The 57,671-nt window shown below is 73.2% G+C and carries 42 protein-coding genes; 11 read left to right on the top strand and 31 right to left on the bottom strand.

Annotated features, from left to right (window positions below; genetic code table 11):
* Positions 1 to 410 precede the first annotated feature (410 nt).
* A complete protein-coding gene (locus ACIRQY_RS20250) occupies positions 411 to 1,211 on the bottom strand; it encodes a crotonase/enoyl-CoA hydratase family protein (RefSeq protein ID WP_351795969.1) in 801 nt (266 codons plus the stop codon).
* A gap of 184 nt (positions 1,212 to 1,395) precedes the next feature.
* On the opposite strand from ACIRQY_RS20250, the gene ACIRQY_RS20245 reads away from it, so the two are divergent.
* The 3 genes from ACIRQY_RS20245 (at position 1,396) to ACIRQY_RS20235 (ending at position 5,021) form a co-directional block, all read left to right on the top strand.
* Complete coding sequence (locus ACIRQY_RS20245) at positions 1,396 to 3,033, top strand: acyl-CoA synthetase (protein ID WP_351795933.1); 1,638 nt, start codon at positions 1,396 to 1,398, stop codon at positions 3,031 to 3,033.
* A 295-nt stretch (positions 3,034 to 3,328) separates the two neighbouring features.
* Positions 3,329 to 4,024 carry a hypothetical protein gene (locus tag ACIRQY_RS20240; protein ID WP_403927528.1) on the top strand — a complete coding sequence of 232 codons (696 nt, stop codon included), beginning with the start codon at positions 3,329 to 3,331 and terminating at the stop codon, positions 4,022 to 4,024.
* A 133-nt stretch (positions 4,025 to 4,157) separates the two neighbouring features.
* Entirely contained in the window at positions 4,158 to 5,021 is an 864-nt protein-coding gene (locus tag ACIRQY_RS20235) for a DUF3592 domain-containing protein (RefSeq protein ID WP_403927526.1), read from the top strand.
* Between the two features lie 119 nt (positions 5,022 to 5,140).
* Here ACIRQY_RS20235 and ACIRQY_RS20230 read toward each other — a convergent pair whose 3' ends face one another.
* Positions 5,141 to 6,661: an alpha/beta fold hydrolase gene (locus ACIRQY_RS20230; RefSeq protein ID WP_403927523.1), complete on the bottom strand. Its 1,521-nt coding sequence runs from the start codon at positions 6,659 to 6,661 to the stop codon at positions 5,141 to 5,143.
* Positions 6,662 to 6,761: 100 nt separating this feature from the next.
* Between ACIRQY_RS20230 and ACIRQY_RS20225 the strand changes: the two genes are divergently transcribed.
* Positions 6,762 to 7,577: a pentapeptide repeat-containing protein gene (locus tag ACIRQY_RS20225; protein ID WP_403927520.1), complete on the top strand. Its 816-nt coding sequence runs from the start codon at positions 6,762 to 6,764 to the stop codon at positions 7,575 to 7,577.
* Positions 7,578 to 7,579: 2 nt separating this feature from the next.
* On the opposite strand, the gene ACIRQY_RS20220 is transcribed toward ACIRQY_RS20225, so the two are convergent.
* The 4 genes from ACIRQY_RS20220 to ACIRQY_RS20205 form a co-directional block, all read right to left on the bottom strand.
* Entirely contained in the window at positions 7,580 to 8,389 is an 810-nt protein-coding gene (locus ACIRQY_RS20220) for a GNAT family N-acetyltransferase (protein WP_403927518.1), read from the bottom strand.
* A 67-nt stretch (positions 8,390 to 8,456) separates the two neighbouring features.
* Positions 8,457 to 9,623 (bottom strand): cytochrome P450, encoded by a 1,167-nt coding sequence (locus ACIRQY_RS20215; RefSeq protein WP_403927515.1) that lies wholly within the window; start codon positions 9,621 to 9,623, stop codon positions 8,457 to 8,459.
* 266 nt (positions 9,624 to 9,889) lie between these two features.
* Positions 9,890 to 10,477: a cupin domain-containing protein gene (locus ACIRQY_RS20210; RefSeq protein ID WP_351795912.1), complete on the bottom strand. Its 588-nt coding sequence runs from the start codon at positions 10,475 to 10,477 to the stop codon at positions 9,890 to 9,892.
* 16 nt (positions 10,478 to 10,493) lie between these two features.
* Positions 10,494 to 11,717: a cytochrome P450 gene (locus ACIRQY_RS20205; RefSeq protein WP_403927512.1), complete on the bottom strand. Its 1,224-nt coding sequence runs from the start codon at positions 11,715 to 11,717 to the stop codon at positions 10,494 to 10,496.
* A 275-nt stretch (positions 11,718 to 11,992) separates the two neighbouring features.
* Here ACIRQY_RS20205 and paaK point away from each other — a divergent pair, with 275 nt between their 5' ends.
* Positions 11,993 to 13,279 (top strand): phenylacetate--CoA ligase PaaK, encoded by a 1,287-nt coding sequence (gene paaK / locus ACIRQY_RS20200; RefSeq protein WP_403927509.1) that lies wholly within the window; start codon positions 11,993 to 11,995, stop codon positions 13,277 to 13,279.
* 467 nt (positions 13,280 to 13,746) lie between these two features.
* On the opposite strand, the gene ACIRQY_RS20195 is transcribed toward paaK, so the two are convergent.
* Positions 13,747 to 15,264, bottom strand: a complete 1,518-nt coding sequence (locus ACIRQY_RS20195; protein ID WP_403927507.1) for a fatty acyl-CoA synthetase — start codon at positions 15,262 to 15,264, stop codon at positions 13,747 to 13,749.
* A 349-nt stretch (positions 15,265 to 15,613) separates the two neighbouring features.
* On the opposite strand from ACIRQY_RS20195, the gene ACIRQY_RS20190 reads away from it, so the two are divergent.
* Positions 15,614 to 18,097: a penicillin acylase family protein gene (locus ACIRQY_RS20190; RefSeq protein WP_403927504.1), complete on the top strand. Its 2,484-nt coding sequence runs from the start codon at positions 15,614 to 15,616 to the stop codon at positions 18,095 to 18,097.
* A gap of 82 nt (positions 18,098 to 18,179) precedes the next feature.
* Here ACIRQY_RS20190 and ACIRQY_RS20185 read toward each other — a convergent pair whose 3' ends face one another.
* The 4 genes from ACIRQY_RS20185 to ACIRQY_RS20170 form a co-directional block, all read right to left on the bottom strand.
* On the bottom strand, positions 18,180 to 19,277 hold the full coding sequence (locus ACIRQY_RS20185) for an ionic transporter y4hA (RefSeq protein ID WP_351790423.1): 1,098 nt from the start codon (positions 19,275 to 19,277) through the stop codon (positions 18,180 to 18,182).
* A 41-nt stretch (positions 19,278 to 19,318) separates the two neighbouring features.
* Positions 19,319 to 19,723 carry a MarR family winged helix-turn-helix transcriptional regulator gene (locus ACIRQY_RS20180; RefSeq protein ID WP_351790437.1) on the bottom strand — a complete coding sequence of 135 codons (405 nt, stop codon included), beginning with the start codon at positions 19,721 to 19,723 and terminating at the stop codon, positions 19,319 to 19,321.
* A gap of 289 nt (positions 19,724 to 20,012) precedes the next feature.
* Complete coding sequence (locus ACIRQY_RS20175; protein ID WP_403927501.1) at positions 20,013 to 21,719, bottom strand: acyl-CoA synthetase; 1,707 nt, start codon at positions 21,717 to 21,719, stop codon at positions 20,013 to 20,015.
* A complete protein-coding gene (locus ACIRQY_RS20170) occupies positions 21,716 to 22,825 on the bottom strand; it encodes an NAD(P)H-dependent flavin oxidoreductase (RefSeq protein ID WP_403927498.1) in 1,110 nt (369 codons plus the stop codon). Before ACIRQY_RS20170 ends, ACIRQY_RS20175 begins: the two co-directional genes overlap by 4 nt.
* 165 nt (positions 22,826 to 22,990) lie before the next feature.
* Here ACIRQY_RS20170 and ACIRQY_RS20165 point away from each other — a divergent pair, with 165 nt between their 5' ends.
* Complete coding sequence (locus ACIRQY_RS20165) at positions 22,991 to 24,763, top strand: serine hydrolase domain-containing protein (protein ID WP_403927495.1); 1,773 nt, start codon at positions 22,991 to 22,993, stop codon at positions 24,761 to 24,763.
* A gap of 291 nt (positions 24,764 to 25,054) precedes the next feature.
* Here the strand turns inward: ACIRQY_RS20165 and ACIRQY_RS20160 are convergent, their stop codons facing one another.
* The 6 genes from ACIRQY_RS20160 to ACIRQY_RS20135 form a co-directional block, all read right to left on the bottom strand.
* Entirely contained in the window at positions 25,055 to 25,978 is a 924-nt protein-coding gene (locus ACIRQY_RS20160; protein WP_403927492.1) for a LysR family transcriptional regulator, read from the bottom strand.
* Between the two features lie 39 nt (positions 25,979 to 26,017).
* Complete coding sequence (locus ACIRQY_RS20155; protein ID WP_403927490.1) at positions 26,018 to 27,217, bottom strand: glycine C-acetyltransferase; 1,200 nt, start codon at positions 27,215 to 27,217, stop codon at positions 26,018 to 26,020.
* 3 nt (positions 27,218 to 27,220) lie between these two features.
* Positions 27,221 to 28,255 (bottom strand): L-threonine 3-dehydrogenase, encoded by a 1,035-nt coding sequence (gene tdh, locus ACIRQY_RS20150; RefSeq protein WP_403927487.1) that lies wholly within the window; start codon positions 28,253 to 28,255, stop codon positions 27,221 to 27,223.
* A 321-nt stretch (positions 28,256 to 28,576) separates the two neighbouring features.
* Positions 28,577 to 30,151, bottom strand: coding sequence for a phytoene desaturase family protein (locus ACIRQY_RS20145; protein WP_403927484.1), 1,575 nt, complete (start codon positions 30,149 to 30,151; stop codon positions 28,577 to 28,579).
* 656 nt (positions 30,152 to 30,807) lie between these two features.
* Positions 30,808 to 33,108: a tetratricopeptide repeat protein gene (locus ACIRQY_RS20140; RefSeq protein WP_403927482.1), complete on the bottom strand. Its 2,301-nt coding sequence runs from the start codon at positions 33,106 to 33,108 to the stop codon at positions 30,808 to 30,810.
* Between the two features lie 26 nt (positions 33,109 to 33,134).
* Positions 33,135 to 34,010: an oxygenase MpaB family protein gene (locus ACIRQY_RS20135; RefSeq protein WP_403927479.1), complete on the bottom strand. Its 876-nt coding sequence runs from the start codon at positions 34,008 to 34,010 to the stop codon at positions 33,135 to 33,137.
* A 437-nt stretch (positions 34,011 to 34,447) separates the two neighbouring features.
* Here ACIRQY_RS20135 and ACIRQY_RS20130 point away from each other — a divergent pair, with 437 nt between their 5' ends.
* Positions 34,448 to 35,359 carry an ADP-ribosylglycohydrolase family protein gene (locus ACIRQY_RS20130; protein ID WP_403927476.1) on the top strand — a complete coding sequence of 304 codons (912 nt, stop codon included), beginning with the start codon at positions 34,448 to 34,450 and terminating at the stop codon, positions 35,357 to 35,359.
* A gap of 1,414 nt (positions 35,360 to 36,773) precedes the next feature.
* Positions 36,774 to 37,508, top strand: coding sequence for a helix-turn-helix transcriptional regulator (locus ACIRQY_RS20125; protein ID WP_403927473.1), 735 nt, complete (start codon positions 36,774 to 36,776; stop codon positions 37,506 to 37,508).
* Positions 37,509 to 37,580: 72 nt separating this feature from the next.
* Here the strand turns inward: ACIRQY_RS20125 and ACIRQY_RS20120 are convergent, their stop codons facing one another.
* The 6 genes from ACIRQY_RS20120 to ACIRQY_RS20095 all read right to left on the bottom strand — a co-directional run bounded on the left by ACIRQY_RS20120 (position 37,581) and on the right by ACIRQY_RS20095 (position 48,467).
* A complete protein-coding gene (locus tag ACIRQY_RS20120; RefSeq protein ID WP_403927471.1) occupies positions 37,581 to 38,168 on the bottom strand; it encodes a flavin reductase family protein in 588 nt (195 codons plus the stop codon).
* Entirely contained in the window at positions 38,165 to 38,623 is a 459-nt protein-coding gene (locus tag ACIRQY_RS20115) for an acyl-CoA thioesterase (protein WP_403927469.1), read from the bottom strand. The genes ACIRQY_RS20120 and ACIRQY_RS20115 overlap by 4 nt, the downstream gene beginning before the upstream one ends.
* A 77-nt stretch (positions 38,624 to 38,700) precedes the next feature.
* Entirely contained in the window at positions 38,701 to 44,610 is a 5,910-nt protein-coding gene (locus ACIRQY_RS20110) for an SDR family NAD(P)-dependent oxidoreductase (RefSeq protein ID WP_403927466.1), read from the bottom strand.
* Positions 44,607 to 45,587 (bottom strand): enediyne biosynthesis protein, encoded by a 981-nt coding sequence (locus ACIRQY_RS20105; RefSeq protein WP_403927463.1) that lies wholly within the window; start codon positions 45,585 to 45,587, stop codon positions 44,607 to 44,609. Before ACIRQY_RS20105 ends, ACIRQY_RS20110 begins: the two co-directional genes overlap by 4 nt.
* Positions 45,584 to 47,431, bottom strand: coding sequence for a CRTAC1 family protein (locus ACIRQY_RS20100; RefSeq protein ID WP_403927718.1), 1,848 nt, complete (start codon positions 47,429 to 47,431; stop codon positions 45,584 to 45,586). Before ACIRQY_RS20100 ends, ACIRQY_RS20105 begins: the two co-directional genes overlap by 4 nt.
* A 64-nt stretch (positions 47,432 to 47,495) precedes the next feature.
* On the bottom strand, positions 47,496 to 48,467 hold the full coding sequence (locus ACIRQY_RS20095; RefSeq protein WP_403927460.1) for a DUF1702 family protein: 972 nt from the start codon (positions 48,465 to 48,467) through the stop codon (positions 47,496 to 47,498).
* Positions 48,468 to 48,714: 247 nt separating this feature from the next.
* Between ACIRQY_RS20095 and ACIRQY_RS20090 the strand changes: the two genes are divergently transcribed.
* Positions 48,715 to 49,476, top strand: a complete 762-nt coding sequence (locus ACIRQY_RS20090) for a DUF899 domain-containing protein (RefSeq protein WP_403927457.1) — start codon at positions 48,715 to 48,717, stop codon at positions 49,474 to 49,476.
* Between the two features lie 57 nt (positions 49,477 to 49,533).
* Here ACIRQY_RS20090 and ACIRQY_RS20085 read toward each other — a convergent pair whose 3' ends face one another.
* From ACIRQY_RS20085 to ACIRQY_RS20055, 7 genes are all read right to left on the bottom strand, one after another.
* Positions 49,534 to 50,625 carry a ScyD/ScyE family protein gene (locus ACIRQY_RS20085; RefSeq protein WP_403927454.1) on the bottom strand — a complete coding sequence of 364 codons (1,092 nt, stop codon included), beginning with the start codon at positions 50,623 to 50,625 and terminating at the stop codon, positions 49,534 to 49,536.
* A gap of 16 nt (positions 50,626 to 50,641) precedes the next feature.
* Positions 50,642 to 51,439: a class I SAM-dependent DNA methyltransferase gene (locus tag ACIRQY_RS20080; protein ID WP_403927451.1), complete on the bottom strand. Its 798-nt coding sequence runs from the start codon at positions 51,437 to 51,439 to the stop codon at positions 50,642 to 50,644.
* Positions 51,436 to 52,170: an SDR family oxidoreductase gene (locus ACIRQY_RS20075; protein ID WP_351790369.1), complete on the bottom strand. Its 735-nt coding sequence runs from the start codon at positions 52,168 to 52,170 to the stop codon at positions 51,436 to 51,438. Before ACIRQY_RS20075 ends, ACIRQY_RS20080 begins: the two co-directional genes overlap by 4 nt.
* 37 nt (positions 52,171 to 52,207) lie before the next feature.
* Positions 52,208 to 52,675, bottom strand: coding sequence for an SRPBCC domain-containing protein (locus tag ACIRQY_RS20070; RefSeq protein ID WP_403927448.1), 468 nt, complete (start codon positions 52,673 to 52,675; stop codon positions 52,208 to 52,210).
* A gap of 32 nt (positions 52,676 to 52,707) precedes the next feature.
* Entirely contained in the window at positions 52,708 to 53,220 is a 513-nt protein-coding gene (locus ACIRQY_RS20065; protein WP_351790366.1) for an SRPBCC family protein, read from the bottom strand.
* Positions 53,221 to 53,300: 80 nt separating this feature from the next.
* Positions 53,301 to 54,578 (bottom strand): MFS transporter, encoded by a 1,278-nt coding sequence (locus ACIRQY_RS20060; protein WP_403927445.1) that lies wholly within the window; start codon positions 54,576 to 54,578, stop codon positions 53,301 to 53,303.
* Positions 54,575 to 55,009 carry a DUF1428 family protein gene (locus tag ACIRQY_RS20055; protein WP_351790361.1) on the bottom strand — a complete coding sequence of 145 codons (435 nt, stop codon included), beginning with the start codon at positions 55,007 to 55,009 and terminating at the stop codon, positions 54,575 to 54,577. Before ACIRQY_RS20055 ends, ACIRQY_RS20060 begins: the two co-directional genes overlap by 4 nt.
* A 532-nt stretch (positions 55,010 to 55,541) precedes the next feature.
* On the opposite strand from ACIRQY_RS20055, the gene ACIRQY_RS20050 reads away from it, so the two are divergent.
* Positions 55,542 to 56,186: a winged helix-turn-helix transcriptional regulator gene (locus tag ACIRQY_RS20050; protein ID WP_403927442.1), complete on the top strand. Its 645-nt coding sequence runs from the start codon at positions 55,542 to 55,544 to the stop codon at positions 56,184 to 56,186.
* Positions 56,187 to 56,352: 166 nt separating this feature from the next.
* Here the strand turns inward: ACIRQY_RS20050 and ACIRQY_RS20045 are convergent, their stop codons facing one another.
* Positions 56,353 to 57,549 (bottom strand): HEAT repeat domain-containing protein, encoded by a 1,197-nt coding sequence (locus tag ACIRQY_RS20045; protein WP_403927439.1) that lies wholly within the window; start codon positions 57,547 to 57,549, stop codon positions 56,353 to 56,355.
* Positions 57,550 to 57,671 lie beyond the last annotated feature (122 nt).

Here is a 57,671-nt window from a genome sequence, read left to right as displayed (position 1 = left end):
CGGTCCGGCCGGGGCCCCGGGGCGGGCTCGTCGGTACGGGCGGACCCGTCGGTGCGGGCAGGCCGTCGGTGCGGGCTCCGCCCCGGACGCGGCGGAGGGGGAACGGGGGAACGCCGCTCCCGGCCAGGCCCCGGTTCCGGATCGGGCCCGATTCCGACCCCCGGTTCCGGCTCCAGGGGCGCGGTGGCGGGCGCCGCCGCTTCGCGCGGGACATCCCCGCCCAGAAATGGCCGGGGACGTCGTTCCTGGCCGACCCCGGGACTGCGGGCGGGCGGGGGCCGGGAGCTTCGTGCCCCGCGGGGCCCCGGAACCCCCGACGGAGGCCGGGAGCCCCGTGTCCGACGAGCCCCCGGACCGCGGGGGCAGGCGTCGTGCCCGACGAGACCCGGCCCCGGGGCGGGCCGTCGCCGTCACTCCCGGCGGAACTCCGGTGTCCGTTTCTCCGCGAAAGCCCGCGCGCCCTCCTTCGCGTCCGCCGTGTCGAAGATCGGCCAGCCGCGCGCGAGTTCGGCGGCCAGCCCCTCGGTCTCGGTCAGTTCGGCCGTCTCGTAGACGGAGGCCTTGACGGCCTCGACCGCGAGCGGACCGCAGGCATTGACGCGTTCGGCGAGGCCGAGCGCGGTGTCCAGGGCGGTGCCGTCGGGGACGACCCGGCCGACGAGCCCGATACGGGCGGCTTCCTCCGCGCCGTACGGACGGCCGGTGAGGAGCATTTCGAGGGCGTGGGTACGGGCGATCTGCCGGGGCAGCCGCACGGTGGAGCCGCCGATGGGGAAGAGCCCGCGCCGGACCTCGTAGAGACCGAAGGTGGCGGAGGCGCCCGCGACCCGGATGTCGGTCCCCTGGAGGATCTCGGTGCCGCCCGCGACGCAGTGCCCCTCGACGGCGGCGATGACGGGCTTGCGGGGCCGGTGGTGGCGCAGCATCGCCTTCCAGTGCAGGTCGGGGTCGGCCTTGAGCCGGTCCCGGTACCGCTCCCCCTCCATGCCCTTTCCGGCCAGGGCCTTGAGGTCCATGCCCGCGCAGAACGCGCCGCCCGCTCCGGTGAGGACGACCGAGCGGACGGCGTCGTCCGCGTCGGCCTCCAGCCAGCCGTCGTACAGGCCGACGAGCATCGGCAGCGACAGGGCGTTCTTGGCCTCGGGCCGGTTCAGAGTGAGGACGAGCGTGGCGCCTTCGCGCCGGACGCTGAGGTGTTCGGTGCCGCCCATGGGGGCCTCCCGTCTCCAGTTCTGGAACAGGTTGCAGGAGCCGGGGGTCCAGTTCAATAGTTTTCTGACACTCAGTCAGTTTCTTCTGCGCACCCCCTTCCGCCCTCGGGCGGTCGGCGCTCTAATGACCGCCGAGCCGGTGCGCACCCGTATCCGTCAGCACGAGCCGGGGTCAGGAGGAACGGTGGAGTACAACCTTGCCGACCTGTTCGAATCGGTCGTCGACGTGGTCCCCGACCGCGAGGCGCTGGTGTACGTCGACCATCCCGGCACGGGCGAGGAGCGCCGGCTCACCTACGCGGAGCTGGACGCGGCGGCCAACCGCGTGGCCCACCACCTCCTCGACGCGGGCGTGCGGCCCGGCGAACACCTGGGGCTCCACCTCTACAACGGGATCGAGTACCTCCAGACCGTCCTCGCCTGTCTGAAGGCGCGGATCGTGCCGGTGAACGTGAACTACCGGTACGTGGAGGAGGAACTGGTCTATCTCTACCGGGACGCCGACCTCGCCGCCCTCGTCTTCGACGCCGAGTTCACCGAGCGGGTCGCGGCGGCGCTGCCGCAGACGGAGAAGCTGCGGCACCTGGTGCGGGTGGGGACCCCGCCCGGGGACGCCCCGCCGCTCGACTGCGTGGCGTACGCCGAGGCGGAGGCCTCGGGCTCGCCGGGACGCGGCTTCGGGCCCCGCTCCGGCGACGACCTCTTCATCATCTACACCGGTGGGACGACGGGGATGCCCAAGGGCGTGCTGTGGCGCCAGGAGGACCTGTTCTTCGCGGGGCTGTTCGGCGGCGATCCCTCGGGAGAGCCCGTGAAGCGCCCCGAGGAACTGGCCGAACGGGTCGCCGCCGGGGGCGCGGGCATCACCTTCTTCCCTGCGCCTCCCCTGATGCACGGCACGTCCACGCTGACCGCGTTCATCGCCTTCGACTACGGGCAGCGGGTCGTCCTGCACCGCAAGTACGTCCCCGAAGAGGTGCTGCGGACCCTGGCCAAGGAGAAGGTGTCCAGCATCTCCCTGGTCGGGGACGCGATGCTGCGGCCGCTGGTGGACGCGCTGAGCGGCCCGCTGAAGGACACGGACCTGTCCGCCCTGTTCAGCCTCTCCTCGTCCGGGGCGATCATGTCGGAGACCGTACGGGCGCAGCTCCAGGAGCTGATGCCGCACGTCCTGCTGCTCAACAACTTCGGCTCCACGGAGTCCGGTTCCAATGGGCGCGCGACCGACGACTCGGGCCCCGCGAAGGGCTTCCGGCTGCACGTCAACGAGCGCACGCAGGTCGTCGATCCGGCGACGCTCGCCCCGGTCGCCCCCGGGGAGACCGGCCGTCTGGCGCAGCGCGGCCATGTGCCGCTGGGCTACTACAACGACCCGGCCAAGACCGCCGAGACGTTCTTCGAGCGGGACGGGCTGCGGTGGGTCCTCCTCGGGGACATGGCGACCGTGGACGCGTCCGGTGTGGTGACCGTCCTGGGGCGGGGTTCCCAGTGCATCAACACGGGCGGCGAGAAGGTCTATCCGGAGGAGGTGGAGCAGGCACTGAAGGCTCACCCCGACGTGTACGACGCGCTCGTCGCCGGGGTGCCCGACGCGCGCTGGGGCAGCCATGTCGCCGCCGTCGTCCAGCTCCGCGCGGACGCCCCGCCGCTGGACCTGGCGTCCCTGCAGGAGCACTGCCGGGCGCGGCTGGCCGGTTACAAGGTCCCGCGCCAGCTGGTTCTCACCGACCGCGTCCAGCGGTCCCCCAGCGGCAAGGCGGACTACCGCTGGGCCCGCACGGTGGCGGTGGACGCCGACGCGGCGGAGGGGCCCCGCGACTGAGGAGCCCCCGCCGGAGGGGCCGGACCGCCGGGACCCGGGACCCCGCAGGCGTGGCCGGACCGCCGGGACGACGGCCCCTCGGGTGGCCCGACCGCCGGGGCGACGGCCCCCGGGGTGGCCCGACCGCCGGACTCGAAGCCCACGGCCCGGTGGTCGGACGACCGGGACCCCGCCCCCGTCGCCGGGCCGTCGGACCGTCTGACCACCGGGATCGAAGGCCCGGCCCGAGGGCGGCCGGACCGCCGGGTGCGCCCGGGGCTGTCCGTCGTCGTCCGGCGCGGGCACAATCGGGCCCATGCCGAACGCACCGGGCACCGTGCCGCCCCCGCGCCACCCGCCCGCCTACCTCGCCCTGGGGTTCCTGGTGGGCGGGGTGACGGGCGCGTCGCTGACCGCCCTCGTCAGTGGCTTCGTCGTCGGCGTGACTCCCCTGGTCGTCACGGGTCTTGTGCTGCCCGCGCTCTCGGGGATGCTCTTCTTCCTCGCCACCCGTCCGCGCGTGGCCCGGGAGGCGGCCGAGGTGCCGCGCACCGCGCTCGCCGCGATCGAGAGCCTCGAAGCCTCCGAGGGCGAGGCCAGTGACGTGCCGGTGCGGTTCGAGCTGTCCGTGGCGCCGGACGGCGCGGCCCCGTTCCGCGTGGAGGTACGGCAGGACGTGCACCTGTCGGAACTGCCGGGCTACCGGCCGCGCGGGGTGGTGGTCGTGGAGTACCCGCCGGAGCGGCCCTGGAAGACCCGGATCGTACGACGGCCGACGCCTCGGTGGGAGGAACGAGCGTCGGTGGCACGGGTGGACCCGGCGCCCGGTCCGGTCCTGCGGCACGAGGTCCCGAGCGACTGCCTCGGCTCCCTCCTCTCCCTCCTCGGGCTGCTGATCGGCGCGGCCGTCGTCCTCCTGTTGTTCCGCGCCGACCTGTTCGGCGCCCCCGGCGACACCGGAACCCCCGGGCGGTCCGTCTCGTCGTTGTCCACGGACCCCGGGACGCGTTGACCGGCGGCTCTCCGCCGGAAGCGACCGGGGGCGGGCGCCGGGCCTCACGGGCCGGGCACGATGCGGCGGGGAGGGTCCCGCGACGGGGCACGACGACCGCGCGGCGGTCGGACGAACGGGAGGACGAAGGCGCATGGGGTGGGACGAGTTCCTGGTGCTGTGGTGCGCGGGGTGGGCCGTGACGGCGGTGGTCGGGCTGGTCAGGTCGCTGGCCGGGCTGACGAAGGCACAGCGGACGGTACGGCTCGCGGGGCGGATCACCCGGGTCCGGGAGCCCCGGCACGGCGGGTCCCGGCTGGGCGGGATATCGGTGGTCGTCTCCTACCGCGACCCGGTGTCCGGGCAGGACGTCGTCGTGACGAACGACGGGGAACGCGGTGAGACGCTCACCGTCGCCTGGGAGGGCCGGGAGATCGGGGTCAGCCATCCCCGGGGCGCGCCGCACGCCTACCGGTTCTCCCCCGCCCCGGAGGAAGCCGGCCAGGGGCTCGGGTGGCCGATGGGCGCCCTCTTCCTCGTCTACGCCGGGCTGGTGGTCCTCGCCGCGCTCGCCTGGGGGTGGCCCTGGACGCTGGTCGGCTTCGGCTGGCCGTGGGCGGTCGTCGCCGCCGCCCATCTGCCCGGGACCGTCCGCGCCAAGAACCGGCGGCTCGGGAGGCTGGCCGCGATGGAGAGCGTCCGGGGGCGGGTCGTCGCGGTCCTCAAGGACGTCAGCGTCGATGAGGACGACGGCCACACCCGTACGACCGTCACCCCGGTCGTGTCGTTCACGACCCGCGCGGGGACTGCCGTCCTCGCCCACTGCGCCGCGAACCTGCCGGACCCCGCCGACTCCTACGGCCGTGACGTGACGGTCCACTACACGCCGTCCGATCCGGCCGAGTTCACGCTGGACCGCGCGGCCGAGCACCGCTCCGAGGAGACCGAGGTGACGGTCAACGTCCTGGTCATCGTGGTGCTCGTGGTGACGGCGCTGGTGGGCCTGGCGATGCTCTGATCCTCCACCGCCCTCCGGCCCGGCCGGTCGCCCCGGACGCGGACCGGCGTCCTCGGACGTGCGGTCGTCCTACGGGCCGTGGCACGGTACGATCCCCGACCCGCCCGGGTGTTCGTCCGTCAGACTCCGAACTCCCGCAGTGCCGACAGGAATTCCTCCGGCCGCTCCGTGTGCACCAGGTGGCCCGCCCCGATCGTGACGAGACGGGCGCCGGGGACGCGCCCGGCCAGCCAGGACATCCGGTCCTGCGGCACGTGGCTGGCCGGTCCGCCCGCCACGACGAGGGTGGCGGCGGTGATCGCGGACAGGCCCTCGCACCAGGACGGATCCGGATCGTTCAGCTGGGTGTCGGTGGCCGGGACGATCTCCCAGTCGAAGCCGAGGGCGCCCTCGGGGCGTACCGCGGGCGGGCGCGGCGGGTCCAGCGGGAGGAAGACCGGGGGCTCCTCCAGGACGAGCCTGCCGATGAGTCCGGGCTCGCGCGCGGCGAGCAGACACGCCGCCCCCGCGCCCATCGAGTGCGCGACGACGGTAGCGCCGCCGAGTCCGAGGGCCTTCAGGAAGCCGCCCAGTTCGTCGCGGAAGGCGTCGAAGCCGTAGCCTCCGGGCCGGTCGCTGAGTCCGTGGCCGCGCAGGTCGACCGCGTACACCCGGCGGTCGGCGGCCAGTTCGGCGGCGATGCGTTCCCAGGTGGTTCCGTTCTCGCCTCGCCCGTGGACCAGGACGACCGGCGGGGCGCCCTCGGGGCCGCGTACCCGGTGGGCGAGGCGGACGCCGTCCACGGTGACCGTACGCACCTCCGGATCGAGGAAGGCGGCGACCGCGCGGACGAACCCGGGGCCGTCGTCCACCCACGGGTAGTGCCCGGCGCCCGGCAGGACGACGAGTTCCGCCGACGGGAAGCGGGCCGCGCCCTCGGCCGCCGTGGCCGGCGTGGGGCCCGCGTCGCGCTCCCCCGCCAGGACCAGGACCGGTGCCGTGAGCGCGGCCAGCGCGCGGCGGGTGGACTCCGGGTCGTACGCCCCCTCGCCGTGATAGGCGGAGGCGGCCTCCTCGTGCGTCTGTGCCGCCTCGGTCGCCGCGTGCTCCCGGGCCGGCCCGTCCCAGCGGCCGTACGTGAAGGGGGCGACGGCCTCACGGACGCGGGACGGCGGGGTGTCTGGGCCGACCGCGTCGAGGGCCGTACGGGCCTCCGGGTACCAGGGCCGGTCGGCGAAGCCCTCCACCACCGCGTCCCACTCCGCTTCCGTGCTGCCGATGCCGAGCGCGCGGCCGACGGAGGTGACGAGGACGAGGGACCGGACCCGCTCGGGGTGCGCGGCGGCGTACAGGGTGGCGAGGTTCCCGCCCGCCGAGTGGCCGAGGAGGTCGATCCGCTCCCGTCGGAGGTGGACGCGGAGCGCCTCGACGTCGCCGACCTGCCGGTCGCAGCGGTACGTACCGGGGTCGGCCGGTACGGCGGAGGCCCCGGTGCCCCGGGCGTCGAGCAGGACCAGGGCCCGGTGGGCGCCGAGCCCGCCGAGGTCGCCGAGGTAGTCGGCGTCGCGCATCGGCCCGCCCGCCAGGCACACCAGCGGTTCCCCCTCGCCCACGACCCGGTAGGCGAGTTCGGTCCCGTCGTACGTCGTGAAGTGCGGCATGACGCCGATCCTCACCGGCCCTGGATGATCTTCGCAACCGATTTCGGCGGGCGCGATACGGTGGACGGACCGTCCCGTCCAGCGAAGGAATCGTTTCACCGTGCCCGATACCCGGGAGTCCGCGCTGCGCGGCGACTGCGCCAGTTGTTTCGGTCTGTGCTGTGTGGCGCTGCCCTTCGCGAAATCGGCCGACTTCGCCGTGGACAAGGCCTCGGGCGAGCCCTGCCGGAACCTCCGGGACGACTTCCGCTGCGGCATCCACACCCGGCTGCGGCCCAGCGGCTTCCAGGGCTGCACGGTGTACGACTGCTTCGGCGCGGGCCAGCGGGTCTCCCAGGTCACCTTCGGCGGCGTGTCCTGGCGCGAGGCCCCCGGGACCGCCCGGCAGATGTACGACGTCTTCCAGGTGGTGCGCCAGCTCCACGAACTGCTGCGCTACCTCACCGAGGCCCTGGACCGTCCGGCGGCGCGGCCGGTCCATCCCGGGCTGCGGACGGCGCTCGCCCGTGTCGAGGAGCTGGCCGGGGCCCCGGCGGACCGGCTGGAGCGGTTGGAGGTGTCCGAGGTGCGCGCCGAGGTGAACCGCCTGCTGCTACGCACCAGCGAACTGGTCCGCGCCACGGCCGGTGGGAGGCCGAGGAGCAGGCGCGGGGCGGACCTGGTCGGGAAGCGGCTGCGGGGGGCGAAGCTGCGGGGCACCGATCTGCGCGGGGCGCTGCTCATAGCCGCCGATCTGACCGGGGCGGATCTGTCGCTCACGGACCTGATCGGCGCCGATCTGCGGGACGCCGAGCTGTCGGGGGCGGATCTCACGGGTGCCCTGTTCCTCACCCAGCCGCAGCTGAACGCGGCGCGGGGGGATGCCGGGACCGTCCTCCCGGCGGGTTTCGAGCGTCCGGCGCACTGGACGCCCTGACGTCACGGGCTGTCCGTGCCGTGCTCCCCCAGTCCGGCGCGGAGGTCGTAGGTGTACGGCGTGGTGGTGGACAGGGTGAGGAAGCCGAGGCGCCGCAGGATCGGGCGGCTTGTGTCGGCCGCGTCGACCTGGACGTAGCGGTGGCCGTGCGCCGCCGCGATCCGGGCGCGGTGGGTGACGAGCGCGCGGTAGAGGCCACGTCCGCGCCAGCCTTCGACGGTGCCGCCGCCCCACAGGCCCGCGAAGTCGGTGCCGGGGGTGAGTTCGAGCCGGGCGGCGCTGACGGGTTCGCCGTCGGCGAGGGCGACGACGGCGGGCGGGGTCGCCGGGTCGGCTGCGAGCTGTTCCAGGAGGCGCGGTCCGAGATGGCCGCTGTCGGTGCCGAAGGCACGGGTGTGGACCTCGACGACCTGGCGCACGCCGGTCTCGTCGGTGACCTCGCGGAGTTCCACGCCGTCGGGCACGGGGACGTCCGGCAGGTTGTCGGCCTCGGCGACCATCAGGGTCTCGGGGTCCTCGGGGGTGAAGCCCGCGGCGCGGAGACGGTCGCCGAGGTCGGCGGGGGTGTCGTGGCCGTAGAGCTTCCATTCGAAGGGGAGCCCGGCGGCGCGGTAGTGGGCGATCTGCGCGGCGACGGCGGTGTCGGCGGTCCGGGCGTCGAGACCGGACCAGAGCACACCGTTCCAGGCGTGCTCCGGTCCGGTCTGGCGCACGACGCCGTCGATGTGCTCGACACGGCAGCCGGGGCCGTCCGGGCGGGCTTCGCGGCGGAGTTGCCGGTCGTACAGGTCGAGGAGCTGCTGGGGGTCCATGGTGGTCACTCCAGCATCCGGGCGGGGAGCGCCGCAACGGATTTCGCCCCGGCTCCCCTCTCTCGTCTCACCAGGTCACGGGCAGGGTGACGGGCCCTCTGTTGACGGTTCCGGTGCGCCAGGCGATCTGCTCGGGCGGCACGGCGGTGGCGAGCCGGGGGAAGCGGTCGAGGAGGGTTTCGAGCATCACCTCCGCTTCCATCCGGGCGAGTTGGGCTCCGGCGCAGTAGTGGACGCCGTGGCCGAAGGCGAGGTTCGGGGCCTCGTTCCGTTCGAGGTCGAGCCGGTCGGGGTCGGTGTAGACGGTGGGGTCGCGGTTCGCTGCGGGGTAGAAGACGTAGACCGCCTCGCCCTCGCGGATGGTGACGCCGCCGACCTCGATGTCGGCGGTGGCGATCCGGGGCATCCCGACGCCGTTGCGCTGCGGGATGTAGCGGAGGAGTTCATCGACGGCGAGCGGCAGGCGGCGCGGGTCGGCGCGGAGCCTGGCCGTCTCCTCGGGGTGGGTGAGGAGCACGTAGACCATGGTGGCGACGATGTTCCGGACGGCGTCGAGTCCGTTGAGGGTGAGCATGACGGCCGTCGAGACCAGCTCCCGGGTGCTGAGCCCGCCGGTCTCGCGGGCTCCGGCCAGCTCGCTGAGCAGGTCGTCGACGGGACGGTCGGCGCGCTGCCGGGCGAGGTCCGCGAAGTATCCGGCGATCTCCTTCTTGACGGCCTCTCCCTCGGCCGCGGTGGTGTCGCTGGACAGGATGCCCGCGCGCCACTGCTCGACCCGGTCGAGGTCGGCGGCCGGGACGCCGAGGAGTTCGGCGACGACGGTCGAGGAGAGCGGGCCGATGAAGGTCTCGGCGAGGTCCGCGGGCGGGCCCGCCTGGGCGGTGCGGCGGGCGAGTTCGGCGGCCTGCTCGCGGGTGTGGTCGCGCAGGGCGCGCATACGGCGGCGTCCGAAGGTGGGGGCGATCAGCCTGCGGAGCCTGGTGTGCTCGGGCGGGTCGGCGCGGCCGACGCCGCCGGCCGGGGCGAGGGTGTGCGGGGTCATGCTGGTGACGGGCCGCCCGACGGTGAGGGCACGGCTCATGCGCGGGTCGGCGGCGATCTGTTTCACGTGCTCGTACCGGGTCACCAGCCAGGCGTGGCCCTCGCCGTGGCGGAGCCGTACCCGGGCGACCGGCTCCTCACGCAGCAGCCGGTGCGGCAACGGGTCGAAGACCGTGCCGGGGAGCGGGTCCACGGCCCAGTCGTGGACGACCGCACCGGGACGGTCGTCCGGAAGGGGACGGTCGTACGGAACGGGGCAGCCGGGAGGGACCTCCCGGTCGGTCGGGTGAGGGAGGTCGGGTGCGTGAGGGAGGTCGGGCGGGTCGGGGCGGCCCTGCGGGGCGGGGCGGTCGGGCGGACGAGGGGGGCCGGGCCGGGCGGCACGGTCGGGCGGCCCGGCCGGGCCGGGACGGTCGCGTGGGCCGGAAGGGTCCGGCGGGCCGGGGCGGTCGGGCGGGCTCATGGGACGGGAGCCGTCGTCGCGGGGGCCGGTGGAACGGCGCTCCGGCCCGCGTCGTGCCGCAGCGGGGTGATCTGGTCGATGTCGTAGCGGACGCGCAGCGCTTCGACGGCGGCGTGGTCGACCTCGCCGCCGGAGCCGAGGATGTCCATGAGCTCCTCGAAGTAGCGTTCGTGGTCGGGCGGCGGCGAGGCCTGGAACAGCATGCGGACGGGTTCTCCGGTGGGGTTGGCGAAGGCGTGGGGGCAGCCCGGCGGGACCAGGATCAGGGTGCCGGGGGCCGCGCGCACGGCTCGCTGTCCGGACGCGGACTCCCATTCGCGCCAGCTGTCTCTGGTGCGGACGAGCGGTTCAAAGGCGAGGACGTCGAGTTCCCCCTCCAGGACGTAGAACAGTTCCTCGCTGCGTCCGTGCGCGTGGGCACCGACGTCGAAGCCCGGGGGAACGACGACTTCGAAGGTGGAGGCGGCACGGGAGTGCTCGCCCGTCACCTTGAAGGTGACGTGCTGGGCGGCGGTCGTCAGCGTCTTGCCGTGGCCGGGCGGCACGATGAGGCCTCCGCCCGGTCCGATCGCGGTGGCTGTCACGGGGTGTGTGTTCCTCTCACCAGGTGACCGGAAGGGTCTCGGGGCCGCGGATGAGGGCTCCGCGCTGCCAGCGGAGCTGGTTCTCGGGGACGGCGAGCCGCAGGTCGGGGAAGCGGCCCCACAGGGATTCGACGAGGATCTCGGACTCGATGCGGGCGAGCGCGGAGCCCGGGCAGTAGTGGGGGCCGTGCCCGAAGGCGACGTGCGGGTTGTAGCCCCGGTCGAAGTCGAGCCGGTCGGGGTCGGGGAAGACGTCGGGGTCGCGGTTGGCGGTGAGGTAGGAGACGTAGACCGGCTCGCCGGCGGGGATGGTGACGCCCCCGACGTCGACGTCCTCCAGGGCGATCCGGGAGAGCCCGACGGCGTTGCGGTGGGGGATGTAGCGGAGGAGTTCGTCGACGGCGTGCGGGACCAGTGCGGGGTCGGCGCGCAGCCGGGCGAGGTGCTCGGGGTGGGTGAGCAGCGCGTACACCATGTTGGCGCTGTTGTTGCGGACGGCGTGGGCGCCACCGATCTGGATGAGTACGGCGAGCCCGACGGCCTCGTGCTCGGTGAGTGTGTCCTCGTCGACGGCGTCGGCGAGGACGGCCGCGAGGGTCTCCTTGCCGGTGCCGTGGCTGCGGCCGACCAGCTCGGTGAAGTAGCGGCCCATGTCGGACTTGGCCCGCTCACTGGTCTCGCGCCCGGCGGCGGCCGAGATGATCGTGTCGGACCAGTGGGCCATCAGTGGCCGGTCGCCCTCGGGGACGCCCATGAGTTCGCTGACCACGGCGAGCGGGAACGGTCGGTTGACCAGTTCCATCAGGTCGGCGGGGGCGCCTTCCTCCTCGACGCGGTCCAGGAGACCGTCCATCACGTTCTGGGCGTGTTCGCGGAGGGAGCGCAGGGCGCGGGCGCCGAAGGCGCGGGCCACGACCCGCCGCATCCGGGTGTGGTCGGGCGGGTCGGCGAACCCGACGGCGCCCTCCATCGGGATGAAGTGGGGAGCGACGCGGGTGACCGAGCGGCCCCACACGGCCTGGCGGCTGAAGCGGGGATCGACGGAGACGAACTTGACGTCCTCGTACCGGGTGACGAGCCAGGCGTGACCCTCGCCGTGCGGCAGCCGGACCCGGGTGACGGGGTCCTCGTGGAGCAGCTTGGCCAGCAGGGGGTCGAAGTCGAGCCCGGTGAGATCGGGCACGGCCCAGAAATGGACGTGCGGGGTGTCCGCCGGGCCGGGGACGTGTGTGTCGAGCATGAAGGGGGGACCTGTCTCCGTTGTTGGATGCGTTCGAGGTCTTCCCCCCGTGCTCCACGACCGACGCACGCCCGGCACGGAAAGCACACAAAGGTGTGATCCGGAAGTGAAAAGAACGGGTCGCACGGGCGTTCGCGCGCCCCTGTCGGGGTTCCCCTGGCGCATCTCGGGGTCGTGACCCCTTGCCAACCCCCCGGTACCTCCGGATTTACTGGCGGTGAGCGAATCTACCGAATGATCGGTCGCCCGTTTTGCGACCGTGGAGGAGTGACGTGATGACGGAACTGCTGGACAGCGGCGAACAGCTCGGACGCGAGGAGCTGGCGGCCCTCCAACTGGAGCGGCTGCGGGCGACCCTGCGGCACGTCTATGCGAACGTGGACTTCCACCGGCGCGCCTTCGACGCCGCCGGGGTCACGCCCGAAGACTGCCGCACCCTCGCGGACCTGGCCCGGTTCCCGTTCACCACCAAGGCCGACCTCCGCGATCACTACCCCTTCGGGATGTTCGCCGTCGACCAGTCCCGCATACGGCGGCTGCACGCCTCCAGCGGGACCACCGGCAGGCCCACGGTCGTCGGCTATACGGAGAACGACCTCGACATGTGGGCCGACGTCGTGGCCCGCTCCCTGCGCGCCGCCGGGGCCCGTCCCGGACACAAGGTCCACGTGGCATACGGCTACGGCCTGTTCACCGGCGGGCTCGGCGCCCACTACGGCGCGGAACGCCTCGGCTGCACGGTGATCCCCGCGTCGGGCGGCATGACCGCGCGGCAGGTACGGCTGATCCAGGACTTCCGGCCCGAGATCATCATGGTGACCCCCTCGTACATGCTGACCCTCCTCGACGAGTTCGAGCGGCAGGGCGTGGACCCCCGCTCGACGTCCCTGGAGGTGGGGGTGTTCGGCGCGGAGCCGTGGACGGAGGCCATGCGGAAGGAGATCGAGGAGGCGTTCGCGATCGACGCGGTCGACATCTACGGCCTGTCGGAGGTCATCGGTCCCGGTGTGGCCCAGGAGTGCGTCGAGACCAAGGACGGGCTGCACATCTGGGAGGACCACTTCTACCCGGAGGTGGTGGACCCGTTCACCGGTGAGGTCCTGCCCGACGGGGAGGAGGGCGAGCTGGTCTTCACCTCGCTCACCAAGGAGGCCATGCCGGTCGTGCGGTACCGGACCCGGGACCTCACCCGGCTGCTGCCGGGGACGGCGCGGACGTTCCGGCGGATGGAGAAGATCACCGGGCGCAGCGACGACATGATCATTCTGAGGGGGGTGAACCTCTTCCCCACCCAGATCGAGGAGATCGTGCTGCGCACACCCGGGGTGGCCCCGCACTTCCAGTTGCGGCTGACGAGGGAAGGGCGCCTCGACGCCCTGACGGTACGGGCCGAGGCCCGGCGCGGGGCGACGCCGGAGGAGCGGACGGAGGCGGCCCGGGTGATCGCGGCGGCGGTCAAGGACGGCGTCGGGGTGTCGGTGGGGGTCGAGGTGGTGGATCCCGAGACGCTGGAGCGGTCGGTGGGCAAGATCAAACGGATCGTGGACCTGCGGGGGGAGTGATCGGGACGGTACCGGAGGGGCCGGCAGGACGTGCGGAGCGGACGGGGCGGACGGGGCGGACGGGGCGGATTCCTCACAGAGGGACGGAGGGCGGGGGCGGTGACGGCAGCGCGGGGCGGCGGCGGTGACGGCTTCGGGGGAAGCACGGGGAGGGGTCTCCCCTGCCTCCGCGCCCGGGAGACCGCCACCGGAGGGGGTCCGGGGAGGCGGGCAGCAGGTTCCGGTGGCGCAGCAGGGCGGCGCGCAGGCCGCCTCCGGCAGACGTCCGCTCGGCGGGGCGGCCGGTTGCGATGAGCCGGGGGGCATGGGAGACCGGCGAACCGGTCGGGCTGGTGGGCCGTCTCCGGCCATGGGGAGCGCCCACGGGCGAGGGTCCGGGGCGATCGGTCCGCCCGCCGCTCGGAGAGGTGTCGGGCCCTCATGTGGAGGGATCTTCCCCGGTGGTGAGGGGAGGTACGGGGTGGGCGTCAGGTCGGGGGGTGGGGGGCGAAATGGTTCCTGAGCTCGCGTTTGAGGATCTTGCCGCTCGCGTTGCAGGGCAGTTCGGGCAGGAAGTGGACGCGCTTCGGGGCCTTGAAGCCCGCGAGGCGCTCCCGGGCGTGGGTGAGGAGTTCCGCCTCGGTGACCTCGCCGCGCGGGACGACCACCGCGGTGACGGCTTCGATCCAGCGCTCGTCGGGCAGGCCGACGACCGCCACCTCGGCGACGGCGGGATGGGTGTGGAGCACGTCCTCGATCTGGCGGGAGGCGACCAGGACTCCCCCGGAGTTGATGACGTCCTTCACCCGGTCCACGACGGTGAGGTAGCCCTCGGTGTCGCGGACCGCGAGGTCGCCGGAGTGGAACCAGCCGCCCCGGAAGGCCGCCTTCGTCTCCTCGGGCTTGTTCCAGTAGCCCGAGCACAGTTGCGGGGAGCGGTAGACGATCTCGCCGGGTGTGCCGTCGGGGACGTCCTCGCCGTCCTCACCGACGATCCGGGCCTCGACGTGCCGGACGGGACGGCCGCAGGAGTCCATCCGGCCCTCGTGCTCGTCGGGGCCCAGGACCGTGGCGAGGGGGCCTATCTCCGACTGGCCGAAGCAGTTGTAGAACCGCAGTCCGGGCAGCCGGGCGCGGAGCCGCTCCAGGACGGGCACGGGCATGATCGACGCGCCGTAATAGGCCTTGCGGAGGGCGGACAGGTCGCGTTCCGCGAAGCCGGGGTGTTCGGCGAGGCCGATCCATACGGTGGGCGGGGCGAAGAGGCTGTCGGCGCGGCCCGCCTCGATCAGGTCGAGCAGGACGGCCGGGTCGGGCCCGTCGATGATCGTGTTCTCCGCGCCGACGGCGAGGTAGGGGAGGAGGAAGACATGGATCTGGGCGGAGTGGTAGAGCGGCAGCGCGTGCACCGGCCGGTCGTCCTCGCTGAGGTCAAGGGCCTCGATCGCGCTCGCGTACTCGTGGGCGAGGGCAAGATGGGTCATCATCGCGCCCTTGGGCCGGGCGGTCGTGCCCGAGGTGTAGAGCAGCTGGGCCAGGTCCAGGGCGTCCCGGTCGGTGAGGAACGGCTCCGGTTCGGCGAGCGCGTCGAGGAGCGAACCGGGCGCGTCCCGCAGTGCCTTGACCGCGAAACCGTCCGGAATCCGGTCGGCGAGGGCCGGATCGGCGAGGACGAGGGAGGTCTCCGACTGTTCCAGGAGGTAGGCGAGGTCCTCGCCCACCAGCTGATGGTTGACCGGCACATGGATCAGACCCGCCCGCGCGCAGGCGAGGAACGCCACGAGGTAGACATCCGAGTTGTGGCCGTAGGTGGCGACCCTCGCGTACTCGGGCAGTCCGTGGCCGTGCTCCGGTTCGCGCAGGACGGCCGCGGCGGTCGAGACGGCCGCGTCGAGTTCGGCGTACGTCCAGCTCCGGTCGGCGTACCGGACGGCGATGCGGTCGGGCACGCGCCGGGCGCTGGCGCGCACGAAACCGTCGACGGTACGGCTGATGAGTCGGTCCATGCGGTGATCCTCGGCGGGCGGCGGACGGAAGGTCAAGGGGGTTGCGGCAGGCCGTACCCGGGCCGTCCTCGCCGGTCCGGGTACGACCCGTGGGACCCGGCACGGCACCTCACGCCGTGGCGGGAACGGCCGGGTTGTCCCGGACGCCGCCGCTCCTCCGCCGCACGACGCACCGCACCGGGGGCGGTGGGCTCGACCGCCCACGTACGGAAGAGCCCCCTTGGCCATGGCCCGGACATCGCGCCTCGGACGACGTGGCTCGGGCGATGGACGTCCTGTTGACACGGGGGGTGCGGGGCTGGGTGCATGGGGCCGACCGGCAGTGTTCATCCTTCCGTTGGGAGGCACGTTGCATCTCCGCACCCGTCTGAAACACCTGGCGCTCGCCTGCGCCGCCGTCGCCGTGGTCACGGCCACGGTTCCCGGTGCCGCCGTCGCCGATCCCGGGGGCCGGGACCACCGGCCGTCCGACCGGGGCCTGTCGGCCGTCATCCGGTACACCGAGTACGGCATCCCGCACATCGTGGCCCGGAGCTACCCCGACCTCGGCTTCGGCACCGGGTGGGCGCAGGCGGCCGACCAGGTCTGTGTGCTCGCGGACGGTTTCCTCACCGTGAACGGGGACCGTTCCCGTCACTTCGGCCCGGAGGCCGCCCCGGACGGCTCGCTCTCCTCGGCCGCCACGAACCTCTCCAGCGACCTGTACTTCCGGGGCGTCAAGGACGCGGGGACGGTCGAGGCCCTGCTCGCGACCCCGGCGCCCGCCGGGCCGAGCCGTGACGTCAAGGAGTTGATGCGGGGCTGGGCCGCCGGGTACAACGCCTGGCTGCGCAAGAACCGGATCACGGACCCGGCCTGCGCGGGGGCCGACTGGGTCCGTCCTGTGACCGCGCTGGACGTCGCACGACGGGGCTTCGCCGTCTCCGTCCTCGGCGGACAGGGCCGGGCCGTCGACGGCATCACCGCCGCCCGGCCGCCCACCGCCCCGGGCACCGGAACGGCACCGGGCACGACCGTGACCGCACCGGCGGCCCGGACGGCACCCGGCGCGGGCGGGTCGGGCGGGTCGGGCGGGTCGGGCGGGTCGGGCGGGTCGAACGAGGTGCCGGACCCCGAGCGGGCCGCCGAGGCCGCACGGGCCCTGTTCGCCCCCGAGAACGCCACCATGGGCTCCAACGCCGTCGCCTTCTCGGGCGCCACCACGGCGAACGGGCGCGGGCTGCTCCTGGGGAACCCGCACTACCCCTGGCAGGGCGGGCGCCGCTTCTGGCAGTCGCAGCAGACCATCCCCGGCGAGCTGAACATCTCGGGTGCCTCGCTCCTCGGCACCCCCGTCGTCAACATCGGCTTCAACGACAGGGTCGCCTGGAGCCACACCGTCGCCACCGGCGTCCCGCTCAATCTGCACCAGTTGGCGCTCGTGCCCGGCGACCCCACCGCGTACCTGGTGGACGGCCGTCCCGAGCGGATGACCGAGCGCCGGGTGACGGTGGCCGTCAGGAACGGGGCGCCGGTCTCCCGCGCCCAGTGGTGGACCCGGTACGGCCCGGTCGTCGGCGGGCTCGGGCCGCAGTTGCCGCTGCCGTGGACGACGACCACGGCGTACGCGCTCAACGATCCCAACGCGGCGAACCTGCGCGGCTCCGACACCGCGCTGGGCTTCGGGAAGGCACGTTCCACCCGGGACATGTCGGAGGTGCTGCGCAGGACCCAAGGGCTGCCCTGGGTCAACACGGTCGCGGCGGACTCGGCGGGTCGCTCCCTGTTCACCCAGGCGCAGGTGCTGCCCCGGATCACCGACGACCTCGCGGCGCGGTGTTCGACCCCGCTCGGCCGGGCCACCTATCCGGCCTCGGGGGTCGCGGTGCTCGACGGTTCGCGTGCGGAGTGCGGTCTCGGTTCCGATCCGGACGCGGTGCAGCCGGGTGTGTTCGGCCCGGCGCGGATGCCGGTGCTCCGGGACACCCCGTACCTGGTGAACTCCAACGACAGTGCCTGGCTGACCCATGCCGAGCGGCCGTTGACCGGCTACGAGCGGATCTTCGGGACGGTCGGGACCCAGCGCTCGCCGCGCACCCGGGGCGGTGTCGAGGACGTGGCGGCCATGGCGGCGCGCGGCGGTCTGACGGTGGCCGACCTCCAGCGGCAGCAGTTCGCCAACCGGGCGCCGATCGGCGATCTGGCGGCGGCGGACGTGGCACGTGCCTGTCCCGCGGCGCTCCCGGACGACACGGAGGCGTGCCGGGTGATCGGGGCCTGGGACCGCACCATGAACACGGACAGCCGGGGGGCATTGCTCTTCGACCGGTTCTGGCGCAGGTTCGCGGCGACGGTGCCGTCGGCGCAGCAGTGGCTGGTGCCGTTCTCGGCGACCGATCCGGTCCGTACGCCGCACACCGTGAACACGGCGGCGGCGGGCTTCGCGAAGGCGCTCGGCGACGCCGTGGCGGAGTTGCGCGCGGCGGGCATCGCGCTGGACGCTCCGCTCGGCGCGCACCAGTTCGTCGTACGGAACGGGCAGCGGATCCCGGTGGGCGGCGGCACGGAGTCGTTGGGCGTCTGGAACAAGACGGAGCCCGGGTGGAACGCGGCGGGCGGCGGGTACACCGAGGTGGCGCACGGAACCAGTCATGTGCAGGCGGTCGGCTGGGACGGCGGCCGGTGCCCGGTGGCCCGGACCCTGCTCTCGTACTCCCAGTCGTCGAACGCCGCGTCGCCGCACTACGCCGACCAGACCCGGCTGTACGCGGACGGGCGCTGGGTGACGTCCCGGTTCTGCGAGAAGGACATCCTGAGCTCGCCCGCGCTGCGGGTGGTGGTGGTCAGGGGCTGAGCGCTGAGAAGCCCCGTGGGGTGTGACCGAATGGTTCTCCGGTCACACCCCACGGGGCGGGAGCTCCTTCGGGCCCGCGGTGTCAGGGGCTGAACGACAGGAACACGAAGGCGGCGAAGATGGAGAGGTGGACGCCGCCCTGGAGGAGCGTGGCCCGTCCGGGCACCAGGGTCAGGGCACTCACCACACCGGTGAGGGCGAGCAGGACCATGTGGATCGGGCCCAGGCCGAGCACGAGGGGTCCGGACAGCCAGATGGAAGCGAGCGCGATGGCCGGGATGGTGAGGCCGATGCTGGCGATGGCGGAGCCGTAGGCGAGGTTGAGGCTGGTCTGCATGCGGTCCCGGCGGGCCGCCCGGACGGCGGCGAGGGTCTCGGGCAGCAGCACCATCAGGGCGATGATGACGCCCACGACGGCCTTGGGCAGGCCGGCGGACTCGACGCCGCTCTCGATGGTGGGCGAGATCAGCTTCGCGTTGCCGACGACGGCGACGAGCGCGAGGAGGAGCAGGCCGAGGCTGAACCAGGTCTGCCGGTCGGTCGGCGGGTCGGCGTGGTCGTCCGCCGAGTCCTGGCCGGGCCGGGGCACGGGGAGGAAGTAGTCGCGGTGCCGGACGGTCTGGACGGCGACGAACAGGCCGTACAGGCAGATGGAGGCGGCGGCGGCGAAGGCCAGTTGGGCGGTGGAGAACTCGGGGCCCGGGTGGCTGGTGGTGAAGGTCGGCAGGACCAGCGTCATCGTGGCGAGGGTGCAGACGATGGCGAGCGCGCCGCCCGACCCCTCGGCGTTGAAGACGGCGACGCGGTTGCGGAGCGCTCCGACGAGCAGGGAGAGGCCGACGATGCCGTTGCAGGTGATCATCACCGCCGCGAAGACGGTGTCCCTGGCGTAGGCGGAGGTCCCTTCGCCGCCTCCCGCCATCAGGGTGACGATGAGTCCGACCTCGATGATGGTGACGGCCACGGCGAGGACCAGTGAGCCGTAGGGTTCGCCGACCCGGTGGGCGACGACCTCGGCGTGGTGGACCGCCGCGAGGACGGCGGCGATGAGACAGAGCGCGATGAGTGCGACGGCGACGCCCTGCAGGTCGCGGCCCCAGGCCACGGTGAGGTCGAGCGCCGCGATCACCGGTGCCCAGGTCGTCCACTGTTTCGCGATCGATTTCGTACTCGAACTCATGATCCGCATCCTGCCACAAAGGGGGCTTTCGCCCGATTCGGTCAATCCATGGGGCCGCTGAGGCCGCGTTCGTACGCGGTGAGGGTCTCGACGAACACGCGCCGTTCGGACGCGTTCAGCGGGGCGAGGGCGGCGCGCCAGGCGGCGGCGCTGCGGCCGAGCCAGCCGTCGATCTCGACGCGGTGCGCCTCGGCGATGGAAAGGATCTTCCGCCGCCGGTCGACGGGGTCCTCGACCCGCTCCAGCACGTCCTTCTTCACCAGGTCGCCCACCATCAGGCTCACCGTGGTGGGGGCCACCTCCAGACGGGCGGCGAGCTCGTTCACGCTCAGCGGCCCGTCGAACAGGAGGTAGGCGAGGAGGGAGAGGTGGCGCGGCGCGAGCGTGAGCGACTGGAGCTCGTCGGGGACGCTCATCCGCCGGATGCGCCCGACCATACGGGGCATGAGCAGCAGCAACGTCCGGACGGCCTCGTCGACCTGGGGCCCGTTCTCGTCCTCGGGTCCGTCGGGACCCTCGGGTTCGTGCTCCGGTTCGTCCTCGGTCTCACCGGCTTCCGGCCGGTCATCGGTCCCGTCTTCCCGGTGCGCGGTCGGCATTCCGGCCCCTCCCCATTGAATTTGCTTTCAAAGCAAAGAGATCTACGGGGTGATCCTACCCGAAGACAGCGGTGTGCCCGGCTCCAGCCGCACCTGGAACCGGGCACACGGGGGAATCCGGGGGAACCGGCAGGCATCATAGAGGCCGTTCGTGTCCCTCCCAGTAGGGCTCGCGCAGACGCCGCTTGTACAGCTTGCCGTTGGGGTCGCGGGGCATGACCTCGACGAAGTCGACCGACTTCGGACGCTTGAACCCGGCGAGCCGGTCCGCGCAGTGCGCCAGGATCTCCGCGGCGAGTCCCGGTCCGGGCGCGTGCCCCTCGGCCGCCTCCACGACCGCCTTGACCTCCTCGCCCCAGTCGGCGTCCGGGATGCCGAAGGCGGCGGCGTCCGCGACCGCCGGGTGGGCGAGCAGCGCCGCCTCGATCTCGGCGGGGTAGATGTTCACCCCACCGGAGATGATCATGTCGATCTTGCGGTCACGGAGGAAGAGGTAGCCGTCCTCGTCGAGGAGGCCCAGGTCGCCGACGGTGAAGAAGTCCCCGATGCGGTTCTTCGCGGTCTTGGCCTCGTCCTTGTGGTACTGGAAGCCACCGGTGCTCATCCTCAGGTAGACGGTGCCGAGTTCACCGGGACCCAGCCGGACGCCGTCGTCGTCGAAGACCGCGAGTTCGCTGATCGGCCAGGCGCGGCCGACCGTGCCCGGCCTCTTCAGCCACTCCTCGGCGGTGGCGAAGGCTCCGCCGCCCTCGCTGGCCGCGTAGTACTCCTCGACGCACCGGCCCCACCAGTCGATCATCGCCCGCTTGACGTGCTCGGGGCACGGCGCGGCGCCGTGGATGGCGTGGCGCATCGAGGAGACGTCGTACCGCTCCCGCACCTCCTCGGGGAGGGAGAGCAGCCGGTGGAACTGGGTGGGGACCATATGGGTGTGGGTGCAGCCGTGCCGGTCGATCAGCCGGAGCATCTCCTCGGGCGTCCACCGGTCCATCAGGACCAGCGGGTGGCCGATGTGGAGGGCCGCGGCGGCGAACTGGAGGACGGCCGTGTGGTAGAGCGGCGAGCAGACCAGATGGGTGTTGCCGTCGGCCGGGCGGATGCCGAAGATGCCGAGGAAGCCCCCGAGGTGGGTCTCCTCGGGGAGCTTCCCGGGCAGCGGACGCCGGATGCCCCGGGGCCTTCCGGTGGTGCCCGAGGTGTAGTTCATGACCCAGCCGAGGGTCCGGTCCGCGGGTGCGGTGTCGTCCTGGTCCGCGAGCAGCTCGGCGTACGGGCGGAAGCCCGGGACCGTACCGACGGCGTACCGGTGGGTGGCGGCGAGGCCCGCCCCTTCGGCGGCCAGGGTCACCGCTTCGGCGAACCGTTCGTGGGCGAGCAGGACCTTGGCGCCGGAGTCGGCGACGATCCACGCGATCTCGGTGCCGACGAAATGGTGGTTGACGGGGACGAGGTAGAACCCGGCCTGGGTGGCGGCGAGATGGGCGGTGAAGAACTCGGGGCCGTTGGGGAGGACGACGGCGAAGGCGTCGCCGCGTTCGAGCCCGGCGGCGCGCAGCCCGTGGACGAGCCGGTTCGCCGCCGCGTGCAGCCGGCCCGCGCTCCACTCCTCGCCGTCGGGGGCGACCAGGACCGTGCGGCCGGGGTCGGCGGCGGCCTGCGCCCAGAAGCCGGGCGGCGACTGCCCGGCCGCCCGGGCGCCGGGGCCACCGGTGCCGGTGCCGGATCCAGTGCTGGTGGCGGTGCCCGGGGCCGTGCCCTTGCCGAAGCCGCTGTCCCCGCCCGGCCCGGTAGCGGAGCCTGCGTCGGCACCGGTCTCCGCCGCCTCGTCCCGTCGTCCGCTCATGACACGCTCCGTCCGGCGATCCGGTTGATGCGGTCCACTGCCTTCTCGAAGCCCCGGGTCAGGTCGTCGACGACCTGCTGGACGCTGCGCTCGGAGTTCATCCGGCCGACGATCTGCCCGACGGGAGTGCCCAGCAGGGGCTCGACCTCGTGGCGCTGGATGCGGGAGACCGCCTCGGCGACCAGGAGTCCCTGGAGCGGCATCGGCAGGGGGCCGGGCCCGGCCGGGTCGTCCCAGGCGTCGGTCCACTCGGTGCGGAGCTGCCGGGCGGGCTTCCCGGTCAGCGCGCGGGAGCGGACGGTGTCGCCCGAGCCCGCCGCGAGGAGTTTGGCGGTGAGGGCGCGGGAGTGCAGCTCCGCCTCGGTGGTGGTGAGCCAGACCGAGCCGAGCCACACGCCCTGCGCGCCCAGGGCGAGTCCGGCGGCGATCTGCTCCCCGCTGCCGATGCCGCCCGCGGCGAGGACCGGCAGCGGGGACACGGCGTCGACCACTTCGGGGGTGAGGACCATGGAGGCGATCTCCCCGGTGTGCCCCCCGGCCTCGTACCCCTGGGCGACGACGATGTCGATGCCCGCCTCGGCGTGGCGCCGGGCGTGCCGGGCGCTTCCGGCGAGGGCGGCGACGAGGACGCCGTGGTCGTGGGCGCGGGCGACGACGTCGGGGGGCGGGGAGCCGAGGGCGTTGGCGAGGAGTTTGATCGGGTAGTCGAAGGCCACGTCGAGCTGGCCGCGGGCGACCTGCTCCATCCAGCCGGTGATGCGCCAGCCGGAGGCCTCGCCCTCGGGGAGTCCGGGCACCCCGTGCTTGGCGAGGGTGGCCCGGACGAACGCCCGGTGCTCCTCCGGGATCATCGCCTCGACCTCGGCCTCGGTGACCCCTTCGACCTTCTTCGCGGGCATCACGACGTCGAGGCCGTAGGGCAGGCCGTCGGTGTGTTCCTGCATCCAGTCGAGGTCACGCGCGAGGTCGTCGGGGGCGGTGTAGCGGACCGCTCCGAGGACTCCGAGGCCGCCCGCTCTGGTGAGCGCGGCGGCCACCGCGGGGAAGGGCGTGAAGCCGAAGATGGCGTGCTCGATCCCCAGTGTGCGACTCAGCTCCGTCTCCATGGGCGGCAGGATGCCGCAGCGGCACGACGGAGGGAAGGGCTTTTCTGATGCAGCGTCAGATTCTTTGTCCGGTCGCCGTCTCGCCTGTCGCGGTTCTGCCGACGACGGCCGTACGAGAGGGTGGGCGGGGGCCGGACGCGGCGCGGCTTCCGGGGAGGTGTGGTGGTGACGAACGGTACGGGAGCGGGCCCGGTGCGCCGGACCACGTTGCGGCGCGGGTCGGCCCGGCGGGCCGGGCTGCTCCCCGGCCCCCTCGAACGGCTGGTCGCGGAGGCCGAGTCCTTCCTCGGCCCCTCCCCCGTCCGTCCCTGGTACGCGGGCGCCGTGCTGCTCGCCGGGCGCGGCGGGACGGTCGCCCTGCACCGGGCGATCGGTTCGGCCGTGCGGTACGCGGCGTACGACGACACGACGGACAGCGGGGTGGAGCTGCCGCCCGGACGGCGGGTGCCCATGACGAGGAACACCGTCTTCGACCTGGCATCGGTCTCCAAGCTCTTCACCTCGCTCCTCGCCGTGCAGCAGATCGAGCGCGGGAGGCTGGTCCTGGACGCGCGGGTGGCGGCGTACCTGCCGGAGTTCGGCGGCGGCGGGAAGCGGGAGGTGACGGTCCGGCAGCTGCTGACCCACACGTCCGGGCTGCGGTCCTGGATCCCGCTGTACGAGGAGCCGACGCGGGAGGGCCGGCGCCGACGGCTCCGGGAGGAGGAGCCGCTGCACCCGCCCGGCTCCGCGTATCTCTACTCCGACCTGAATCTGATCGCGCTCCAACTGGTCCTGGAGGAGATCACCGGTCTCGGTCTGGATGTCCTGCTCCACGACGAGATCACTGCTCCACTCGGGATGCACCGCACTCGGTTCGCTCCACCGCTCTCGTGGCGCCAGGGCATCGCCGCCACCGAGGACGCCCGGCCGCCGTGGTCGGGGCTCGACCGGGGCATGGTGCGCGGCACGGTCCACGACGAGAACGCCCACGCCCTGGGCGGGGTCGCGGGCCACGCCGGAGTCTTCTCCCGCGCCTGGGACCTGGCCGTGCTGGCCCGCACCCTGCTCAACGGCGGTGCGTACGGCCGGACCCGCGTCCTCTCCCCCGCCTCGGTCGACCTGCTGTTCACCGACTTCAACACGGGCTTCCCCGGGGACGGGCACGGACTGGGCTTCGAACTGGACCAGCGCTGGTACATGGGCGCCCTGGCGACGCCCCGGACGGCCGGGCACACCGGCTTCACCGGCACCAGTCTCGTCCTGGACCCGACGACGGACAGCTTCCTCGTCGTCCTCGGCAACTCGGTGCACCCGGTCCGCTCCTGGCGCTCCGGCTCCGCGCCCCGCGCCGCCGCCGCGAACCGGCTGGCCAGGGCCGTTCCCGTCCGGCCGCCCCGGGGCCGTACCGCCTGGTTCTCCGGTATGGCGCCCGGCGCGACGGGGACTCTCGTCCTGCCCCCGGTGGGGGGCGCGGCGCGCTTCGAGTGCGCGCTGTGGTGGGACACCGTGCCCGGCACCGGCCGCGCCTTCCTGGAGGCCCGCGCGGAGAGCGGCACGGCGGGCGGAACGGGCGCCTGGGAGCCGGTGCCGTTCACGACCTTCCGCACCGGGTCGGCCCGGGACCGCCGTCCCTCCGGAGCGGTCGAGGATCGGCCGGGCCGGGTCCGGCCCCCGTCCGGAGCGGTCGAAGGCCCTCCGGGCAGGCACCCGTCCGGAGCCGTCGAAGGCTGGTCGGGCCGGGTCTGGCACCGGCTGACGGCCGAACTGCCCGGCCGGGCCACCGGCACCGTACGGCTGCGCTGGCGGTACACGACGGACGAGCGGTACGTCGGCCGGGGGGTGTACGTGACCGGGATGCGGGTCCTGGACGCGGCGGGCCGTCCCCTCTTCGACGAGACGCGGCCCCTGGACGGGACCCGGATCGGGGCGGCGGGGTGGAGGCGGTCGGCGGACTGAGACGGGGAGGTCCCGACGGGGAAGGGACGGTCCCAATGAGGGCGGGATGTACGGGCCCCGGGGCCGGGTCGTCCGGACTCCGAGCCGAGTGAGCCCCGGTCCGCAGCCGGGCCGGGCGGGCCCCGGCGGAAGGATCTCGGCGCCTCTCCCCCGGCGTCGGGCCCGCCCGCCGACGCGTCCGCGCGGTCCGTTCCAACCCTTCGCGTCCGCCCTCCCCCGGCCGGAGCCTCGCCCACGCCCCCCGCTGGCCCGGGCGGTCCATCGCCCTCGGGCCCGGGCGGTCCATCGTCCTCAGGCCCGCGCGTCCGCGCGTTCCGGTTCGGCGGCGGTGCGGAGTTCCAGGAGGAGCGGGCTGATCAGGGGGTGTTCCTCGGCTCCCCGGCGTACCGCGGCGAAGACCCTGCGGGTCGGCGCGACGCCGTCCACGGGCCGGACCTCGACCCCGCCGAGGTCCGCCCCGCGCAGTGCCGAGCGCGGTACGAGGGCGACCCCGGCGGCGGCCGAGGCAAGGGCCACGACGGCCCTGAAGTCGTCGGAGACATGGGCGAAACGGGGCGCGAACCCGGCGTATTCGCAGGCCAGGACGGTCACGTCATGGCAAGGGTTGCCGGTGGACTGCCCGATCCAGGTGTCCTTGGCGAGGTCGCCCAGCGCGATCCGCTCGTTCCCGGCGAGCGGGTGGCCGGGGGGCAGGACCACGTCGAAGGGCTCCGCGTAGAGCGGGACGCGGGTGAGGCGTGCGTCGTCCTCGCCGGGCGCGCCCCGGTACTCGACGGCGACGGCGACGTCCACCTGCCGGTCGAGGACCATGAGCAGGCTCTCGTCGCCCTCGGCGTCCCGCACCCTGACCCGGATGCCGGGCGCCGTACGGGCCAGGGCCGTGAGCGCGGGGGCGACGACCAGGCCGATGCCGGTGGCGAAGGCGGCGACCGTGACCGTGCCCGCCTCGCCGGAGCCGTACGCGGCCAGCTCGGACTCGGCGCGCTCCAGCTGGGCGAGGACGGCGTTGGCGTGGCTGAGCAGGATCTCGCCCGCCGGGGTGAGCCGGGCGCCCCGGGCACTGCGGTCCACGAGCCGGTGGCCGGTCTCCTGCTCCAGGGCGGCCAGCTGCTGGGAGACGGCGGAGGGCGTGAGGTACAGCGCGGCGGCCGCCGCCGTGACCGTGCGGTGGTCGGCCACCGCACGGAGGATGTGCAACCGCCGCGCTTCGATCATGCTCCTAGTCTCGCAGGCCGCGCGGCCCGCGCTCGCCGGTCAGGCGCTCAGGGCGGCGCGGGCCTCGACGAACGCGTCCACGACCCGGTTCACGTCCTGCGTGGAGTGCGCCGCGGAGAGCTGGACGCGGATACGGGCCTGGCCCTGCGGGACCACCGGGTACGAGAAGCCGATCACGTACACACCGCGCTCCAGGAGCAGTTCGGCCATGCGGCCGGCCTCGGACGCGTCGCCGATCATGACGGGGGCGATGGCGTGGTCGCCGGGCAGGATGTCGAAGCCCTCCGCCGTCATCCGGGTGCGGAACAGTGCGGTGTTGGCGCGCAGCCGGTCCCGCAGGTCACCGGCGGACTCCAGCAGGTCGAGGACCTTGAGGGAGGCGGCGGCGATCACCGGGGCGAGGGTGTTCGAGAAGAGGTACGGGCGGGAGCGCTGGCGGAGCAGGGCGACGATCTCGGCGCGGGCCGCGACATAGCCGCCGGAGGCGCCGCCGAGGGCCTTGCCGAGGGTGCCGGTGATGATGTCGACGCGGTCCATGACGCCGTGCAGCTCGGGGGTGCCGCGACCGCCGGGGCCGACGAAGCCGACGGCGTGCGAGTCGTCGACCATGACCATGGCGTCGTAGCGCTCGGCCAGGTCGCAGATCTGGTCGAGCGGGGCGACGTACCCGTCCATGGAGAAGACGCCGTCGGTGACGACGAGCTTGCGCCGGGCTCCGCCCTCGGTGGCCTCCTTCAGGCGCTGCTCCAGGTCGGCCATGTCACGGTTGGCGTAGCGGAGGCGGCGGGCCTTGGAGAGGCGGATGCCGTCGATGATGGAGGCGTGGTTGAGGGCGTCCGAGATGACGGCGTCCTCGGGGCCGAGGAGCGTCTCGAAGACACCGCCGTTGGCGTCGAAGCAGGAGGAGTAGAGGATCGTGTCCTCCTGGCCGAGGAAGGAGGACAGGCGCGCCTCCAGTTCCTTGTGGACCTCCTGCGTGCCGCAGATGAAGCGGACGGACGCCATGCCGTAGCCCCAGCGGTCCAGGGCCTCGTGGGCGGCGGCGACCACGTCGGGGTGGTCGGCGAGGCCCAGGTAGTTGTTGGCGCAGAAGTTGAGGACCTCGCCGGGGCGGCCGCCCGAGGTGACCTCGACCGTGGCCGACTGGGGGGTGCCGATGACCCGCTCGGGCTTGTGGAGTCCGGCCGCCCGGATCTCGTCGAGGGTGGCGCGGACGTCGTCGCGTACGGAATCGAACATGGGTCAGGCTCCCGCAGTCCAGTCGAGGATGATCTTGCCGCTCTTGCCGGAGGCCGCGTCGTCGAACGCGGCCTCGAAGTCGGTGTACGCGTACCGTCCGGTGATCACCGGGGCGAGGTCGAGGCCGCCCTCCAGGAGCACGGACATCGCGTACCAGGTCTCGAACATCTCGCGGCCGTAGATGCCCTTGACCGTGATCATCGAGGTGACGATCTTCGACCAGTCGACGGCGAAGTCCTCGCTGGGCAGGCCCAGCATGGCGATCTTGCCGCCGTGGGTCATGTTGGCGACCATGTCCCGCATGGCCTGCGGGTTGCCGGACATCTCCAGGCCGACGTCGAAGCCCTCCTTGAGTCCGAGGGTCCGCTGGCCGTCGGCGATGGTCTGCTCGGCGACGTTGAGGGCGAGGGTGACGCCGGTCTTGCGGGCCAGGGCGAGGCGCTCCTCACTGACGTCGGTGATGACGACGTGGCGGGCGCCCGCGTGCTTGGCGACGGCGGCGGCCATGATGCCGATCGGGCCCGCGCCGGTGACGAGGACGTCCTCGCCGACGAGCGGGAAGGAGAGGGCCGTGTGCACGGCGTTGCCGAACGGGTCGAAGATGGCGGCGACGTCCAGGTCCACGGGGACGCGGTGCACCCACACGTTGGACGCGGGCAGGACCACGTACTCGGCGAACGCTCCGTCGCATCCGACCCCGAGGCCGATGGTGGCGCGGCAGAGGTGGCGGCGTCCGGCGAGACAGTTGCGGCACTTGCCGCAGACGAGGTGGCCCTCGCCGCTGACCAGGTCGCCGACGGCGATGTCGGTGACGTCACGGCCGACGGAGGCGACCTCGCCGACGAACTCGTGGCCCACGGTCATCGGCGTGGCGATGGTCTTCTGCGCCCAGCCGTCCCAGGAGCGGATGTGCAGGTCGGTCCCGCAGATACCGGTCCGCTTGACCTTGATCAGTACGTCCCCGGGGCCGGTCTCCGGCTCGGGCACGTCCGTGAGCCAGAGTCCCGGCTCCGCCTTCAGCTTGACCAGCGCCTTCAATGCAATGGCTCCCGACGTGCGTGTCCTGTGATGTGGGCTTGCGGGCACGACTCGGCGCCCAAGATCCCTGGAAGGAAATCTTCCGTACGAAGCGCTCGCGGTCCATCGAGGTTTTCTTAAGCGCGCTCGCAGATCAGCTTCACACCGCCGGTGGGGGCACGGCGACGTCAACGCGTCCGCACGGGGAGCACCGGGCGGGCGTCCGGAGATCCGTCGCGCGGACCCGGTCGGTACGCGCGACCAGCCGGTGCTCGGGACCCGGTCGGTACGCGGGGACCCCGGCCGCACGAGGGAACCCTTGGCGGCGCGCGCGTGGACCCGTCAGCGTCCGAGGACGGCCATCGCCGCGTTGTGGCCGGGGATGCCGCTGACTCCCCCGCCCCGGACGGCGCCCGCGCCGCACAGCAGCACGTTGGCGTGCCCGGTCCCCACTCCCCAGCGGCCCCCGCCCTCCTCCGCGTACGGGAAGGACAGGTCGCGGTGGAAGATGTGCCCGCCCGGCAGGCGCAGCTCGCGGGCCAGGTCGAGCGGGGTCTTCGCCTCGACGCAGGGTCTGCCGTCCGCGTCGAGGGCGAGGCAGTCCGCGATCGGCTCGTCCAGGTGGGCGTCGAGCTGTTCGAGGGTGGCGGCGAGGAGTGCGGCGCGGGTGCCGTCGTTGTCGGCGGCGAACAGGCGGGCGGGGGTGTGCAGGCCGAACAGGGTGAGGGTGTGGTGGCCCGTGGCGGCGAGTCCGGGGCCGAGGATGCCGGGGTCCGTCAGTGAGTGGCAGTAGATCTCGGAGGGCGGTGCGGACGGCGGGCGGCCCGCCGCCGCCTCGGCGTGGGCGGTGGCCAGTTGCCCGTACCCCTCGGCGATGTGGAAGGTGCCCGCGAAGGCCTCGTGCGGGTCCACGGAGCGGTCGCGGAGTTGGGGCAGCCGGGTCAGCACCATGTTGACCTTGAGCTGGGCACCCTCGGGGGCGGGCGGGGGCGTCTCGCCGAGGAGGGCGGCGAGGTCGCTCGGGGAGGCGTTGACGAGGACGTGCCCCGCCTCGACGGTGCCCTCGCCCTCGGCGGTGCGGTAGCGGACCTCGGCGCGGCGACCGTCGGTCTCGATCCCGGTGACCTCGTGGCCGGTACGGAGCCGGGCCCCGGCGGCGCGGGCCGCATCGGCGAGGGCGTCGGTGAGGGCGCCCATGCCTCCGACGGGCACGTCCCAGTCGCCGGTGCCGCCGCCGATCACGTGGTAGAGGAAGCAGCGGTTCTGCGGGAGCGCGGGGTCGTGGGCGTCGGCGAAGGTGCCGATGAGGCCGTCCGTGAGGACGACTCCGCGCACGAGGTCGTCGGCGAACGTCCGCTCGACGGCGAGGCCCAGGGGCTCCTCGAAGAGCGTCCGCCAGGTCTCGGCGTCGTCCACGCGGGCGCGCAGTTCTTCGCGGGTGGGCAGCGGCTTGGTGAGGGTGGGGAAGATCCGGCGCGCGGCGCGGCCGGTCCGGCCGTAGAAGTCGCGCCAGGCCTCGTACTCGCGGTCGGAACCGGTGAGCGCGGCGAAGGACGCCCGGGTCCGCTCGGGCCCGCCGCCGACGAGGAGCCCTCCGTCACCTCTGGGGGTGTACGAGGAGACGGACCGCTTGCGGACGGCGAAGCGCAGTCCCAGCTCGCGCACGATCTTCTCCGGGAGGAGCGAGACGAGGTACGAGTACCGGGAGAGACGGGCGTCCACCCCGGTGAAGGGACGGGTGGAGACGGCGGCGCCGCCCGTGGCGCCGAGCCGTTCGAGCACGAGCACGCTCCGCCCGGCGCGCGCCAGATAGGCGGCGGCGACCAGCCCGTTGTGGCCGCCGCCGACGATCACGGCGTCGTAGGAGCGGGAGGCGGCGGGTCCGGGAACGCGGGGCTGCGGCGCGGGCTCGGTCATGGCTCATGCTCACACGGCTCCGGTACCGGGGGAAGCCCGCGTGCGGGGGCGGGCGGGCTGCCGCGCGGCCCCCGCACGCGGGAGCCACCTGAACGCGGGGCGGGTGCCGCACGGGTCAGCGAATGCCGCACGGGTCCTGCCTCCGCCAGGACGGCTCCGGCTGTCCACCGGGCAGCGGGCCGGACCGGCGGCGAGTGGGACCTGTGACGGGTGAGACCGGTGGTGGGTGGGACCTGTGACGGGTGGGACCGGTGGTGGGTGAGACCTGTGACGGGTGGGACCGGTGGGCCGGGAGCCGGGGGTGGCCGGGACCAGCAGCCGGGGCCGGGGCCGGAGCGCCGCATGGGCCAGGGTCGGCGGCGGCCGGCCCTGCCGGGTGGCCGAGAGCCGGTGACCGAGGGCTCAGGCCCGGTGGCCGAGGAGCGGAAGTCGGTGGCCGAGGGTCGACGACGGAACTGACCGGCGTGGGCTTGTGCGACAGAGGGCTTCCGGCTCCCCCGCGCCCTGAAGGGCGGCCCCGGCCGGGGGCGGAAGGCCAGGGTTCGAGGCCCGCGTCAGCAGAGCGTCGGGGCGACCCCCGCCGAGGCGGCGGGGACGGCCCCCGTCACCTGGCGGGCGGGGTCGCCGGGGCGTCGGCGCTCGGGGCTCGTCGGCGCTCAGGGCTCGGTCGGCATGGCCGCTCTCAGATGGAGGGCGGCGGCTTCGGCGGGGCGGTCGAGGCGCTCCAGGCAGTGGGCCTCGTCGTCCAGGGCGGCGAGGGTGTCGGGATGGGCCGCGCCGAGGACCCGGGTGCGGGCGGCGGCGATGGCACGGTACGCCTCCAGGGCCTCCTCCTCACGGCCGAGGCGCCCGAGGGCGACGGCCGTCTCGCGTCGGCTCAGCAGGGTGTCCGGGTGATCGGGTCCCAGGACCCGCGCCCGGTCGGCGCGGACGCCCCGGGACTCGTGGAGTGCTTCCGCCCACCGGCCGAGCCTGCCGAGGTTGACGGCGAGGGCGTGGCGGGCGCGCAGGGTCTCCGGCCCGTCGGCGCCCTGGGCGCGCGTACGGGCGGCGACGAGGTCGCGGCAGACGTCGAGGGCGTCGGCCGCCTGGCCCAGGCGCCCGAGGTGGACACCGGTCTCGTAGCGGGCGGCGAGGGTGTCCGGATGGTCGGGCCCCAGGGCGGCGGCGCGCGCGGCGGCCAGGGCGCTGTACTCGGCGAGGGCCTCCCGGCCGCGCCCGAGCCGTCCGAGGGCGTACGCCACCTCGTGCCGGGTGAGCAGGGTGTCGGGGTGGTCCTCGCCGAGCAGCAGGGCGCGGGCCTCCGCGACCTCCTGGGCCGTACGGTACGACTCTTCGAGACGGCCGAGGCGGCCGAGCGTGAACGCCAGGTTGTGGCGGCAGCGCAGGGTGTCGGGGTGGTCGGGGCCCACCGTCCGCTCGCGGGCGGCGAGCACCGCGAGATAGCCGTCGTACGCCTCGGGGTGGCGGCCGAGGCGGCCCAGCGCGTACGCCCGTTCCTGCCGGGCGGCGAGCGTGTCGGGGTGGTCGTCGCCCAGGACGCGGGCGCGGGCGGCGGCGACCCGGTCGAAGACGCGCAGGGCGTCGGCGGGCCGGTCGAGCCGGGCGAGGGCGAAGCCGACCTCGTAGTGGCTGGCCAGGGTGTCGGGGTGGTCGTCGCCCAGGACACCCGTACGGTGCTCGGCGACGGAACGGTGCACGGCCTCGGCCTCGGCCCAGCGGCCGAGCCGCCCGAGGCCCATGCCCGCCCGGTACCGCCCGGCGAGGACGGCGATCAGTTCGGCGGAGGGGGCGGCCGGGGGCCGCGCCGGTCCGGGCTCCGCTCCCGGCACGGCGGACGCCCGGGCGGGCGCGGTGGCGTGGGGGCCGCGGGGCGCGCCCGGTCCGGGGACGGTGGTCCGGCCGGTGGCGGGCGCGTCGACGGGGGTGGTGGGCCGGGTCGCGGTGGTCCACTCCGTGGTGAGGACCGCGGCGGCGGGGTCGTGGGCGACCGGGCGGGGCGCGGCGGCGGGCCGGTGGCCGCCGGTCATCCCCCGGACCCACCCGGGCGGCGCGGCGGGCGCCGGTCCGGGGCCCGGGACGACGGTGGGCGGGAAGGGCGTCTGCGGGACCCGGCCCGTCCCGATGCGGCGGCGCAGGTCGCCCGCGTCGGCGGGGCGCTCCTCGGGCACCTTGGCGAGCAGGTCGACGACCATGCGGTCGAAGTAGTCGGGGAGTTCGGCGCGGTGCGCGCGCGGTGGACGGGGCACGGTGTCCCGGTGTCCGATGAGGATCGCCCAGGAGTCGCCCAGGTCGAACGGCGGGACGCCGGTGGCCAGTTCGTACAGGACGCAGCCGAGCGAGTAGAGGTCGCTGCGGTGGTCGATCTCGCCGCCGCCGATCTGCTCGGGTGACATGTAGTGGGGGGTGCCCATGGCGATGCCGGTGCCGGTGAGCTTGGACGTGAAGCCCATGTCGGCGCCGAGGCGGGCGATCCCGAAGTCGCAGATCTTCACCGTCCCGTCCTTGAGCCGCATGATGTTCGCGGGCTTCAGGTCGCGGTGCACGATCCCGTGGCCGTGGGTGTACGCGAGGGCGTCGGCGACCTGGTCGGCGATCTCGACGAGGTCGTGGACGGGCAGCGGCTCCTGCTCGTTGGCGGCGAGGAGCTGGCTCAGGTTGCGTCCTTCGAGCAGTTCCATGACGAGGAAGAGCACCCCGTCGTACTCGCCGAAGTCGTGGACCACGGTGATGCCCCGGTGCTGGAGCGCGGCGGCCACCCGGGCCTCGCGCCGGAACCGTTCGCGGACCACGGTGAAGACCTGCGGGTCCTGCTGCGGTCCGAGCGGCTTGAGGCACTTGACGGCGACACCGCGCCCGAGTGCCTCGTCGGTGGCGCGCCACACCTCGCCCATGCCCCCTCGGCCGATGACCTCGTGCAGGCGGTACCGGCCCTGAATGAGTCTGGATTCCCCCATCGTGTGCTGTCGCCCCCGTCGATTTCCTATGCCTTCCCCGGCCCCTCCAGTATGGACGCCGGTGCTGACAGTGGGTACGGGGCGGGGTACGCGTAAGGGTCGGGCCGGGTGTCGTGGCCGAGCCGGTCCATGGCGCGCGGGATGTGCCGGGGCGGCAGCCGCCAGCGCAGCCGGGCCGGGACGCACCGCAGCAGGTTGGCGGTGGCGACGAGCCGGTGGGTGACCTGGTCCGGGGATGGCGCGGGACGCCCGTAGAGCGCATGGGCGTAAGGGGGCAGAGTGTCGTACGCGAGCGCCGTCACGCGCCGCCAGATCGCTTCGCGCGCCGGTACGAGAACGGGTGTGACGGGCGGTCGCCGCAGGAAGTCCTCGACGGTCCGGGCGTCGGGTCCGGCGGCGAGCGAGGGGCGGACGGCGTCGAAGTAGGCGGCGAGTCCGGCGACGGAGCCGGGGACCTCCGCCGGGTCGAGGCCGATCAGACGGGCCGAGGTCCGGTGCTCGTCGACGTACCGGTCGGCGAGGGCGTCGCTCAGCGGGATGCCGGAGCGGCGGGCGACCGTGAGGTACGAGTCGGTCTCGGCGCAGTGCACCCACAGGAGGAGTTCCGGATCGTCCACGCGGAGTCTGCGGTGGATGCCCCGCACGCGCGCGCCCGCCGCCTCGGCGGCCCTGGTCGTCCCGTAGCTGAGGGTCCCGACGAAGTCCGCGGTCCGCAGGAGGCGGCCCCAGGGGTCCTGCCGGAAGTTACTGTTGATCATGACACCGCGTACGGCGACGGGGTGCAGCGCCTGGAGCCAGAGGGCCCGTAGGCCCGCGATCCACATGACGGGGTCGCTGTGGAGCTGCCAGGTCACGGAGCGGGGCCCGAAGAGCCCGGGGTCGGCGTCCCGTTCGGCTGCCATGACGGCTCCTCCCTCGTGAGGATCCAGGCTACGCCCCGGAGGGGGCGGAACGGCCGGGCTCCGAGCGCGGCGGGTGCTACGACGGGTGGTGCGCCCGGCCGGTGCCACGGAAGGGCCGGCGCGCCCCGCGCCCCCGGGGCAGCAGTCGGACCGTCACGAGCGCGGGGAGCCCTGCGGAGATCACCGGGGGTCTCGGCGCCACGCGCGCGCGGGTGCCGCGCCGCCGGGATCCGGTCGCCGTGCTCGAAGCGGCTCGGCACCACGCGCGCGGGTGCCCCCGGTCGGCGGGCGGCTCGTGCGCCGGGCAGGCCCTTCGGCTCCACGCGCGCGCGTGTCCCGTGAAGCCGCCGACGAGGGAATGCCGGGGGCGGGTCCGGAGATCTGGCAGCGCCGAATTCCGGGTGCGGGCGACGACACCGTCCGGTGATACTGCTCCGATGATCAACTTTCCTTCCTCCGCGCTGGATTCGCTGTCCGGGCTCGCCTTCGGCGATGCCTTCGGCGACCGCTGGTTCGGGATCCTCCGCCGCGAGGGCACGGCGGCCCTGGAGGCCCGGGTCGTTCCGCCGGAGGCACTCTGGCTGTGGAGCGACGACACCGCCCAGGCGGTCGTCCTCGTCCGTGAACTCGCCGAGGGCGGCGGCGCAGTCGACCAGGACCGGCTCGCCCTGCGGTTCGCCGAGGCGTACGCCGAGGACACGCACCGGGGTTACGGGGCCTCGATGCACGACGTGCTGCGCCGGATCGGGGCGGGCGAGCCGTGGCGGGACGTGGTGGCCGGACAGTTCGGCGGCCAGGGTTCCTGGGGCAACGGAGCGGCCATGCGCGTCGCCCCGCTCGGCGCCTGGCACGCCGACGACCTCGACGTCGTCGCCGAACAGGCCGAACTCCAGAGCACGGTGTCGCACCACCACCCGGAGGCCGTCAGCGGTGCGGTGGCGGTCGCGGTCGCGGCGGCGCTGGCGACCCGCAGCCGGGGCGGACCCGCCCCCGAACGCCCGGACTTCCTCCGGGCGGTCGCCGCGCGGCTCCCCGACGGCGACGTGCGGTCGGGCCTGCGGATCGCGGCCCGGATGCCCGCCCGCACCTCGGTGCGGCACGCGGCGGAGGTCCTGGGCTCGGGCTACCGGATGTCCGGACCGGACACCGTCCCGTACGCCCTGTGGTGCGCGGCCGGGCACCTCGACGACCTGCACGAGGGCCTGTGGTCCACGGTCGCGGGGCACGGCGACATCGATACGACGTGCGCCATCGCGGGCGGGGTGATCGCCGCCCGTACGGGCGTCGCCGGTCTCCCGGGCGCCTGGCACGACGCCCTCGAACCGCTGCCACGGTTCGAGCCTCGGTGACGGCTCCCGTGCCGGGCCCTTTCGCGGGTACTGGCACGGGAGCGTTCGCGGGTCCCGGCACGAGAGCGTTCGCGGGTACCGGCACGGGCCCTTTCACGGGTCCCGGCACGGGAGCGTTCGGCAGCCCTACGGACGGCGGGGCCGTCGTCCTCGGCCTCCCCGGCGCAACGAGGCCCGGACGCCCACGCCCTCTTCCAGGACATGAGCCGCAGGCTCGGTGCGGCGCCCTCGGCGGGCCCTGACCGGGTCCGGCAAGTCCGGCGGGCCGGGGCGCGGTGGAGGTGGCGGCCGTGCCGAACGCGGACCCGCACGGCGCAGGAGCGCGAGACGGCAGGAGACCTCCCGGCGGGCGAGAGCGCACGGAGGCGGGCCGGTTCGCCTGTGGTGTGCGGGCCCCGGGCCGGGGCGCGCGACAGGCGGTGCCGCTCAGAAGCCCTGACGGCCGAGGCGTTCGGACTTCGGACTTCGGACTTCGGACGCGGATCGGTGGCGGGGCGCACCGCGACGCCCGCCCGGGCGCCGTCGAAGAACGCCCCGGCGCGTCGCCCGAGGGTGCCGCAGACGCCCACCGCCTCTGCCTGGTCCGCGAGCAGCCGCTCCGCGAGGACCGTCCGCCGTCCCCCACGTCCCCGTCCCTGGGCCAGGTCCGGGATGCGCTCGCGCGCGGCACGGTCGGCGGGCGGCGACCGCCTCGGGAGACGGGCCCGGGCCACTGCCGCACGTGCGGACGTGGGTGGCGGTCGCGTACGTCTCACCGTCGGTCCCCTTCCGATCCGTTTCCGCTCCACTTCCGGTTCGCTGGGCCTTCCTCGGGACTCCTCCACACATCGTCGATCGCTTCCGTCCCGCTCTCCCGCGGAGCTGTCGTCGGCTCGAACGCCTCGGCCGGGCGAACCACCGGGGCGGGGCGGGCTGTCGGTCGGACCGGAAGAGCCCGGCGGTCCGCTTCGCCTCCCCTTCTCCCCCATCCACCACATCGGTCACTCCTGACACATCGGCACAGAGCCCTCGGGACCTTCCCATCACGGTGATTTCCAGCCGATTTACGACATGCATCGGGGCGAGACGGGCACCGAACATGTCAGAACCAGCCGACGAATAGAGGGCGACCTGTCGCCGTCGATCAGATCCGGTCACGATGTCAGGGGCATTCGAGTGATCACGTCGATGCAGGCCGATGGAGCCGCGATGCGGAGACGGGTATCGGCTGGAAACTCTCCGTCTCTTTCGAGCCGAGGAGCACACCTTCACTCTCTTCTCCCGCCCGTGGACGGCGGGTCGGCCGACCGGCCGTGACCCGGCGCCGGCTCCCGTGCGACCGGCGGACTCCGGCCGTACACCTGCCCGCTCGCACAACTCCTTTGCCCGCGCACCGAGTTCCTCGACGACTGCGATTCCTGATGAGGGAGAGGTTATGGAGACTGCAATTACGCGAGCCGTGGTTCACGTGATCGCCGACATGCACCACAACTTCAGGGAGAACCTGACCATAGACGACATGGCCCAGGTAGCCGGATTCAGCAGATTCCACTTCACCCGGGAGTTCACCCACCTGACGGGGATATCCCCCAGACGTTTCCTCAGAGCCATCCGCTTCGAGGAGGCGAAGCGGCTGCTCTCGGATTCCCGGCTCAACGTGGCGGAGATCAGCCACACCATCGGGTACAGCAGCGTGGGGACCTTCAGCTCGTGCTTCAAGGCCTGTACGGGCATCACCCCGTCCGCGTACCGGCGGCTCCACTCGGCGGACGGCCTCACGGCGGCGGACCGTGGGCAGGACGTCGGCGACCCGCCCGCGCCGACACCGACGCCGCTGCACGGGCACGTGCAGGCGCCCGCCACGGACCGCTCCGGTTTCGTCTTCGTGGGGCTCTTCCCCGGCCCCTTTCCGCAGGGGCACCCGGTGCGCTGCACGGTGCTGCCCCGCCCCGGGGCCTTCGTCCTCGACGATGTGCCGACGGGGAGCTGGCACGTACTGGCGCGCTCCGTGGCACAGGAGGCCCACGGAGGGCGTCGGGCCGGTCCCACACCGGTGGTCGGCGGCTTCGGGCCGATCAGCGCCTCGGCGGACCGCCCGCTGGAGCCGGTCGTGATCCGCTTGCACCGGGCGGACCGGGCCGCCCTCCGTCCCTGCCCGGTGTCCGGCTGACGGCCGCGCCCGGCCCCCGGCCGGTGCACGACCCCCGGCCGACGCACGGCGCGGACCGCCCCGGACCTCGCTTCACCGGGGCGGCGGCACCGTCGGCCGCTGACCCTGCTCCCCGAACCGGCCCCGGAAGAACAGCAGAGCACCCTCGGCCTTCCCCGGCGCCGTGGGCCCGGCATCCGCCACCGGCCGTCGGTGCCAGTCGAGCACCGCGCCGACGACGATCGCGTGATCGCCACCGTCGTACACGCGCCACTTCTCGCATTCGAAGCGGGCCAGCGCACCGTCGATCAGAGGCACCGAGGTGGTGGCCCCCGGGGTCCAGCCCACCGCGTCGAACTGCGGCAGGCCGGCGGGGCGGGAATCGTCGGCGAAGCACCGCGCCACGGCCTCCTGGGAGGCGCTGAGCACCGATACCCCGAAGTGGCGCGCGGGGCGGAGCGTCCGCCGCATGACGGCGTCGTTGTGGACGCAGACGAGCAGCAGCGGCGGGTCGACGGACACGGAGGTGAAGGAGTTCGCCGTCATTCCGCGCGGAGAGGGCCCGCCCACCGTCACCACGGTGACCCCGGTGGCGAACTCCGCGAACGCGCGCCGCAGTTCCCTCCCGTCCGCGTCCCGGCGCACCGGCGACGGGAGGGCGGCCTCGCGCGGGCCGGTCACGCGCTCCACCGGGGCCGTACGAGGGCCGGTGGAGCGTACGGCTCCAGCGCCCGGACCAGGGACTCGGGCACGGGAGTCGGGACCGTGGCCGTGTTGGGCCCCCTCATGCACGCGACCCGCTGTCTGCCCCGGGCGACCAGCCGTTCGGGTCCCGCCGGGTCGAGCCGGACATAGTCGAAGGTGAACTCCAGCTGGGTCTGCCGGAGTTCGGTCAGCCGCATCCTGATGGACAGTTCGTCGAACGCGCCGATCTCGGCGAAGAACTCGCAGTCGACCTTGAGCGTGAACAGCTTGAGGTCCCCGAGGACGTCGGCCAGCACCTCCGGCGCGTGGGCCCTCAGGAACATCTCACGGCATCTCCCCTGCCAGCTGAGGTAGTTGACGTAGTAGACGTTCCCGACGAGGTTGGTCTCCTCGAAGCCGACGACATGCCGGTACTCGAAATGGTCTGCCATGGACACGGTCCTCCGATCCGGGGCGGGGCGCGGCCGACCGCGCGGGCGGGGCGGGAAGCGGGGGCGTGGGGCGGCTGTCACGAGCCCGGCTCCCCCGTGACCAGGACCGCGATCACCACCGGGTCCGCCACGCCCTTGAGCCGGGTCGCCAGGGTCGCGACGCGCAGTCCTCCCGAGGCGAACACCGTCCAGTCCTCGACGGTGCGCGGTGTCAGGGACAGCGGGGCGTGCGTGGTCAGACCGGCCTTCTGCAGGCATTCCAGGGCGCCCCACACGGCGGTGGCCGCGGTGTCGTAGCCGTCCCCCGTCTCCTCGGCGGCCGTCGCGGCCAGTGGCGCGTGCGCGCCCAGGAGCCCCTCCCACTCGGCTGTCGGCCGGGCCACGACGCGTTCGATGTCGCAGCCCACGGCGGCGGCGTCGGCCACCGCGCACAGCGTCCATCCGGCCGTGTGCGAGGCGGACACGGCCCGGCCTCCGGGAAGCTCGGGCCGCCCGTCCGGCCGGTAGGTGACGACGGTGGGTGCGCCCAGCGCGCGGCCCGCGGCCCGCGCCGTCGCCGCACGCCGCCCCTCGCCCTCCGCCGACACCTCGCCCGGCGCCTGTCCCACGTCCGGTTCCAGTGCGACGGCCGCCCGCCGCCCGGTCAGCTCCTCGACGGTCCGTTCCAGGTGGGACGCGAGCAGGGGCGCGGCCCACGGACCGCCGCGGACGCCCTTGCGGACCGCCGTCAGACGCAGCCCCTCCCACCGTTCCACGACACGGCCGTCGGGAGCGCGGGCGGCGACGTCGTAGACGTACGTGTCGCCCTCGCGTTCCCGCTCGACCGCCGCGTAGCGGACCTCCTCGGGCACGTCCGGGCCCGCGGCGAGCGGGTACAGCCGGTCGATGCCGGACGGCAGCAGGGTGGCGTCCGGTACGCACACCTGGTTGCCGTGCATCAGCGCGTCCCGCATCCCGGGATCGGCCAGCAGCAGCCCGCCCGGGAGGTAGGCCGCGAACCACTCCGTCGCTCCGGCGACCGCCAGGTCCGCGTCCACGTGGCGTGCCGAGACTCGGTGGAAGCGGCGCAGTCGCCGGAAGCGGTCGCCCTGGAAGAGCACGTCGCCGTAGAGGTCCGCCGCCGGGTCCAGCAGTACGTCCCCGAGGCCCGGCCCGCACGGCACGGGCGGCCCTTCGGGCACCGGCGCGCCGGAGAACACCAGCCGTGCCCGGAAGTGCTCGGCGACGAATCCGGACTCCTCGGCACGCAGGACGGCCTCCACCGTGTCCGGGCCCGTGACGGTGGCGGCGATGCGCACCCGGGCCGTGCCGTCGGGCGGCACCACCACCGGTCGCGGGAACCGTACGTCCTCCAGGACCGGGACACCGCCCCACCCGGTGGCCGCGGCCGCCACCTGGCACATCGCCTCCATGCCGATCACGGCGGGCAGCAGCAGGTTGCCGTCGAGGAGGTGGTCACCGAGGTAGGGGTCGGTGCCCACGTTCAGCTCGGCCTCCGTGACCAGTTCGACCCCGTGGTAGCGGACCAGGGGTGCGGTGGTGAACCGGTGCAGGGGCAGCGGTGGCCGCTCCCGGCGCAGCGTGTCGACCTCTCCCGTACGGCCGGTGACGACGGCGACCGGCGGGGCGTCGGGGTCCGCGATCAGGCGCAGCAGCACCGCCACGCCCTGTTCCGGGGAGATCGGGGTGATGCCCTCGCGGGCCAGGGACTCGACGACGGACAGCTTCTCGCCCATGCCGACGCCGGACCACACCGACCACTCCACGCAGCGCACGCGGCAGTGCGGCGACGCGTCGGCGAACCGCTCGGCGAGATCGGCGAGCCGCTCGTTGGCGGTGGCGTAGTGGGCCTCGCCGCGCAGTCCGGAACGGCCGATGACGCTGCCGAAGCAGACCAGCAGTCTCAGGGCGCCCGGGTCGACCGCCGCGAGGACGGCGCGCAGCCCGTCGACCTTCGGCGCGAGGGTGCGGTCGAAGTCCGCCATGGTCAGGTCGGCCAGTGCGGCCGGTTCGTTGCGACCGGCGCCGTGCAGCACGGCCGTGACGGGGCCGAGTGCGGCGGTGAGTTCGGCGACCGCCGTACGGACCCGCTCCGGGTCGGTGACGTCGGCGCGGGCGTACCGCACGCGGACGCCCCGGTCCGCCATCCGCCGCAGGTTCGCGGCGAGGTCGGTGTCCAGGGCGGGATCGGACCGGCCCACGACCGCCACCGCGGCCCCGCTCCGGGCGGCCACCTCAAGGGCGCACTCGGCGGTGATCCCCTTGCCGCCCCCGGTCACCAGGAGGACGTCGGAGGGGTCCAGCACCTCGTCGGCGCGCTCGCCGCGTACCGGCAGCGCACGCAGTACGGGTGTCCTGCGGGTCCCGGCCGCGTCGTAGCGCGCCTCCGTGAACCGGGTGGTCGCCGCCACCTCGGCGACGACCCGGCCGACGACTCCGTCCCCGGCCGGGGTGTCCACGACGGTCGTCCGCAGCTGAGGGGCCTCCAGGTGCAGGGACTTGGCGAGAGCGGCCGCGCCGAGTCCTTCCTGGACCAGGACGAACCGGCGTCCGGCGCCCTTGAGTGCCCCGCGCGCGCCGTCGAGGACCAGTGCCAGCCGGTCACGGGGGCATCGCGGCGGAAGGCACACGAGGACGCCGGGCCCCACCCGGGCGCTCTCCAGGGCGCTGCGCAGCGCCTCGGCGAACGGGTGGGTGTCCTCCGCGAACACCTCCCAGGCGCCGTCCTCGGGTTCGGCCCGGACCGGTGGCGGCGGCTCCTCGTCCAGGTCCACGGCGAAGGCCCGCACCCAGGGGGCCGCGCCGAGGACGGCAGGCGTCGTGACCGTACCGCCGTCCCGGTGGGTCTCCGCCAAGGACTCCAGGGCCGCGCCGAGTTCGGCGAGGGTGGCGGTGGCGAAGTTGGCCGGGGCGTGGGCCGTGTCCAGACCGAGGCGGGTGGCCGCCTGGTTGACGATCTGCCCCACGGTGATGGAGCTCATGTGCAGGTCGTCCAGGAGACTGCAGTCGTCCCGCACCAGGTCCCATGGGAGTTCGGCCCGCTCCGCCACCAGCTCGCGCAGCACCTCCACGGCCGGCTTCGCGTCCTTCCGACGCTCGCCGTCCTCCGGTTCGCCGTCGCTCCCGGCCGTCCCGCCGTCCCCGGTGGCGCGCGCGTCCCCGCCGACGGGCGGCTCCTCGCTCCCGGCCGACCGCGCGGGGCCGCCCTGCCGGTCGGCCCACGGTCCCGGCGACGGGAGCGACGGGAGCGCCGACAGCCCGTCCGGCGCGACGTTCTCGCAGGGGCTCGCCAGGAAGTCGAACTCGGCGTCGAGGTCCAGGGGCCGGGTGAGCCGGTCCGCGAACAGCCGCTCGTGCATCAGCGGAGCGCCGATCACGTACGCGGCCCCGACGACCCGGAGCAGGCCGCGCAGGGATTCCTCGTCCGTGTCCAGCGCGACGGACGGCACGCCGGTCGCCCCGGTGGCGAGCGTGGAGAGCACCCGGCCGGGACCGACCTCGACGAACAGGTCGACGTCCCGGGCCGCCGCCTCCACCGCCGGGGCGAAGAGCACCGGATCGGTGATCTGGCGGTGCAGCAGCTTGCACACGTCGGTGTCCTCGGCCAGCTCACGCCCGGTCACGGTGGACAGCACCCTGCCCCGCACCGGCCCGAACCGGGTGTCGGCCAGCCAGCTCCCGAACACGTCGGCGGCGGGTGCGACCAGCGGGGAGTGGAAGGCGTGCGACACGGCCAGCCGCGTACCTCCGACGCCCGCTCGGGCCGCCCGTTCCAGCAGGGCGACCACGGCCTCGTCCCGCCCGGCGACGACCGTCCGCTCGGGACCGTTGTATCCGGCGACGACCACGTCGAGGCCGTCCGTGAGCCCCCGCACCCGCTCGGGGGCAGCCGACAGGGAGGCCATGGCACCGCCCGGCTCGGCGTGCGCGGCCATGGCCGCGCCGCGCACCCGGGCCGCCTCCGAGAGGCCCGCCTCGTCGAGGGCTCCCGCCCAGTGCAGGGCGGAGAGTTCCCCCAGGCTGTGTCCGAGCGACACCTCGGCCTCCACACCGAGCCAGTCCAGGACGCGCAGTCCGGCGGCGGTCGCGGTGACGATCCTCGGCTGGGCCACGTCGGTCGCCACCGGGTCGCCGTCGGTGGGCGGCCCGGCCCGCTCGTAGACGTCGGCGGCCTGGGCGAAGCGGCGGCGGAGCGCGCCGCCGTCGGTGCCCCGGCCGGAACCCTGGCCGGGGAAGAGGAAGCCGATGCGCCCGCCCTCGTCTCCCGCGCGTCCGGCGAACGCCCGCTCGTCGAACGCGACCAGCGGGCCCGCGTCCCGCTCCAGCGCGTCGGTCAGCTGTCGCAGCCGTCGTTCCGCGTCGTCCGGGGAGGACACCACCACGGCGGCGCGCCAGGGAAGTTCCCGCAGATCGCGCTGGAGCGTGTGGGCCAGGTCGGCGAGTTGGGCGTAGGAGAGCCGGGGTACGAGACCGGCCACCCGCGTCAGGCGGTCCCGCAGCGCGGCCGGTGAGTCACCGTCCAGGAGCAGCAGTTCGCAGTCCTGGAGGGAACCGGCCAGGGCCAGGTGGCGCCGGCTGGGCGGCCGGTGGCGCGGGGGCGTCTCCTTGTCGAGGACGACATGGGTGTTGATGCCGCCGAAGCCCATCGCGGTGATCCCGGCGCGCAGCGGCATGTCCCGTGGCCACGGCTCGGCGGTGCGCAGCGTGCGGAGTCTCGCTCCGGGGCCGCTGAGTGCTTCGTGCGGTTCGACGCAGCCGATGGTGGGGGGCAGCAGGCCCGTGTCGACGGCCATCACGGCCTTGATGAGGCCGGCGATCCCGGCGGCGGCCTTGGTGTGTCCGATCATGGCCTTGACCGAGCCGATGGCGGCGGTCGGCGCGTGGGGGTCGGCCGCCGCGCGGGCCTCGGTGAGCGCGCCGAGTTCGTTGGCGTCGCCCACCGGGGTGCCGGTGCCGTGTCCCTCGAAGAACGGCACCGTCTCGATCCCGAACCCGGCCCGTTCGTAGGCCCGTGCCAGGGCGAGCCGGTAGCCGCCCGGCTCGGGGCGGGTGATGCTCCCCTGGCCGTCCGAGGAGATGCCCCAGCCCGCGATCGTCGTGTAGACGCGCAGGCCGGCCGCGCGGGCGTCCTCCTCGCGCATCAGCACGACCATGCCGCAGCCCTCGCCGGGCCAGAACCCGTTGGAGCCCCGGTCGTACACGCGCATCTCGGAGCGGGCGAGGGCGCCGGTCTTGGCGAACCCGATGATCTCGAACGGGTCGATGGACAGGTCGACACCACCGGCGACCGCGACGTCGAGGTCTCCGTTGAGCACGGAGCCCGCGGCGGTGGTGACCGACAGCAGGGAGGAGGAGCAGGCGCCGTCGACGCTGTAGCCGCCGCCGCCCAGCCCGAAGTGGTTGCAGACGCGGCCCGCGATGGTGTTCGACAGGGCGCCCGCGAGCGAGTCCTCGTCGATGGCGGGGAAGGGCTGTTTGTAGGACTTCTCCACGCCGTCGAGGAAGGCGGCGAGCCGGTCGTCGTCCCAGCCCTGGCCGCGCAGCGCCGCCGCGAGCACCCGGCGGACGTACGGCCAGCGCAGGCGCATTCCGGCCGCCCGGGTGAACTCGCCGGTGAGGGTGTTGCCGACGACGACACCGGTACGGGCCCGTGGCAGTCCGCCGCCCTCGGGGAACCCGGCGTCGGCCAGGGCGCGGCCGGCGGTCTCCAGGGCGAGCCAGTGCGTGAGGTCGGTGGAGCGGTAGGTGCTGCCGGAGATCCGGTGGGCGACGCGGTCGAAGGCGTAGCCTTCCAGTACGGCGGCCGTACGCGCGTAGAACCGGTCGGGGGCGGTCGGGTCGGGGTCCCAGTAGTCCTCCAGGCGCATCCGTACGTCGGGGATGCGGCGGAAGGCACGTCGGCCGGCGACCGCGTTCTCCCACAGTTCGCGGGGGCTCGCCGCGTCGGGGAAGCGGCAGGCCATGCCGACGATCGCCACGCGGGTCATGCCGCCACCGGTTCCTTCCCGGTCTCGGAGGAGGCGTCCTCGGCACTGGCGGCCGGTGTCCGCGCCGGGCCCGCCGTCTCCTCGGCGGCGCGCAGGTGCACCAGCCAGAGGTAGCAGCCTCGGACCAGGCAGACCACGGCGGTGGCGAAGAACAGTCCGTACGCGATGCCCGCGGCGGTGAGGACGCCGTACGTGAGGGCGACGCCGCCGCCGAAGGCGAACTGGGCGACGGGCCGTGACGGCGTGGTGCCGGGGTCGGTGACCATGTAGTTCGTGAACAGGACGAAGGCGACGCCGGTCATCATGCCCAGGGCGGGCGGGATCGCGGTGTCGAAGAGCACTCCCCGGAGCACGGCCTGGACGACGAAGACGCTCAGCAGCCCCCCGATCAGCCACATCCGTCCGGTGAGCTTCGCGTTGATCATGGTGCCCAGGACGACGATCACCGCGGGGATGATCCAGTCGACGGGGCCGTCGACGTACTCCGTGAACTGGTACGGAGGGGCGATGCTGGCCCAGGGGAACAGCAGCAGCACCACCGCGATGCCGAAGTTCGACGGGTTCATGAAGTGGCGTTGCCTGCCGCGTACGGGTGCGCGCAGGACCCATTTGGTGGCGACCGCGACGACGACGCCGAAGACCATCACCCACAGCCGGTCGTTGACGTAGAGCAGCATGTTGACGGCGAGGGCGGTGATGTGGCTGGGGTAGAGGAACTCCAGGACGCCTTTCGCCCCGCCCCCGGCGTAGCGCGGTCCGCGTCCCTCGACCTTGGCGCCGACGTACTCCAGGACCGTCTCGACGGCGTAGCCGACGACGACCGCGATCAAGGGCCACAGCCAGGGCTGTTCGAATCCGAGCAGGGTGTAGCCGGCGATGTTGAGGATCGTGATCGAGATGGCGAAGCGGCGCAGCGCCGTGACGATCTTCGGGTCGTGCCGTCGGGGTGCGAGGGGGGCCTCGGTCATCTCCGTCACTTCTCCTTGACGTCGGAGGAAAGCTCCAGCGCGTGCCGGCCGGGGGCCAGCCTCAGCTCCTTCTCGTGGGTCTGGCCGGAGCGGTCGCGCCACTTCAGCCGTACCTGTACGGGCGTGTCGCCCTGCTCGCCGAGACCGATGTGCACCTCGTGGCTGCGCTTGCCGGAGTGTCCGCCGCCCCCGTCGACCCGGCTGATCCGCCGGGTGCCGTCGGCCAGGGTCACGGTCACCTGGGCGTCGACGACCGGTGATCCGGAGGGGTGGGTCAGTTTCAGGCCCAGGAAGTCGCCGGTGGCGGGGCTGTCGTTCTGGTAGAAGGCGGGCTCGCCCCACTGCCGTGCCACCGCCAGGTCGAGCCTGCCGTCCCCGTTCGCGTCCCCGACGGCGAGGCCGCGGGTGGGGACGGGCACGGCCAGGCCGAGCCGGTCGGACAGGTTGGCGTAGCTTCCGTCCGGGGTTCGGGCGAAGAACCGCATGGTCTGGTCACCGGCCAGGTCGTCGCCCTTCCTGACGTGGGGCCACCAGTAGGGGTCGGCGACCAGCCCGTCGTTGGCGGTGGCCAGTTCCTGGAGCTGGGCCCATCGGTTGTTGCGGCCCTTGACGAAGCCGGTGGCCTGGGTGATCTCCAGTCGGCTGTCGTTGTCGAAGTCGCCCATCTTCACGTCCCAGCCCCAGCCCGACCAGGCGAGACCGAGGGGAGCGCTGCGGTCCACGTACGGCGCTTCGCCCCTGCTCATCCGGGCGCGCACGTCGTCCACGCCGTCGGCGGTGCTCAGGAAGGCGAAGTTGCTCTCCTGCAGCCCGAACGAGGTGGTGATGTTGGAGACGAACATGTCGAAGAGACCGTCCTGGTCGAGGTCCCCGAAGTCGATCCCCATGCCCTTGAAGGAACTGGCGCCGACGCGCTTGGACTTGGGGACCAGCGGGCTGTGCGCGCCCTTCACCTCGGCGAACCTGATCTCGCCGGGCTTCGACCTGTTGTGCAGCATGCGCGAGGTCCCGAAGTCGTGGGCGACGTACAGCTCGGGCAGGTGGTCGCCGTCGAGGTCCGTGGCGGCGGCGCCCAGCGTCCAGCCGACGCGCATGTCACGGGGCATGACGTTCTCGGCGCGCACGAATCCCTTCGCGGTCCACCGCAGGATGTGGTCCTCGCCGCCGTTGAGGGCGTTGGACAGCGAGTCGTTCATGACCACGCCGCCCCGCACGGAGGGGTCGAGGACGGGGCTGTCGGGGAAGTAGTTGCCGATGAAGACGTCCTCGTGGCCGTCGCCGTCGAAGTCCGCGACGGTCACCGCGTTGCTGTGCCACCGGGGGCCCGTGTACCGCGCCCGCCCGACGTCGGCGACCAGTTCGACGGGCTCGAAGGCGGCGGCGGTCATGGTGTCCTGGCCGGTCCTGGCCTGGAAGACGACCGGGGTGCGCCCCCAGTAGTAGACGAGGAGGTCGATGCGCCCGTCCTCGTTGAAGTCACCGGCGACACAGCCCATCGGGGCCATCTTGTCGTCCATGGGCAGCGGGGCGGGGTCGAGGGCGAACGGCGCGTAGCGGTCGCCCCGTTCGTCGGGCACGGGCGTCATGACGACCTGGTCGATCCGGGGGTCCGTGACGCACAGGTCGTTGTCGAGGCCGTCGCCGTCGACGTCGTTCATGGCGATCCCGGCGCCCACCGAGGAGATCCACGCCTCGATGTGCTGGTAGTCCTTGTTGACCCGGCGGATCTCCTGCTGGTCGAAACCGGCGGGCATGGCGATGGTCTTGGGGGTGAACGCGAAGGAGTCCGCCAGCTCGGCCGTCTGCGCGGCGGACGGTGACGCCGGGCGGACCACCACGTAGGTGACCGCCATGAGCAGGACGGCGATGATTCCCGGGAGCTTGGGATAGAGCCTGGATCGCGTGGTCGTCACGGGGCTAGGACCCTCCTTCGGAAACGAGTGCTCCGGCTATGCGCTGCCGCCATGTCTCGTACGCGGGCATGTCCACGCGGTCGGGCTCGGTGGGCCGCAGTTCCCGGCAGACACGGGCCGCGCCCTGGGCGTCCAGGCCGCACAGCACCTCGGTGGCGAGTTCGGTGTGCTCCACCGTCAGACCGGCCCGCTCCCGCGCCTCGGCGGCGAACGCCGAGCCCTGCAGCAGCTGCGGCCGGTACTCCCCCGCGCTCTCCCGCAGGCGGGTCAGCTCGTCCGCGTCGGCGCCGCCCGCGTAGGTCGCGGCCAGGCCGACCCCACCGAACAGGTCACCCCGTCGCGCCGGGGGGAAGCCGCCGACCAGGGCGAGGACCGCGTCGACGTCGGTGCCGCCGACGAACCACAGTGCCCGGCCGATCCCCTGGTCCACCGCGCGGTGCGCGTACGAGGCGGGGTCCCGCGGCCACGCCAGTCTCGGGTCGCGGTGGTGCCGGTGGACATAGCGGTCGGTGTGGAAGTACGCCTGGTGGAAGCCGTATCCGTCGAGGACGAGCCATCTCAGGAGCGGGTCCGCGCCCGACGTGTCCGGGCGCAGCATCCGGGGCAGCCGGGCCATGGCCCAGCCGAGCCCCACGTAGGCCATGTACGCGTGGGCGGCGCCGCGTCCGGCCAGCAGCCCGCTCAGGCGTTGCCCCTTGCTGCCGGGCAGCGCGTCCAGGACGGAGCAGGCCATGGCCGCGCCCTCATAGGCGAAACCCCGGAACTGCCGTGGAATGCGGTCCAGTTGCGACTCCGCGGTGCGCTGATCGGGTGCCTCGACGATCTGCCCGTATCCTTCGAGGAAGGTGTGCCCGATGGTTTCGAGCAGTTCCTGTGCCGTCGCGTTCTTCCTGCGGAATCCGCGCACTTCCAGACTGGTGCTGGAGGACGCGGGGGTCAGTATGCGGCGCCGGAGCGCACGTAATCCAGCCGTCACCGTGCGGTATCCCCTCGTCAAGTGATTCGGGTTGTACTGCAAAGCCATGCCGAATGTACCGGGCACTTACGGGCCGTTGTCCACTCGAAATGTGCGCTCCCCCATTCCGGTTGCGTGCGACGGTTCGCGGGAACGTGAATCCGGCGCTCGGCGCGGGCTCGAATGGGCGCGCGCCGTCCGCTGCGGCCCGCCCCCTTCCGGTAGGGTTCCGAGTGCTGGGAAGGCACGGCGAAGGCGAGGCCCGGAAATGAACGTTCCTGCGATTGTGTCGAGGGAAGAGTGGTTAGCGGCCCGGAAGGAACTGCTGGCCAGAGAGAAGGAGTTCGACCGGGAACGGGACGCGCTCAGCGCGCGGCGCCGGGCCCTGCCGATGGTCGAGATCACCGAGCCGTACGTCTTCGACGGCCCGGACGGCCCGGCGGACCTCGTCGACCTGTTCGACGGCCGCAGGCAACTCATCGTGTACCACTTCATGTTGGACCCCGACTGGGACGCGGGCTGCACCGGCTGCTCGCTCCTCGCCGACAACGTCGGGCACCTGGCGCATCTGCACGCGGCCGGGACGTCTTTCGCCGTGGTCTCGCGCGCGCCGCTCGCGAACATCACGAAATTCCGTGAACGCATGGGGTGGACCTTTCCCTGGTTCTCCTCCCACGGCACGTCGTTCAACTACGATTTCCACGTCACCATGGATGAATCCGTGGCCCCCGTCCTCTTCAACTTCCGTACGAAGGACGAACTCCAGGAAGCCGGAATCGGATCCTGGGCCCTGAGCGGTGAACAGCACGGTCTGAGTGTCTTCCTCCGCGAGGGCGGCCGCGTTTTCCACACCTACTCGACGTACTCGCGTGGCACCGATCTCCTCAACGGCTCCTTCAATTACCTGGACCTGACTCCTCTGGGGCGCCAGGAGGAGGCCGGGATCATGAACTGGGTGCGTCATCACGACGACTACGGGGACCGTGACGGCCGGGTCGGGGACGACGGCTGCGGCCACTGCGGAACCTGACACGGGCCGGGCCAGGGGCCGTCGCGCACGCCTCGGGCGTCCCCGACGGCCCCCTGTTCACGACCGGCCCGGGCGCAGCCGCAGGAGCTGCCCGTTCGCCTCCCCGAGCGAGGTCGTGCGGTTGGTCAGGTAGATGTCGCCGTTCGGAGCGACGGTGACCCCGCCGGGGTGCTCCAGGCCCTCGCGGGCCAGGACCGTGCGCCGGCCGTCGTGTTCGACGCGCACCAGCCGACCGGTCCGGTCGGGCGAGTCGAAGCCGCGCTCGGCCAGTTCGAGCACCAGCATCCGCCCCTGGCGGTCGAAGGCGAGGTCGATGACGCCGGTGAACCCGCTCGTCACGACGGTCGGTGTCTTCCCGGGCACCAGGCGCCAGATCCGGGCCTTCCCGATCCGCGTCGGCTCGCCGCCGTACTCACTGATGTAGAAGGCGCCGTCGGGCCCCCGCACGATGGTGGTCGGCACCGCCTCGGACGGGCTGCCGTCGACGATCTGGTCGGGCAGCAGGGCGACCATGCGGACCGCACCGCTGTCGGACACCATGAGGATGTCGTTGCCTCCGGCCTCCGCCACCAGGGTGCCGCCGGGCACGCGTGCGATCCCGTACGCGTTGGCGTTGACGTCCGCCTGGTGCGGGTTGTGCCGCTCCTCGAAGGCAAGGAGGTCCCCGACCGGGCGGAGCCTGCCGTCCCGGCCGATGACGCCGGTCTGCGCGAGACCGCGCGCCGCCGTGCCCAGACCGTCGCGCGTGGACATCTGTCCGCCGAGGCCGAAGACCACGGAGATGCGCCCGTGGCTCGCGTCGATGTCGTGCAGGCCGAGCACACTGAACTCGTTGATCACCGAGGGCAGTCCGGTGGCGATCCGTTCGGTCCTGCCGCTGCCCGGGGTGTACGAGGTGATGGCCCCGCTGGCGCCGAAGCAGGCGGGGTAGCCTCCCACGCCGGGCGCGCACGGGGCGGGTCCGCCCCTGCCCGCCTCGGTGACCAGGACGCGCCCCGCGTGGGCGTCCCAGGTGAGCCCGCGCGGGGTCACCAGGTTCTCCGCGACCACGTCGAGGCGCGTGTCCGACGCGGCCTGCGAGGCGGCGGCGGTCATCAGTCCGCAGAGCACGGCGGTGGCGAGCGTGGCGGTGTACAGACGGCGCAGCATCAAAGCCCCCTGGGCGTCATCGTGGAAGGGACCCGGTCGTGAGGCGGGCGGTCCAGGTCTCCCGCCGGGTGGCGTCGGTCACGGCGCGTTCCGTGTAGTTGTCCGAGACGGCGAGGTCGGTGAACCCGGCGCCGCGCAGCGCGTTCTCGACCTCGTCATGGGTGAAGCAGCGCTGCGGGTGCCGCTCGACCGATCTCCGGTACAGCTCCCCCTCGGGCACGAACAGCGACACGAGGTACTCGTACGAGGACGTGTCCGGTTCGTGCCGGGTGTTCCACAGGTAGGCGAAGTCGCCGAAGTCCTCGCCGAACTCGCCGAGGGCGGCGATGGCTTCGAAGCTCAGCCGGGTGCTCAGGTCGAACAGGAGCAGGCCGCCGGGCCGGAGCGTCCGGGCGAGCTGGTCGAGGGTGGTGGCCAGTGCGCCGTCGCCCGCCAGGTAGTTCGCCCCGTCGAAGCAGATGAGGACCGCGTCGAAGGGGCCCAGCGCCGAGATCCGTTCGTCCGGCAGGGCGAGGCACAGCAGTTCGGTCCCGGGGGCGGTGCGCGCGCGGGCGATGTCCAGCATCTGCTCGGACGCGTCGACCCCGGTGACCTCGTAGCCGTGCTCCTGGAGGGTCCGTATCCCCATGCCGGTGCCGCAGCAGACGTCGAGGATGGTCCGCACCGCGAATCCGGCCTCGTGGAATCGTTTCTCCGTGAAGGCGATCCACTGGTCGTACGGGATGCGGTCCGCGGCCATCCACTGGTCGTAGACCCGGGCGAGCGCACTGTACGGGGCCCCGTACCCGCTCTCCGCGCCCGGCCGGGGGCTCATTCGGTGTCCCAGGGCCCGGACTGTGCCAGATACCGTCGGCCGGAGACCTCGCGGGACGACACCTCCGCGAGCCACTTCCAGAACGGCAGGGTCACGTCCGGCGCGGGCACGGTCGACAGGTCGAAACCGGGCTCGGCCTCGGCGTAGCCGCGGGTGCGCATCCCGCCCGGGTCGACGGAGGTGACGCCCACACCGGTGTCGGCCAGCTCCGCCGCGATGATCCGCGACGCCTGGTCGAGCGCCGCCTTGCTGGCCCCGTAGATGCCCGCGCACGGGAACACGTCCACGGCCGCCTCGCTGGACACGTTGACCACCAGACCGTCGGTCTCCCGCAGCAGGGGCAGCGCGAGCTGCGCCAGCGCCACGGGGGCGACCACATTGGTACGGAGCACCTTCTCGAACACGTCCACGGGGTGGTCGAGGAGCGGCCGGATGGGGCTGACCCCCATCTGGGAGGCGTTGTTCACCAGCCAGTCGAGGCGCCCGAGTGCGCTGGCCTCCGTAATCAGCCGCGCTCGGTGCGCGGCCTCGCCGACGTCCCCCGCCACCGCGCGGACGACGACGCCCCGGCCGGTGAGCCGCGTGGCGACCGCCGTCAGGTCGCTCTCGGTGCGCGCGGTGAGGACGAGTCGCCAGCCGGCATCGCCGAGGAACTCGGCGAGGGTCTCGCCGAGCCCGGTACTCGCGCCGGTGATCAGGGCGACGCGCGAGGGTCTGAGCGGGTTCGTCATGGAACATCAGCTCCTGTGTCGGCGGGAGGGTGCCCGCTCAGGTGGACAGACGGATTCCGTGTTCGGCGTAGCAGCGGACGAGGGTGAGGGCCTCGCCCCATCCGGGCGCGCGGTCCCCGAACCGGGCGAGCCCGTCGGTGGTCTGCGGCAGCCCGGTCTCCAGCACCGTGAGCCGGGTTCCCTCGGGGTGCGCGGCGGTGGTGAAGGTGACCAGCGAGGGCGGCGAGCCCCAGGTGAAGGCGAAGCGCTCGCCCGGGACGCACTCCGTGACCACCCCTTCGTCGGTGACGTCCCCGCCGTCCTCGCTCGGGCGACGCCAGAGCAGACGCACCGGGCTGCCCACGGACGGCTCGAAGACCGAGCCGTCGGTGAACCAGGTGTCCCAGCCCGTGCCGCTGGACAGGAGGGCGAACACGTCCCGGGGGTCCGCGCGGACCAGGGTGGAGTGCAGGATGTCGGGGACCGGGACGGCCTCCCGGCCGCCGCTCGCTCCGGCGCTGCTCATGCGGTGCTCTCCCCTCGGCCCGTTTCGTGGGCTCAGTCGACGGCGACAGCGGCGTACACCGGCATCAGTTCCATCCAGCGCGCGTCGGAGTCCGCCACACCGGGCTTTCCGGTGAGGTGCGCTTCCAGGTTGTCGGTGTACATGTGCCAGCCCGCCGCGTAGTCGACCGGGTCGGCCTCCGGTCCGAATCCGGTGTGTTCCAGGATCAGCCGGGTGCCGTCGTCGTCCGTGGGCGACAGGGCCAGGGACAGCTCGGAGTCGGTCTCGCCGGTGTAGCGCCAGGTCACCCGCAGCCGCGCGGGCGGCTCCCAGGCGAGGACGCGGCAGACGATGGTGTCCCCGTGCGCGCCGCGTCCTTCGAGGACGTACTCCTCCCCCGGCCCCGGCACGCCGAGAAGGACCGGGCCGAACCAGTGGGGCAGCAGGTCCGGTTCGGTCAGGGCCCGCCACACCTCGGCGGGCGCCGCCTCGATGACCCGGTCCAGCCGGGCCGTGCGTGCGGTGCGCGAGGCCGTTCCGAGGGCGCTGAGCGATCCACTCATCATGAACTCCGCTTCTGTGCGTGGACGGGGGCGGGCGGTGCGCGGGGCCGGACGTGAGGAGGAGGTACGCGAAGGGGAGGAGGTCAGGGCCTGGCGGTGACCTCGGTCTCCTCGGGTTCGGTCGGCTCGGCCGCGCGGTCGGCCTCGGCGACCGGGCGGCCGAGGGCGAGCACGCCGATCCCGACGCCCGCGAGGACGACGATCACCATGGCGGTGTTCAGCGAGGTGGCGTCGGAGAGCCAGCCGTAGGCGGTCGGCGTCCCGATGAAGGCGGCGTACGCGGGCACCATCATGGCCGCCGCGACGATGTTGACCCGGCTCGGCGCCACCCGGGCGGCGGCGCTGAGGCAGGTGGGCTGTACTCCGGCGATGGCGATGCCCATCAGGAGGAAGGCGAAGACGGACAGCCACAGATGGGTGCCGGCCATCAGCAGCGCCCCGGAGATCGCGGTCCCGACCGCGGAGATCAGGAAGGACTTGCGGATGCCGAGCGCGGCGACCAGACCGGCGTTGATCATCCGTCCGATCATCATCGTGAGGCTGAACAGGGCGAACGCCGCGCCGCCGTAGACGATGGGGGCGTTGAGGAGCTGGTCGACGTAGATCACCGACCAGACCTGCACGATGCTCTCGACCGCGATGCCGAGCACGGTCATCACGAAGACCACGCGGAACAGCGGATTGCGCATCAGCTTGAAGATGCCGATGTCGTCCTCGGCCGCCACTCCGCCCGGCGCCTCCTCGGGCTCCTCCGGGGTCACCGGCGGGTACCTGATCGCGAACGAGGCGATGAGCACGGGCGCCATGACGGCGGCGAACAGCACGGCGACCCAGCGGTAGTCCATGCCGAGGCTGATCAGGGCGCCCGCGCCGAGGGCGCTGATGACCGTGCCGCCGCTGTTGATCGCGTACATCATGTTCATCACTTCGCGGCCGCCGCGGGCCTGGATCTCCATGAACACGCTGTTGGTGGCGGTGTCGACCAGCGCGGACCCCAGACCGGCGAGGACGAAGGCCACGAGGAGGGCCACGAAGTGCCGGCTCACGGCCAGCATCACCAGGAGCCCGATGAGGGAGAGCTGGCCGTAGATGCCGATGTGGCGGTGGTCGAGGTGGCGGTAGAGCCGCTTGGCCGACAGCAGGGTCAGCAGGCCGACGACCGGCAGGAGCAGATGGGCGGTGCCGAAGAACCCGTCACTCAGGTCGAGTGAGCGGATGACCTCCGCCCAGGCGACCGTCATGACGCCGATGGCGATGCCGAACATGAAGAACTGGGCGCCGGACAGCCAGGTGACGGCCCGTAAGTTCCATGAGGGCTCGGCGGCCGCCGGCTCGTTCCCGCTCTGTCGTTCAGTCGTCACGCTGTCTCCCGGTGTGCCGGATGCCATTGCCTGTGCGGAGTCCGCCGGTACCGGGCGTGCTCCTCGGTGTTCAACAGCTCGTACACCGTGCTGAATTCGGCGCGCAGAATCCGCGAGATGTCGACCGTCCGCACGAGCTTCTCGTAGAGGTCCATCAGCTCGGGGTCGGCGTCGACCCTCGGCATGACCTCGTCGTAGTGCGTACGGTCGTGGAAGTAGGTGAGTTCGGCGTAGAGCACCTCGTCCGGTGCCACGTCGACCCCGGAGGCGATGTCCGAGCAGCCGTACTTGGCCGCCGGGTCGCTGACCTCCATCACGGTTCCGCCGATGGCGCCGTTCCGCCGGAAGACCTCGATGGCGTCGTGGACGACGGTGAGGAATTCCTCTTCGCGCGATCTGGGCACTCGATGCAGGAACCAGATGAGATACACGAGAATCCACCATTCCAGCGAGATTGAGCCCCGGAAAAGGGGGCCTGCGAATCGAGCTGACCGTGCGGAGGCTATAGGATTGCATAGTAACTTGGCAAGATCCGCGCAGATACTCCGCCCCTTGTCACGGCGGCACGACCACGACGGACCGACAACTCGGGTCGAAGCGGTGCGACCGCGCGGCCCGGACCCGCGGTACGGCCGAGGCCCCCGCCCCCGTACGAGGACCCGACTCCGCGAGCACCGGCCGCCGGAACCCCCGGGGTTCCGGATCCTCTCCCAACCACCATGCGGAGCAGCCGGGATGACGCGAAAGGGACCTTGCCGGAAACCCCGGCGACGACGCCCGCCCGGGTGGACTCCGCCTACGTCCCGCCCCACACGTCCGACCCCACGACCACGCCCGCGGCGCCCTTCCGGCGCTCATCGGCCGAAGGTCGGGCCGGGTCGGCCCCACAGCCTCGCCGCCCTCCCGATCTCCGCATAGCAGTGCGAATGTTACTATCGAGAACGAGAGCGAAGGAGGCCGAAAATGAAGCGTGAGTACGGGCAGTTCTGCGGCCTCGCGGTGGGCCTGGACGTCATCGGCGAGCGGTGGACGCTCCTCATCGTGCGCGAACTGCTGATCGGCCCCGCGCGCTTCAAGAGCCTGCTGGAGAACCTTCCCGGGATCGGCCCCAACCTGCTCACCGACCGGCTGCGGATGCTCGGCGAACACGGCCTGGTGGAGCAGACGTCCGTGGCCGACGACGGGCGCGCCCGGCTCTACCGTCTCACCGAGGCCGGGCAGGAGCTCCGGGAGTCCGTCCTCGCGCTCGCCCGCTGGGGTCTGAAGTTCCTCGACGAGTCGGACACCGCCGGGGCGACCCGCGCCGAGTGGGGCTTCCTCGCCGTGCAGGCGCTGGTCATCGACGAGGCCGTCCCCGAGGTGGACGAGACCTACGAGTTCGAGGTCGGTGACCAGACCTTCCAGATCCTGGTGCGCGGCGGCAAGGTGTCCTTCGAGCGCGGCTCGGTGGCCGAACCCGCGCTGACCATCTCCTGCGACGCGGGCACGTTCGTCCGGGTGGGCGCGCGGCTCCTGTCGCCGTTCCAGGCCATCGCCACCGGAGACGTCCGGGTCAAGGGCGATCCGGGGGCCGTGCTCCGCTGCTCCCTGATGCTCGGCCTGAGCTGAGACGACGGCGTCCGGCCCCGGTTCAGGCGACGGCGTTGGACCTCGGCCGGGGTGATGGCGTCCGGTCTCGGCCGAAGCGATGGCGTCCGGCCTGCTCCAGGGCGGCGACGACGAACGGTGCACCCCCACGGATTGTGGAGGTGCACCGTCGCCTCAGGGGGTCAGGTCACTCGGCGGCCAGTTCGGCGCCGTCCCCGACCACGTCGATCCTGCCGTCGGGACGACCGTGGCACTTGATCGAGTTGAGCGTGTAACGGCCCGCGCCGCTGTAGTCACCGGACTTGCCGCGGAACGTTCCGTACAGCTTCGCGTTGGTCATCGGGCCCGCGATCGGGTCCGTCGGGTTCGACAGCTGCACGTCGCCGGCGCCGACGATGCCACGGTCGAAGGTGCGGTCCAGGTTGACGGCGGCCCAGCCGTAGTACCGGCCGCGCACGCTCTGGACGAACGGCATGTCGGCCTCGCGCAGGCGCTGCGCGCGCGGACCGTCGCCGTGGATGGCCACCTCGCCCTTGTGCGCGAGCGAGGTGAGCGCGATACGGCCGAGCGACACGGGCACCTCGACCATCTCGCCCTTGCCGACGAAGCCGCTCGGGTAGAACGGCCGCAGCGTCTCGGAGAGGTAGTTGTGCTCCAGGTTGCGCCCGTCGTACTCGACGCTCAGCCCGCGGAACGGGAAGATCTCGTAGTGGTTCGAGCCGTCCGCGTTGAGGCCCTTCAGCTCCTTCTCGACGGTGAGGTCGGTCCGGATCGTCGAGACGTTGGTGCTCGCCAGCACGCGGCCGAGGATCGAGTCGAACCACAGCGGCGAGAGCACCGCGCGCACCGCGCCGACGCCCGGCGTCACGATGACGACCCGGCCGCCGATGATGAGCGGCACCGTCTGGTCGAAGTACCCGGTCTCCTCGACCTCCGCCTCGTCGTAGAGACGCCGCGGCTTCGCGCCCGTGATGTCACCCGTGAGCACCCGGGCCCAGTCGGCGACCTCGCGGTCCTCGTCCGTCGCGTACTTCTCGAACACGTTCAGGGCCCGGGGGCCGGCCGACCGCAGGGCCAGCCACAGCGCGCCCGAGCGGACCGAGCGGTCCGTCTCGGTGCCGATCACCTGGTCGATGAAGGCCAGGCTCTCCTCCGGGCTGCGGTCCGCGAGCTCCCACAGCGCGCGCTCGCGCTCCAGGGGACTCTCGTGCCCCTCGGAGACCTCGCGCAGCTCGCTGTCGCTCCGGGTGTCGTACGGCAGGAACTTCTCGGTGATCGGCCGGGCGAAGTCCAGGTACTCCGCCGGGTCGTTGTACCGGCTCGGGGGCGGCGGCGTGAGGGCCACCAGGCCTTCCTGCAGCCTGGATTCGATCGATTGCGTCATGTTTCCTCCGCAGTTAGGTTGTGCACCCCATGCGAGGTAGTTATATAAAAACTAAGCAAGATGGACCCTGTCAAGCAGACTGCCGCCGTGAAACCCTGACTGGAGACAGAGAATCTAGATCG

Source organism: Streptomyces sp. NPDC101490, from assembly GCF_044767145.1.
Taxonomy (GTDB): Bacteria; Actinomycetota; Actinomycetes; order Streptomycetales; family Streptomycetaceae; genus Streptomyces.
Note: the sequence above shows the minus strand (reverse complement) of the source record. Positions and strands in the feature narration are given on the sequence as shown.

What these genes read in the sequence shown, in the direction of transcription:
- ACIRQY_RS20250 (WP_351795969.1), bottom strand. Translation starts at nt 1,211, where the DNA reads ATGGGCGGCACCGAACACCTCAGCGTCCGGCGCGAAGGCGCCACGCTC.
- ACIRQY_RS20240 (WP_403927528.1), top strand. Translation starts at nt 3,329, where the DNA reads ATGCCGAACGCACCGGGCACCGTGCCGCCCCCGCGCCACCCGCCCGCC.
- ACIRQY_RS20235 (WP_403927526.1), top strand. Translation starts at nt 4,158, where the DNA reads ATGGGGTGGGACGAGTTCCTGGTGCTGTGGTGCGCGGGGTGGGCCGTG.
- ACIRQY_RS20230 (WP_403927523.1), bottom strand. Translation starts at nt 6,661, where the DNA reads ATGCCGCACTTCACGACGTACGACGGGACCGAACTCGCCTACCGGGTC.
- ACIRQY_RS20220 (WP_403927518.1), bottom strand. Translation starts at nt 8,389, where the DNA reads ATGGACCCCCAGCAGCTCCTCGACCTGTACGACCGGCAACTCCGCCGC.
- ACIRQY_RS20205 (WP_403927512.1), bottom strand. Translation starts at nt 11,717, where the DNA reads ATGCTCGACACACACGTCCCCGGCCCGGCGGACACCCCGCACGTCCAT.
- paaK (WP_403927509.1), top strand. Translation starts at nt 11,993, where the DNA reads ATGACGGAACTGCTGGACAGCGGCGAACAGCTCGGACGCGAGGAGCTG.
- ACIRQY_RS20195 (WP_403927507.1), bottom strand. Translation starts at nt 15,264, where the DNA reads ATGGACCGACTCATCAGCCGTACCGTCGACGGTTTCGTGCGCGCCAGC.
- ACIRQY_RS20185 (WP_351790423.1), bottom strand. Translation starts at nt 19,277, where the DNA reads ATGAGTTCGAGTACGAAATCGATCGCGAAACAGTGGACGACCTGGGCA.
- ACIRQY_RS20180 (WP_351790437.1), bottom strand. Translation starts at nt 19,723, where the DNA reads ATGCCCCGTATGGTCGGGCGCATCCGGCGGATGAGCGTCCCCGACGAG.
- ACIRQY_RS20175 (WP_403927501.1), bottom strand. Translation starts at nt 21,719, where the DNA reads ATGAGCGGACGACGGGACGAGGCGGCGGAGACCGGTGCCGACGCAGGC.
- ACIRQY_RS20170 (WP_403927498.1), bottom strand. Translation starts at nt 22,825, where the DNA reads ATGGAGACGGAGCTGAGTCGCACACTGGGGATCGAGCACGCCATCTTC.
- ACIRQY_RS20160 (WP_403927492.1), bottom strand. Translation starts at nt 25,978, where the DNA reads ATGATCGAAGCGCGGCGGTTGCACATCCTCCGTGCGGTGGCCGACCAC.
- ACIRQY_RS20155 (WP_403927490.1), bottom strand. Translation starts at nt 27,217, where the DNA reads ATGTTCGATTCCGTACGCGACGACGTCCGCGCCACCCTCGACGAGATC.
- ACIRQY_RS20145 (WP_403927484.1), bottom strand. Translation starts at nt 30,151, where the DNA reads ATGACCGAGCCCGCGCCGCAGCCCCGCGTTCCCGGACCCGCCGCCTCC.
- ACIRQY_RS20140 (WP_403927482.1), bottom strand. Translation starts at nt 33,108, where the DNA reads ATGGGGGAATCCAGACTCATTCAGGGCCGGTACCGCCTGCACGAGGTC.
- ACIRQY_RS20135 (WP_403927479.1), bottom strand. Translation starts at nt 34,010, where the DNA reads ATGGCAGCCGAACGGGACGCCGACCCCGGGCTCTTCGGGCCCCGCTCC.
- ACIRQY_RS20130 (WP_403927476.1), top strand. Translation starts at nt 34,448, where the DNA reads ATGATCAACTTTCCTTCCTCCGCGCTGGATTCGCTGTCCGGGCTCGCC.
- ACIRQY_RS20125 (WP_403927473.1), top strand. Translation starts at nt 36,774, where the DNA reads ATGGAGACTGCAATTACGCGAGCCGTGGTTCACGTGATCGCCGACATG.
- ACIRQY_RS20115 (WP_403927469.1), bottom strand. Translation starts at nt 38,623, where the DNA reads ATGGCAGACCATTTCGAGTACCGGCATGTCGTCGGCTTCGAGGAGACC.
- ACIRQY_RS20110 (WP_403927466.1), bottom strand. Translation starts at nt 44,610, where the DNA reads ATGACCCGCGTGGCGATCGTCGGCATGGCCTGCCGCTTCCCCGACGCG.
- ACIRQY_RS20100 (WP_403927718.1), bottom strand. Translation starts at nt 47,431, where the DNA reads ATGGCGGTCACCTACGTGGTGGTCCGCCCGGCGTCACCGTCCGCCGCG.
- ACIRQY_RS20090 (WP_403927457.1), top strand. Translation starts at nt 48,715, where the DNA reads ATGAACGTTCCTGCGATTGTGTCGAGGGAAGAGTGGTTAGCGGCCCGG.
- ACIRQY_RS20085 (WP_403927454.1), bottom strand. Translation starts at nt 50,625, where the DNA reads ATGCTGCGCCGTCTGTACACCGCCACGCTCGCCACCGCCGTGCTCTGC.
- ACIRQY_RS20080 (WP_403927451.1), bottom strand. Translation starts at nt 51,439, where the DNA reads ATGAGCCCCCGGCCGGGCGCGGAGAGCGGGTACGGGGCCCCGTACAGT.
- ACIRQY_RS20075 (WP_351790369.1), bottom strand. Translation starts at nt 52,170, where the DNA reads ATGACGAACCCGCTCAGACCCTCGCGCGTCGCCCTGATCACCGGCGCG.
- ACIRQY_RS20070 (WP_403927448.1), bottom strand. Translation starts at nt 52,675, where the DNA reads ATGAGCAGCGCCGGAGCGAGCGGCGGCCGGGAGGCCGTCCCGGTCCCC.
- ACIRQY_RS20065 (WP_351790366.1), bottom strand. Translation starts at nt 53,220, where the DNA reads ATGATGAGTGGATCGCTCAGCGCCCTCGGAACGGCCTCGCGCACCGCA.
- ACIRQY_RS20050 (WP_403927442.1), top strand. Translation starts at nt 55,542, where the DNA reads ATGAAGCGTGAGTACGGGCAGTTCTGCGGCCTCGCGGTGGGCCTGGAC.
- ACIRQY_RS20045 (WP_403927439.1), bottom strand. Translation starts at nt 57,549, where the DNA reads ATGACGCAATCGATCGAATCCAGGCTGCAGGAAGGCCTGGTGGCCCTC.